Raw genomic sequence first — 57,671 nt, forward strand, 5'->3', positions numbered from 1 at the left:
CCATGATTTAAGATCGTCTGTTAATGCTTTAAAGACCAGTAACGGCAAGCTAATAGAAAATCTTAAAAGCAAAAATTTTACAGAATTGGACACTTTGCTGCATAATAACAGTTCAATAGCAAACAGTACTTATAATTTACTGGATAATCTGTTGAATTGGGCTTTATTGCAGACCAAACAATCTTATTTTTTTCAGGAATCTTTGCATTTGGCTTCGATCGTTCAGCATGTAGAATACAATTATAAACCATTGATGTTAAGTAAAAATATCGGTTTTAAAAATGAAGTAGCAACATCAGAATATGTACTGGCAGATATAGATTCGCTTAAAATCATTATTAGGAATTTTTTAGATAATGCGATTAAATTTTCGAAAGAGAATGGTTTGATAAGTATTTACACTAGAACTTCTACAGAGGAATTTTGTTATCTGGTGATCGAAGATACTGGAGTGGGAATGAGCGAAAATACGATAAATGATTTGCTGAAAGATACGACACTACTTTCGAAAAAAGAGAATGATGATATAATAGGAACCGGTCTTGGATTGCAGTTGTGTAAAAGTATGATTTATAAGAACGGTGGTAGATTGGAGATTGAAAGCGAAGAAAGCGCGGGAACTAAAATTATTATTGCATTACAAAAGTTTAGAAATCATGAATAATATAAACGTACTGATTATTGAAGATACCGTTTCAGAAAGTGATACGCTTGTTAAGGTACTTAAAGATAGTAATTATAATATTGTCGGAGTTGCATCAACGTACAATGAAGCGCTTACAATGTTTTATAGCAATGTGGTAGATATTGTAATTATTGATGTTTTTCTAGATGGAAAACCCGAAGGAATTACTTTTGCAGAAACTATAAACGTTGTTCCAAACAGTGTAAAACCTTTTGTGTTTTTAACCAATTCGAAAGATCGTCAGATTTTTGAAAGAGCCAAACTTACCAAGCCTTTCAGTTTTTTAATGAAACCTTTTAATGAACTTGAAATTCTTTATGCAATAGAAATGGCTCTCGAAAAGTTTTATGAACAGCTAAATGTTTTTCATAGTGAAGATCAAAATACGGTAATAAGTAACGATTCACTTTTTATCAAAAAGAAAAAAGCCTTGAAAAAGGTTTATATTGAAGATATTCTATATGTCGAAGTAGAAGATCGTTATTGTAATATTATCACCGAAACGGAAAAATTTGTAATTCTTATTTCGCTTACCAGAATTATGGAGCTTTTAGATCCGTTGCAATTTGTTAGAACACACCGTAATTTTATTGTAAATTCTAATAAAATTATAGAGATAGTTTTGAGTGATAATTTGATTGTTTTAAAAGGAAACCATCACGTAACGCTTAGTGAGAAATACAGAGATGTGATTGCTAAATTTCCAGTATTGAAATAAAGCTTTTATAGAAAAGAAAAAAGGCGCTAAATAAGCGCCTTTTTTTAATTATCTCCTCTTTTCTTAAATCGAGGATCATGTTTTGAGATAAAGTTTTTTCGTCGAGTTGGAGTTGCAGCAGAAGTTGAATTTTCAACTTTAGGAAAACTCGCTTCTTCGGTTTTACTAGAAGGTTCTATTAACTGATTTAGTTCTTTTATTTCAGCATCTGTCAAATCTCGATATCTTCCAACCGGAACATCCAAAGAAATATTAATAATTCGAATACGTTTAAGCGCGGTAACTTCATATCCTAAATATTCAGACATTCTTCTAATCTGACGGTTTAAACCTTGCGTTAAAATGATCTTGAAAGTATATTTACTGATTTGTTCCACCTTACATTTCTTCGTAACCGTATCCAAAATCGGAACACCATTTCCCATTCTCTGGATAAAACGTTCTGTAATAGGTTTGTTTACGGTAACCGTATATTCTTTTTCGTGATTGTTTCGCGCACGAAGAATCTTGTTTACAATGTCACCATCATTCGTCATAAAAATCAATCCTTCACTGGCTTTGTCCAATCTTCCAATTGGGAAAATACGTTTCGGATAATTAATATAATCAACAATGTTGTTCTTAACTTCTAAGTTGGTAGTACATTCAATTCCCACTGGTTTATTGAAAGCCAGATAAACCATTTTTTCGTTTTTCTCAACGATTAATTTTCCGTCTATGCGTATTTCATCGTCTGAAGAAACTTTAGTTCCCATTTCAGCCACAGCACCATTTACTGTTACACGTTTTTCGTCGATCAGTTTATCGGCTTCACGACGAGAACAATAACCAGTTTCTCCTATAAATTTATTAAGACGTTTCAAATTTTCTTCCATACTGCAAAAGTAGCTAAAATTTAGGACTTCTTAGATTGTTGGACTTTTTAGAATTTTAGATTTTGATTGCAAAGAAAAATAAAAACGAAGTTTTTGTTTCAAAAGAAAAAACTTAGAGCCTTAGCAACTTAGAATCTTAGCATCTTTTTTTTAAGAATGATGAAACTCACGACTATCTTCAGGCGTTTCATTTCTTTCAAACATTCCATAATCGCGAACGACCGTTGCAATTCGCAAATGATAATCCTTAAAAATTTCATTTCGGCCTTTTTCCTGTGCGTGGCGATGCATTTCTAGGTTTCTCCATTGCATAATACTTTCTTCATCTCTCCAAAAAGACAGAGACAAAATTTTTCCAGAATCACTTAAACTCTGAAAACGTTCAATCGAAATAAATCCGTCAATATGGCTTAATTCCGGTTTCAGACTTGCGGCAATATCCAGATATTCTTCTTTTTTTCCTTCGTTTGGGATTACTTCAAAAATTACAGCTATCATTTTTTATTTTTTTAATTAGAAATTGAAATCCAAATTGCTTTTGGCAACCTGGCGTTTATAAGAGGTTCATATTCTATTTCATTCTCTAAAATAGATATATTTTTAAAATTTTTGAATAGATAATATAAAGCTTCTGTGGCAAGAGTAATAGAAAAATATTTCGCGACACACATATGTCCACCAGTGCCAAAAGTTAGATGATCTTGATTATTTTTTCGCTCCAAATCAAAAATCATCGAATCCTTAAATTGTCTGCTATCGCGATTTGCTGCCGCGAGTACAACAAGTATTAATTCGCCCTTTTTAATAATAATATTGCCAAGCTGAATATCTTCTGAAGCGATCCGACGTGTATTATGAATTGGAGGATCAAATCGAAGCGTTTCTACAACCAATTTCTGAATCTGAATTTTATTTGATTTGTCGCAATTGTTTTCTTTTGAAAAACACTGCAATAATGAATTGCTCAATAAACCTCTTCCAGCGTCATAACTTTGAATAAAAAGGCCAATTAAATTGCTTATAAATATAGATTTTATTTCGTCAACAGAAATAGTATGCTTCTTCGAAATCGCAGTAATTAAATTTTGATAAAATGAAAATGCATCGATATGTTTTTCTGTAATTATATAAATTTCTTCCGAAACTGTATTGATCAAATCGATGTCCTCAGGCTTTTTATTAGGATGCATTAGTTTGGTAAGCGTCTCGATATTGTTTGCAATAAAATGAGAATCACGATCATTAAAATCAAAACTTTTCAAAATGGTCAGGACTGGTAGTTTTTTACAGATTAATTCAACCCAGTTTATGTTGTTAGTAACAGTGCTTTGAAACAATTTTGAAAGAAGCGATTCAATTGCGATAGATTTCATGTTAGAAAAAAGAACCGTTGCGATTTCTTTTGCAATTTCATGCTGAATTCCGTTTGAAAGTCTGGCTAGATTACGACTGATTTTTAAAGCATATAGATTGAGATTGTTTTCTGAAACCGCTGGGATCTGTGCACTTTTATGATTTAATATTTCAGTACAATACTCATAAGAATAAACAGCCCAGATTTTGTTTGATTCATCCCAATGAACAGGATTTTGATCCATCATTTTTTGATAGAACAAGTACGGATTTTTAATCTCCGATTGTAGAAATAAAGTTGACATGGTGTATATTTTTTAGCAAAGTTATTTACCTTTATTCTTTAATACTTCAGTTTATCCTTAACTATAATTGTTTGAAAATGGAAAACCAATTTGTAAAAATAGCATCGCTAATTGGCGATCCAACACGCGCAATTGTAATGTGGACATTGCTTGATGGAAAAGCGTTTACAGCAACAGAATTGGCAATAACGGCAAATACTTCGCCTCAAAATATGAGTATGCACTTGGCAAAACTTCTGGAAGCAGGGTTGCTAGCAGTTGAAAAACAAGGAAGGCATAAATATTACCGGTTTTCAAATAAAGAAACAGCTTATGCAATTGAAGCTATGGCAAGTTTAATTCCACCTGCGATGCCTGAAAAAAAGAAGACAGATCAGCATTCTCCAATAAAACATTGTCGGACCTGTTACGATCATTTGGCAGGAAAAATTGGTGTTGCTCTTGCCGAAAGTCTGCTAGAACAAGAAGTGATTTTAGATTTGGATACCAAATTTGAAATAAGCGCAAAAGGCGAAAAATGGTTTTCTGACTTCGGAATTAATCTCGAAGATCTCAAAAAACAACGCCGTATATTTTTGAAACCATGTTTAGATTGGAGCGAAAGAAAAAATCATATCGCAGGATCAATCGGTTCTTCTTTATTGGATAAAATGATTGCTGAAGATTGGTTGCGAAAAACAAAAAATTCGCGTGCCATACAAATTACAGGTAAAGGAGAAAAAGAATTATTCAGACTTTTTAAAATAGTAGTTTAAGGATAAGTCGCAGTCTCAGTTAAGAGCCTTTGTCACTTTGTCCCTTTGTTACTTTGTCCCTTCAGAAGAAAAAAGAAACTCAATCACTTTATCATACAATTCGTCATCATGCATTCCGTGACCTAAACCTGACGTCTCAATAAACTGACTATTTTTCCAATTGCTCGCTATTTTTTGCCCTTCGGCGAAAGCCACAATTTTATCAGAAGTATCGTGAGCAATAAATCCAGGAATAGTAAATTCTGATGCAAATTTCTGTCCTGAAAAATCTTCTAGTTTAAAATTGAATCGGTCTAAGAACTTGCTTTCTAAAAGAGAAAACATTTTGGTATTGAGGCTCAGCATGGAAACATAATTGTCAATCAAAGTTTTTAACTCTGACGGTGCGCCTAAAATCACCATTTTATTAATACTCGTATTTGGAAATAAATATTGATGGTAAACGCAAGCGGCACCACCAATCGAATGCCCAATGATGATTTCTGGCTGATATTTTTCTACTGCTTTATTGATAAATTCAGCGTAAAGTGGCACATTAAATTCTTTACCGCTGCTTTGCCCATGTGCAGGAGCATCAAGCGCAATAATAGTGCTTCCGGATTTTTGAAGATGGGGCAGAGTTTTTTTCCAGCGCGAAGAATTGCTTTCCCAGCCGTGAACTAATAGAATTTTAGTTTCATTTCCTTTCCAAATGTACGTTTGAAAATGATGTTCGTTATGATGGAAAATTTCTGTTTCTGTATTTTTTAAAACTTTAGGAAGATTTTCTTTTTGCAATCGGCCAATTCTAGGTTGGCTGAAAAGCGCATAAGAAAGTTCAACAGCCTTTTGCGGACGCACATAACTCAAAAAGTTAATATAAGATCCAACAGATTTTAAAGTAATAAAACGGATACCTTTTTTAATTCCCAAAACTTGTAATTTTTTTTCTAAAGGTAAAAAAAGGTCTGCCACGAATTACACGAATTAACATGAATTTTTTATTCCCATTTTCATCGACAAAAAATAATTATTGGGAATTAGTGAAATTAGTGGCAAAAAAGAGCAAAAAAAAAGTCCCGATTTAATCGGGACTTGATATTTAGAATTTTGTGAACAATTGTTCCATTTTTTCTTTTTCTTCTTCAGCTAATTGCGTATCAACTAAGATTCTTCCAGAGTGCTCATCAGTGATGATTTTCTTTCTTGAAGCAATTTCAACCTGAGTTTGAGGTGGAATTGTGAAGAAAGATCCAGCAGAAGCTCCTCTTTCGATAGAAACTACAGCTAATCCGTTACGAACACTGCTTCTGATTCTGTTGTAAGCTGCTAATAATCTATCTTCGATTTGTGCAGCAAACTCAGCAGATTTCTCTGTTAAGAAAGCTTCTTCTTTCTGAGTTTCAGCCATAATAGCATCTAACTCAGATTTTTTATGTTTTAAATGAGAGCTTTTAGCATCAAGTTTTTCTTTTAAATTAGAAATAACTTCTTTTTTGTGCTCGATAGAAGCTTTCATTTCTTTGATTTGCTTTTCAGCCAATTGAATTTCTAATTCTTGAAATTCAACTTCTTTTGTCAAAGAATTAAATTCTCTGTTGTTACGTACTGATTCTTGTTGTTTTGTGTACTTTTTAATAACCTCCTTATGCTCCTCAATAGCAATTTTCTTTGCTTTGATTTGCTCCTCAATCACTTCAAGTTCACCTTTCAGTTTCTCTGAACGAGTGCTCAAACCTGCAACTTCATCTTCTAAATCTTCAACCTCTAAAGGAAGTTCTCCTCTAACGTTTCTGATTTCGTCAATTCTAGAGTCAATAAGCTGTAAATCGTATATTGCTCTTAACTTGTCCTCAACACTTAATTCTTTCGTATTCGTCATATTTTATAAGTACTTAACTGGATTTGTATTTTCTTCCGATAAAATGATTGCAAAATTAAGAATTTTTTTTCGAAGATAATCAACAATATAATTTTTTGTATAGCGTTCGCTCTCAAAATGACCAATATCTGCCAAAAGTAACTTGTTTTCGGCTTCATAAAATTGGTGATATTTCAAGTCGGAAGTTAGAAAAGCATCGGCTCCAGCCTGAATAGCATTTCTTATGGCAAAACTTCCTGAGCCTCCCAAAACAGCAACTTTTTTGATTTTTTTTCCTAAAAATGCAGAATGGCGAATTCCGTCTGCAATCATTTTTTCTTTTACCGAAATAAGAAACTCTTTTTCATCCATTTCAGCTTCCAGTTCGCCAATCATTCCTAAACCAATATTTTGATGTGAGTTTTCTAAGTTGTAGATTTCATAAGCTACTTCTTCATAAATATGATTTAAAAAAAGTGCTTTTAAAATGCGGGATTGCAGATGTTTTTCAAAAACAACTTCAATTTTAATTTCTTCTCCAGTGTGCAGTTTTCCTTTTTCTCCAATTACAGGATTGCTGTCTTCATTTCCTTGAAAAGTAAAAAAGCCTTGTGTATTGAAACTGCAGTTGTCATAATTACCAATTGTTCCGGCACCAGCTTCAAACAGTGCATTTCGAACTTTGTCTGCATTATCTGGAACGGTAAAAGTGACTAATTTTTGAATGAAATTATTTTTAGGAACCAGTATTTTCGTATTGATTAATCCTAAAGCATCGCAGAAAATTTTATTTACGCCTTGCGAATGATTGTCAAGAGCGGTATGAACGGCATAAATGGCAATATCATTTTTGATTGCTTTTAAAATGGCACGTTCCACGTAATTTTTTCCTGTGATTTTTTTAATTCCAGAAAACAATATCGGGTGAAAGCAAACAACTAAATTGCAGTTTTTCGAAATAGCTTCGTCAATGACACTTTCTAAAGCATCATGGCAGACTAGAACTCCAGTAGATTCGGTTTCAGCATCTCCGACCAAAAGTCCGACATTGTCAAAATCTTCGGCGTAAGTCAAAGGTGCCATTTCTTCAAGAACCGATATGATATTTTTGATTTTCATTTTTCTGTTTTGTTTCAAGTTTTAGGTTTCTGGTTTCAAGTTCTAAGACTTGTGTCAAAACCGTAAACAAAATAACGAAAAAAATTATACTTTGGTAAATTGAAATTTGCTTCCGAATCAATCCGTTTACATTTGTTTGTAAAAGGGGTGATTTATATTTTGTAAATCAAATTGCGACTTTTCGTATATTTGTAGTTCTAAATTAAAAGTCATGGCTACAATAAAAATTAATGAACGAACAAAAGAGGGCAAAGCATTCATGGCTATGTTCGATGCCTTTTTTAAAAATGTTAGGGGTATTGAAATTGTTGAATCAGATAATTATGGACAGGTAAACGAAGAAGAAAGCCCATATAATCCTGATTTTGTAGATATGGTTTTGAAATCTGCAAAAGATAATAATAGTACTGAAATTAATCCTAATGATGTATGGGGAAGTTTAGGATTGAAATAAAGGAATTAGCGAAAAAGCAAATTATTCAACATTATAAATCTGGAGATAAAAAGAGTATAAAAAATATTGAAAAAGTTCTTTTAGAACTTTCAGAGACTCCTTTTGAAGGAATTGGAAATCCTGAACCCCTAAAATATAAACTTACCGGATTTTGGTCTAGACGAATAAATCAAAAAGACAGAATAATATATTATCTGGAAGATGAAACTGTGACAATTTTTGTTGTTTCTGCAATGGGCCATTACTCAGATAAATAACTTCTATGCACTTACTTCGAAAATTACTTTTCCCTTTCGCCATTTTATACGGATTCATAACTTCAGTCCGTAATTTTCTTTTTGATAAAGGCGTTTTAAAATCGACTTCATTTGATCTTCCAGTAATAGCAGTTGGAAATTTAAGTGTTGGCGGAACAGGAAAAACACCTCAAATTGAATACCTGATTCGTTTATTGTCTGATGAATATAAAGTGGCTACTTTGAGCCGCGGTTATAAAAGAAAATCTGAAGGTTTTGTTTTGGCTGACGAAAATTCGAATGCTGAAATTTTGGGAGATGAGCCGTTTCAGTTTCATCAAAAATTTCCAAACGTTATGGTGGCGGTTGATGCCAATCGTACAAATGGAATTCAGCAATTGCTTTCTCAAAAAGTAAAACCTGAAATTATTTTACTGGATGATGCCTATCAGCATAGAAAAGTAAAAGCTGGTTTTTATATTTTACTTACTTCGTATGGCGATTTGTATGCAGACGATTTTATGCTGCCGACAGGAAATTTGCGTGAAAGCAGAAGCGGAGCAGAAAGAGCAAGCATAGTGGTTGTTACCAAATGCCCTAAAATTTTAACGGAAGAAGAGCAGGCTGAAATTAGAATAAAGTTGAAATTGAAAAGCAGCCAGCAAGTATTTTTTAGTTTTATAGATTATGACATCTTTATTTATGGTAAAAACGAAAAAATTGCAGTAAGCGAAATTAAATCAGAATCTAAATTGCTTTTGGCTGGAATTGCAAAACCAAAGCCATTTTTTGATTATTTAAAAAATGAAAGCGATGAGTGTCTGACTTTTCCCGATCACCATCATTTTTCTGATGCAGATTTAGATACAATTCGAAATAAAGCAAATGGAAGGAAAATGATTACTACTGAAAAAGATTATGTGAGACTGAAAGACTCAGAACTAATAGATCAATTGTATTATCTGCCTATAAAAAGCTCTTTTATCAACCATCAGCAAGACTTCGACGCAACGATTTTGGAATATGTAAAGAAGAACTTAGAATCTCAGTATCTTAGAAGCTTAGAGACTTAGCTAATCAAAAAACTTAGCAATCGTACTGTAGAAATCGTCTGGAACAAAAGGTTTTGTAATTACATCATCCATTCCATAAGATAGAAGCATATCTCGGTTTTCGTCGAGCGAAATTGCAGTTAATGCTATAATTGGAGTCGCTTTGTCAAACTCACGAATCAATTTAGTAGCTGTTGTTCCGTTAATGCCAGGAAGATGCACATCCATTAAAATCATATCAAATCGTTTGATTTTTAAAAGCTCAACAGCATCTTCTCCATTGTCAACAATCTCGCAAGCGATGTTTTTATTTTCAAGCATTTTACGAGTGATCATTTGATTGATTTTGTTGTCCTCAATCAATAAAATAGATTTGTTTTTCAATTGTTTATCGTTATAAGGTTTGACTTCTTCGATTACTTCCAGCGGTTCGTTGTTGACTTTGAAATTTAATTTGAAGGTAAACGTAGAACCTTTACCCACTTCACTTTTTAATTTTATTTCGCCTCCTAAAAGTTCAATTAATTTTTTTACAATAGTAAGGCCAAGACCTGTTCCGCCGTATTTTCTGTTTACTTCAATAGAACCTTGAGAAAAGCTTTCAAAAACAGATTGTAGCTTGTCTTCGGGAATTCCTATCCCAGTATCAACGATTTCGAAATATACTGTTGCGTTATCTTCTTCTTGAGAATACAATTTAGCAATAACATTTACATGTCCGTTCTGGGTAAATTTTAAAGCATTATTGATAAGGTTGAGAATAATTTGAGATAGTTTGGTCGGATCTCCAATTAAAGTATCGGGAATCGCTTTGTCTATTTCTAAGTTGAAATAATTTTTGTTGGCGGTTGCCAATTCTTTTAATGAACTTTGAATATTAAAAAGCAGTTCTTTTAAATTAAAACTGATATTTTCAATTTCAACTTTAGTCGAATCAATTTTATTAATTTCTAAAATTTCATTGATGAAAGTGGTGAGATAGTTGCCAGAAAACTTTAAAGACTCTAAATACTTTAGTTGTTTTTTCTTTGGTTTATCTTCAAGTAAAATATGCGTAATTCCATTAATGGCATTCAGCGGTGTCCGGAGCTCATGGCTAACTGTAGACAAAAATTCAGATCGTGCTTTTGATGCTTTTTCTGCATTGTTTTTGGCTAAAATAAGTTCTTTATTCTTTTCCCGAAGCAGTAAATTGTTCTGGTTTCTAATGATATTGTTTTTGTACAGCGCCAAACTCAAAAGAGATAAAATCGAGATCAAAGCAATGGCTAAAATGCTGACTAACTTAGAATAACGATACGTTTTTAGCTGGAATTTTTCTTCGCTTTCTTTTTTAATGGTATTATTTAAAGATTGATTTTTTTTGAATTTTTCGTATTCGTCCAAATCAATTTTAGCATTTTTTAGTTTTAAAAGATAATTCTCTATCTGATAATGTTCATCTAAATAAGAATAAGCTAAATCGTAATTTTTATTCTGTTTATAGTATTGGCTTATGGCTAAAACAATTTTAGATTTTTTTTGCAGATCATTGATCTGGGTATTGTAATCTAAGGCTTTGTTAAAATATACAATAGCAGAATCATTTCTTTTAAGTTGTCCTTCTATTAGACCAAGCTGGTAAAAGGCATCTGCTTTGGTTTTTAGAACGGCTTTATTATCCGGTTTTTGGGTGATTGCTTTGAACGTTTTTACTGCCGACTTCAAATCATTATTAGCCTTAAATGCTAAAGCTTTCTGATAATCTAGCACTTCTGCATTATCATTGATGTTGAGCTGTTTTAGTAAATCTTGAGCTTTTGTATAATAAACAGTTGCTGTTTTATAATCGCCTTTGGCAGTATTGGTTACGCCAATATAATGCAATGCCAAAACTTTTGTGCAGCTTGGTTTTAAGGTATCAAATAAAGAAACTGTTTTGTGGAAATTTTTTAAAGCATCTTCAAATTTTCCTTGGTTATAATAAATTTTGCCAAGCTTAAAAGTCTGATTGGCCAGATTCTCTTTTTTACCGTTTTCTTCGCAAAAATTAATCGACTTTTCGGTGTAGTAAACCGCCTGATTTAGCTTTTTATTGTTAAGATTTGAATTGGCTAACTTGTTATAATAGGCCAGACTATCCGTATTCTGTTTGGTTTGAGAATACAAAAACGAGTTAAAAAAACAAACAACAATAAAAAGATAGTATTTCATGTATGGCAATGCTTTTACAATGAATCTTATTTTTCTCTTATCAGTAAAATTAAATCGATCAATCTTGATGAATAGCCAATTTCGTTATCGTACCAGCCTACAACTTTTACCATTTTATCGATAACTGAAGTTAGCTGTGCATCAAATAAACAAGAATGTGTATTGCCTATTACATCAACCGAAACGATCGGATCTTCGGTATAATCTAATATCCCTTTTAAATTTGTTTTTGAGGCTTGTTTGAATGCTTTATTTATTTCTTCAATGCTTACAGCACGCTTTACATTGAAGGTTATGTCTGTTAATGAACCGTCTGGAACAGGGACTCTTATACCACAGCCCCCCATTTTATTATGCAATTTAGGAAAAATTTTCGTTAATGCCTTCGCTGCACCTGTTGTTGTTGGAACAATTGACTGGCTAGCACCTCTCGCACGGCGTAAATCCTTATGTGGCTGGTCGTGAAGGCTTTGGTCTGTCGTGAAAGAATGTATAGTTGTAATGTAAGCTTGCTCAATTCCGCACAATTCTTCGATAATTTTAATCATCGGAGCAGCGTTGTTTGTTGTACAGCTTGCATTAGAAACTATATTTTCGTTTCCATCCAATATATTTTCGTTTACACCAAGAACAACTGTTTTTATGGTATCAACTTCTGATGGAGCTGAAAGAATTACTTTTTTTGCACCAGCTTCCAAATGCGCATTTAATTCTTCATGCGTTTTATATTTACCTGTCGATTCGATGGCAATGTCAATCGAATGCGATTTCCAATCTATATTTGAAATGTTTTTTTCGTGAAAAAAGAAAAAATGCTTTCCATCTATAATAATACTATTTTCATCATGACTTACTTCAGCAGGCAAAACTCCATGAATACTGTCGTATTTTATTAAATGCGCCATGGTTTTATTGTCAGCAATGTCATTTATGGCAACAACTTCGATTTCGGGGTGATTTAAAAGCAATCGAAATAAATTTCTTCCAATTCTTCCAAATCCATTAATAGCAATTCTTGTTTTCAATTATTTGTTTTATTCGTTTAATCGTTAAAATCGTTTAATTGTTTTAAACCGTTAAACGTCTATGCGATTAAACGATTAACCAGTTAAACGATTAACCTAAAATTTATAAAATATGTTTTTGTGCTTTATAAGAAGAACGAACAAGAGGTCCGCTCTCAACATGTCTGAAACCTAAATCAAGACCAAATTTTTCATATTTAGCAAATTGTTCAGGCGTAATAAATTCTTTTACAGGAAGATGTTTTTTACTTGGCTGTAAATATTGTCCAATAGTAACTACGTCAACATTTGCATTTCTCAAATCAGTCATCGTCTGGAAAACTTCTTCTTCAGTTTCGCCAAGACCAAGCATAATTCCAGATTTAGTTCTATTAATTCCTTTTTCTTTTAGGTAGCGAAGCACTTCTAAACTTCTGTCATATTTAGCTTGAATACGAACTTCGCGAGTTAAACGTCGTACCGTTTCCATGTTATGAGAAACAACTTCTGGATTTGCTTCTACAATACGATCAAGGTTTCTTTCAATTCCTTGAAAATCTGGGATCAAAGTTTCAAGAGTAGTTTGAGGATTCATTCTTCTGATAGCTCTTACCGTTTCCATCCAAATGATAGAACCACCATCTTTAATATCGTCTCTATCAACGCTAGTAATTACAGCATGTTTGATATTCATTATTTTAATAGAACGAGCTACTTTTTCAGGTTCGTCCCAATCTACCGTTTCTGGTCTTCCGGTTTTTACGCCACAGAAACCGCAAGAACGAGTGCAAACATTTCCTAAAATCATGAAAGTCGCGGTTCCTTCGCCCCAGCATTCTCCCATATTTGGGCAGCTTCCAGAAGTACAAATGGTATTTAAACTATATTTATCAACTAAACCTCTAAGTTCAGTATATTTTTGTCCGATAGGTAATTTTACTTTTAACCACTTTGGTTTTGCGGTAAGTGTATTTTCAGTGACTGTTTCCATATATCAATGTTCAAAGTACAAAGATACGGAATGTAGTTTATTTGAAGATTTCTTTAGGCTTTAATTTAGCAATTGGACATTAAAAATGAGTAGAACTACGCTTCAATTATGTGTAATAAAAAAGTTAAATGTGTGCGCTTAGGTGTCTGTTTTTTGATTTTACAAAGATTTTTTCTCTGTAAATATGGAAATAGGTTGTAATTATGGCAATTAGTTGTGTTTTAGTGCTTTAAAATTTATACCTTTAAATGTTAAAAAAACTAAATTTCTGATGGGAATACGAAGATGTTTTTGTAATATATTTGTTATTAAATTAATAAAGTAAAAATGAAAAAGAAATTTATTGTATTGGGAGTTTTATTGGCTGCTTTTAGTTTCACTAAAACAAATGCGCAGATTAATTTTGGCGATAAAGCAATTGGAGCAGTTCAAAAGGGAGTTACTGGTTTTACTTTTAGTAGTGCCGATGCAGCAAAATTATCTAAAGAAGCAGTTGATAAATTAGATGCAGAGCATGAAATTGCAGGGCCAACAGATGGTTACACTCTAAGATTAAATCGTGTTTTTGGAAAACATGCTTCAGGAGATGGGTTTACTTTAAATTATAAAGTTTATAAATTGAAAGAAGTAAATGCTTTTGCAACTGCCGACGGAAGTGTTCGTGTATATTCTGGTTTAATGGATATTATGGATGACAACGAATTAATTGCTGTAATTGGACACGAGATTGGGCACGTAGCAAACAATGATTCGAGAGATGCTATTCGTGCAGCTTACCAAAAAGAAGCTTTGATGGACGGAGCAGCTTCGCAATCGGCAACTGTAGCAACAGTTACAGATAGTCAGCTTGGGAAAATCGGAAGTGCGATTATAGACAGTAAATATAGCCGTAAACAAGAGTCTGAAGCCGATTTATTTGCTTACAATTTCATGAAGAAAAACGGTTATGATGTAAATGCCGAGGAATCTGCTTTTAGAATTTTGGCAAAAATGAGCGAAGGATCTGAAGCTTCATTTATCGACCAAATGATGAGTTCGCATCCAGACTCTAAGAAAAGAGCTGATGATGCTAAGAAAAGAGCAGAAAAAGATGGTTTGTATAAACCGTATGTACAGCAAAAAATTGTAAATACAGCTCCAGTTGCTAAAAAGACAACTACAACCAAGAAAACAACGACAACAAAAAAGAAATAAGAGTTGTTTCTTAAATTATAAAACCCAGCAAATTTCTATTTGCTGGGTTTGTTTTTTTATCCTAATACGTGAAAGGCAAGAATCTTTTGCACTTCATAAACATTAACCGATTTGTTGAATTGTTTTACAATGCTTGGTTGTTGTTCGCTAGAAATCCAGATTTTTAATTCGGCATCTAGATCAAAAGTTCCTGCGGTTTCGACACTAAACCTTGTGATGTTTTTGTAAGCAATAGATTTGTACTCTGTTTTGCTTCCTGTAATTCCTTGCACATCAACTAAGATTAATCTTTTGTTGGTAAAAATGAAAGTATCGCGAATAAGTTTAAAACCCATTTCAATTTCTTCATTTGTTGTTAAAAGCTGTCCGTATTTCTTAATCAAATCTTCCTGACTTACAGAACCTGCATTGCCCAGAATGGCTGAAAATATTCCCATTATTTTGTTTTTAATTTAGTTAAAATGAATTCCGTTTTGCAGTGGTAAATGTAGTTGATTTTGTTATTTCTTTGGAATTAATTCAAATTTAATTATTAATGGAACGACTGTTATCGCAATTAAAAAAGAGGCTATAAAAGTGACGGTTAAATTTCCAAAATTCAAGGCTTTTGGGTCTACGATGAATCTTATGAATAAAATAGCTGACGTAAATAAAACTACTGCACTCCAATATAAATTATTAGTAGAAGTTTTAGGGTAAGATCCTTTTGGAAGTTTGGAGAAAGCGAATAGTATGATAATAAAACCAATTAAAGTGCTGGAATGTTGGGCTATTTTCCAAAATGGAATTTCTTTTCCAAAAAGGGATATTGTATTTTTGAAACTACCGATTTGCTCTACAAAATAACCATGTTGATGGGTAAATGCATCCCAAAAAATATGAGAAGATATTCCGATTAGCAAAGAGGTTGTAACGGTAATCCAATTCTTTTTAAAATAAATATTCCAATTGAAATCTGTAAAAATTAGTATTCTGTTTTTTATTATAGTTGGAAGATTTTGAAACAAAAGATTGCGAGTTATATTATGAAAGAGAAAAGATAGTAAAAGTGCAAGAGGCAAATCAAACCAAAATATACCGCTTAAAGTGTGGCTATAATCACTTTTAACTTTCATGCGAATAAAGTATTCAAAATCTGGAGTTAAGCTTCCTATTACTAAAGCTGTTAAAGAAAACCATGATTTTGGCAAATATCTTAACGGAAGAATTATTGCAGGGTGCGAAAAAGTAAAAGGCATTAAGAGAAATTTAATTTGACTTGGTTTGATTCAAAAATTAAATATAAAAAAAAAGGCAGAACCTAAGTTCTGCCTTTTTCCACTTTTCAAAATATTTATATTAATCAACTTCCGTTTTTATTGTAATTGGAAGATTATAGGCAGTTCTCACAGGTTTTCCATCTAGAATTCCTGGGCTCCATTTTGTTTTTAATGATTTTAAAACTCTAATAGCTTCTTTTCCCATTCCGTAGCCAGGATCATTTTTTACCATAATGTCAGTAAGTGATCCATCTTTTTCAACTACAAAAGAAACATACACTCTTAGTGTTTTTTCTGCATCAAGTTCTGGTCTTTGGAAATTGCTTCCAACATACTTGTAAAATTGAGCAATTCCGCCTGGAAATTCTGGAAGTTTGTCCAAAATAGCTGTAGAAACCGGCTCGTTGCTTGGTGGCGCAACCGAAGTCACATCTACATTTCCTCCGCCTCCTGTTGTTGGTATTACATTGACAGAAGTTCCTGTTCCTGCAGTATTGTCTACAATAGGACCATTATCTGTGTTTGGTGCAATATTTTCAACTGCATCTTGTGTTCTGGTCACTACAGGATTTGTTAATTGCGCGGCGTCTGTTTTACTCACAGCACTTTGCTCAACTACTGGTGCAGGCGGAGCTGGTGGTGGCGGCACAACAATCGGGTCAACGTGTACAATCGTTGGTTCGTAAATTTGAGGTTCTGGATCAACTTCAACTGGTGAAGTCCTAAATTTGCTAATAAGTACAGGTGCACTTCCTAAAGCCGTTATTAACAATAAACCCATAAAGAGAGCTGTAACAGAATTTTTGGAGTTCTCCTGGCGTAATTGATACGCACCGTATTCTTTGTTTTTGTTCTCGAAAACAAGATCGGTCCACTTGTTTTCATAAATGCTTAATTTAGACATGATTTTTGGGTTTTAAGGTTAAGTAGCTTTAAATCATACGCAGAAAGAGTTTAGCTAACAACATGAAAGTTGTAGTTTTTAGATTATGGAAATGTGTTCTTTTTAAGAATAAAAATAGTAATAATTTATTCTTTAATTAAAGATAATAAATTATCTATTACGTTCTATAATTTCAGCTAATAATTTTTTAGCGCGCAAAAGTTTTACTTTAACGCTGCTTAAAGGTTCGTCAATCTTAGCAGCAATTTCCTGATAAGACATTTCTTGAAAATAGCGAAGCTGAATTACTTCTTGGTAGTGCGGTTTAAGTTCTTTGATGCATAAGAGCAGACGAGAAAGATTCTGTTCTTTAATTAAAGCATCTTCTGCAGATGGAGTAGGGTCGGCAATGTTGTATGCCTGTTGGTCTTCGTTGTCTGTGATTTCTATAAAAAGATTGGTTTTCTTTTTTCGAAGCAAATCAATATAGACGTTTTTTGCGATTGCAATAAGCCAGGTGTTAAATTGAAACTCTGGATTATAAGAAGCTATTTTGTCAAAAGCTTTAGAGAAGGTTTCTATGGTAATATCTTCTGCGATGGTTTCGTTTTCGGTTCGTTTAAGCATAAACGAATACACCTCATTCCAATAATGATCTAATAAAAAAGTAAAGGCGATCTGATCGCCTTTTTTTGCTTTTTCTATTTTAGAGTTTATTTCCAATATACGGGTTTTGAAAAGATATTAGTTATAAAGATATTAATTTGCGTTAATATAAGCGCTATCTCAACAACTGGAAACCAAATTTTAATATCTTTTTCTTTTAATTTTCCTGCTGAGAATCCAATTACTGTCCATACAACAGTATAGCGTGTCGCTAAAATTGCCAATACGGCAATCCATTGGAATTGAAATGCTAATAGTATAATAACTAATAAAAAGAAAAATAATTGTGAAAGGAAAAATAATCCCAACTGCATTTTATCAAAAAACTTGTAATGCTCTGCAGTAGAAATATGTCTTCTTTTCTGAGTAAACCATTCCTTATAGGTTAGCTTAGGTTTTGAATAAGTAAAGCTTTCAGGTGTATATGAAATAGTAGTGTTTGCTTTATTTGCGGCTTGGTTAATAAACAAATCATCATCGCCAGAGCGAATCTGAATGTGGTCAATAAAACCATTTACATTAAAAAACTCTTCTTTTTTATAAGCAAGATTTCTTCCAACTCCCATATAAGGAAGTCCGATTTTTGCCCACGAAAAATATTGCATCGCTGTTAGAACAGTTTCAAAACGGATAATTTTGTTTAAAAATGAGCGTTCTACTTTTTCATAACCGCCATAACCCAAAACAATTGTTTTGTTCATAGTGAATTGCGAAGTCATAGAAGTAATCCAATCTTTAGAACTTGGAAAACAATCGGCATCTGTAAAAAGTAAATAATCTTTCTTTGCTGCTTTTATGCCAAGTGTTAAGGCGTATTTTTTATTTCCCCAAAAAGCCTCATTGTTTTCGACTTTTACCAAACGGATATTAGAAAATTCTTTTTCAAATTCTTCAAAAACTTCAAGAGTTTCATCGCTAGAGGCGTCGTCAATTAAAACAATTTCAAAATCTGGATAATCTTGCTGTGCCAAAAGCGGAATGTATTTTTTTACATTCTCTTCTTCATTTTTAGCACATACAATAACAGAAACCGGAAGATTTTTAGGTTTCACATGTTGTGGTTTGGCAAAAGCAAATTTTCCAAAAACTCCTAGATAATAAAATAATTGAACTACAACAATAGCAATAAAAAAGTAAAATATGTATATAAGCATCTGATTTATTAGGTTCTATTAATTTCACGTTCTGCGATTGCAAATGTACTTATGAATTCGCTAAATTCAATAGCTAAAACCGATTTACTTTCGGCATTTTGACATTTCTTTTGCAACAGCAATAGCCTGAGGGTTTTCGGTTTTTTCCAATTCCGAAATTATGTTTTTATAATTGTGATCGTCGCGATTTTGAGAGAGTTTTTTGGTAGCTTGTATTTCTTCAATTTCGATTTCAAAGCCAAAGATTCCTCGAGCTTCACGCATTGTTTTTGCCGATAAATCTTCAACGCGAACAGGGTTCTTCGAGTTTGCTTCGTACTTGTCTACCAGCTTTTTCAATTGTTCTACAGAAGTTTCGTAATCTACAATTTTGATTCTTCCATAAACATTTACGGCTATATAATTCCATGTTGGCACATTTTCATGATCGTACCACGAAGAAGAAATGTAGCTATGTGGCCCCGTAAATACCGCCAAAACTTGATCGTTTTCCGCAAAACCTTCAGCTTGCGGATTCAGTTTTGAAATATGCCCTTGCAAAATTTCTTTTCCATAAGCATTCATTTCCAGTTCTATCGGTATGTGAGTGGCACACAATTTTCCGTTAGTCTGATTAATCAGGATTCCAAAGCTGTTTTCTTTCAAAAAAGCTCTGATTTCTTCTTGATTTTCGTTTTTGTATAAATCTGGCGTATACATTTTTTGTGTTGTTTTGTCGTCACGAATTTCACGAATTGGCACAAATTAAATTAGTGTCAATTCGTGAAATTTGTGGCAAAAGAAAATTAAATCACATTTACTTCCGCTTCGATTTGAATGCCAAAAGTTTCGAAAACCGTTTTCTGAACTTCTTTTGAAACGGCTAAAATTTCTTGTCCTGTCGCATTTCCGTAATTCACTAAAACCAAAGCTTGATTTTTATGAACTCCTGCATCGCCAAAACGTTTTCCTTTAAAACCGGCTTGCTCGATCAGCCAACCCGCTGGAACTTTTACTTCGGTTTCTGAAACTTCGTAAAATTTCATTTCTGGAAATTTTTGATGGATTTTTTCAAAATCAGATTTCAATAAAATCGGATTTTTGAAGAAGCTTCCGCTATTTCCTAATTCTTTTGGATCTGGCAATTTACTTTGTCTAATGGCAATTACAGCATTGCTCACATCTTTCAATGTTGGCTCTGTAATATTGTTTTTGGCCAATTCCGCCAAAATATCTCCGTATGAAGTATTGATTTTATGATTGCGTTTAGTCAGTTTAAAAATAACAGAAGTAATGATGTATTGATCTTTTACTTCGTGTTTGAAAATGCTTTCGCGGTAGCCAAAATTACATTCGGCGTTATCGAAAGTTTTCATTTCCTGAGTGGCAATATTCATCGCTTCGCAAGAAACAAAAGTGTCTTTTATTTCCGTTCCGTATGCGCCAATATTCTGAACTGGCGTTGTGCCGACGTTTCCAGGAATAAGCGACATGTTTTCTAAACCTCCAAAATTATTGTCGATTGTCCAAAGAACGAAATCATGCCAAGTTTCGCCAGCCTGACTTTCGACCCAAACAAAATCGTCATCTTCTTTTGTGATTTTTTTTCCTTTTAAATCAATATGAATAACCAAAGCATCAATATCTTTTGTTAAAAGCATATTGCTTCCGCCTCCTAAAATAAATTTTTTCTCGTTTTTGTTTTCTGCTAAAACTGTTTTTAATTCAGTAATAGAATGAACAGCAACAAATTGTTTGGCACTGGCTTCAATGCCGAAAGTATTATATTTTTTTAAAGAAAAATTGGATTGGATTTCCATAAATAAAAGGCTTTTTAATATAGTTCAAAATTATGAATTATAAGTTTTGGTTTAACCGCAAAGACGCAAAGTTTGCGCAAAGTTCGCAAAGCTTTGCGTTCATAGCGTAAACCCTTGCGAACTTTGCGGTTAAATACTTCTAGAGTCTAGCAACTCATGATATTTCTCTGAAATAACCTTCATATTAATATCATAATTCGCATTTTCTTCCACAAATTTTCTATTTCGAGTAATTGCTTCGTTTCTTAATTCAGGATTTTCGAAAGACCAAATTAATTCTTGTGCCAACATTTCGACATTATCAATTTCAATTAATTGTCCGTTTTCACGATGCGTAATCCAACTTTGGTTTCCTGGAATGTCTGAAACAACAGGAAAGCAATTAGAAGCCATTGCCTCGAACAAAGAAGCAGAAACACCTTCGGTAATAGGCATGCTGATATAAATATTAGATTGCTGTAATAATTTTGGAAGTTCGGTATTCGGAATTCTTCCTGTAAAAATCACCTTGTTTTCGATTTGAAGTGCTGTAGCTAAATCTTTCAAAAATTGTAACCTTGTTCCGTCACCAACAATGGTCAATGTAAAATCGATTCCTTTTTGATTTAAAATTCCGAAAGCTTTTAAAATAGAATCGTGACGATATTCCGGTTGAAGCGAACGTGTTACAATGGCGCTAATTTTGTTCGAATGATTGGTTGAAGGAGTAAAAAGCGATAAATCAATTCCTTTTGGAAGTATTAAAACTTTATTCATATCAACGCCAGTTGCTTTCATGTGAACTGCCATTACAGGTCCCCAAGCGTGAATTAAATGCGCATTTTTGAAAGCATATTTCTGAATGAACTTTTTATAAGGATACAATTTAGATTCTTCTGGCCATAAATCGGTGCGGCCTTGTTGTGCGATAGCGATAGTTTTAGATCCAGATAATGCCGCAAGAAAACCGTAACTGGTCGTTCTTTCAGCAATTATCATATCTGGCTTTTCTTTTTTAATGATTTTTCGAATAGAAAGAGGAGCAAAGAAATACTCTAAAATACGTTTGAACCTGTGAGTGTTGGAAGTTTGAAGTTCCCAAGTGATAATTTCAAAATCGCCAAATTCCTTCAGGCCTTTCATCCAAGTTATAGCATCAGCGCGATAAGATTCTCCAAGAAAAAGTATTTTCCTTTTCATTATAAAAGTTTTTCGCTGCGAATTCACGAATTAATTTTGAATAATTCGTGAATTCGTGGCGATTTTTTTTATTTCTAAAATTCTTCAGTTTCCAAAGCGCGGTTGATGAACTCGTTTAATGGTTTTAAAGCAATGAGTTTTTGGCTCATTTTTTTTACGAAATCTTTCTCCAAAACTTCAGAAACATTGTAAACTTGGGTTGCAGTAAAACTTTTCAATTTTAAAAATTCAATTGCAGGATGGTCTTTTTCATAACCTCGCGGCATGCTTTTTAGCGAATTACTTTCGTTTATGTCTAAGCTTCCAAACTCTTTTTTGAAGTTTTTGTCGTTTAAAATTTCTTGTAAATCATCGTAGAAAAAGGCAATTTCTTTACGAACTTTTTTTAATTCGTCTGCATCTGGCGAATAAAAACCGCCGGCAATAAAACTTGCGCCTTTTTCGATATGCACATAATAGCCAGAACGGTTTGCGCCTTTTGCTCCAGCCGACATCCAAACACCTAAATGGGATTTGTAAGGAGATTTGTCTTTAGAAAAACGGATATCGCGATTAATTCTAAAAGTGCAATCTTTTATTTCAAGAAGTTCAAGTGAAGCATCAAGCGGTTTCATGGCATCCAAAAAGTCGCTTACCAATTGATGGTAATCTTTCTTGAAAATTTCATATCGTTTTTTATTTTCCTGAAACCATTCGCGGTTGTTGTTCTTTTTTAAATCGTCTAAAAATTGCAATGATTCTTTCGTTAGCATATTCTTTTTTATTGCAGTTGTTTTTAAGGTTTATTGTGGAAGACTGATTTTTGGTCTGCCACGAATTCCACGAATTTACGCTAATTTTTAATTATTTATCGCATAGATTTGACAAAGTTTGAAACTGTGTCAAAGTTAAAAGCTAAAAATAAATTAGTGCAAATTCGTGGAATTTGTGGCAAAAAAAAATAAATCACAAATTAAATATCTTATAAGTCTGGTGCGTCGATTTTACAATTGCTTCGGTTCTTTCTGGATGTGTATCAGAAATAAAAAGCTGTCCAAAGGTTTCGCTGTTTACCATTTCTATAATTTTGGCAACGCGCGTTTCGTCTAGCTTGTCAAAAATATCATCAAATAGAAGAATTGGTTTTACACCGCTTTGTTTTTTTAGGAATTCAAATTGCGCCAATTTTAAAGCAATCAGAAAAGATTTCTGCTGACCTTGTGATCCGAATTTTTTTATCGGATGCGAATCAATTTCAAAAGACAGATCGTCTTTGTGAATTCCGACAGTTGTATAATGTAGCGCTCGGTCTTTATTGATGTTTTCCTGTAAAAGCGTTAAAAGGTCTTTTTCGAATAAATGACTTTCATAAACTAGCTGTACACTTTCTTCAGATCCTGTTATTGCTTGATGATGTACATTAAATATAGGTATAAACTGCTCGAGGAAATCTTTTCGTTTTTCAAAAATCGATTTTCCGTAACCTTGCAGCTGTTCATTATATATAGATAAGGTGTCGTTATCAAAAACATGATTCAGCGCAAAATATTTTAAAAGTGCATTTCGCTGCGTAATTACCTTTTGGTTTTGTATTAATTCATGTAGATAAGTTGAATCTAACTGCGAAATCACGCTGTCCATAAACTTACGGCGCGTTTCGCTTCCTTCAATAATCAAATCGCGATCGGCTGGCGAAATAATTACAAGCGGAATAAACCCGATATGATCTGAAAATTTATCATAAGGTTTTCCATTTCGCTTTAAAACCTTTTTTTGCCCTTTTTTTAAGCTGCAGACAATCTGCTCGGTTCTCTCATTTTTTTCGAGTTCGGCATCAATCACAAAAAACTCTTCGCCGTGTTTGATATTTTGAACCGCAAGCGGATTAAAATAACTCTTTCCGTAAGCCAAATGGTAAATAGCATCAAGCACATTGGTTTTTCCAATGCCATTTTTACCCACAAAGCAGTTGATTTTGATGTCGAAATCAAAACTTGCTTCAGAAAAGTTCTTGTAATTAAATAATGAGATTTTGTTTAAATGCATTTTTTAGGGACTCCAAGTGTAAAATTTACCGTTTTTGAGCAGTAAAAATTTGAGGTTGCAAATTACCGAAAATTATCGATATAATGGGCTTTAGGGCGATTCTCGGCCAATTTATTTTATCGCTTCCGCGAAAGCGCAAATCTTAAATGAAAATATTTCTTTTAAAATAGTGATAAAATTGAATTTTTTTACGTCATTTTCAATAAAAATTTTATTTTTGCCGTTCACTAAATAAATTTTAAATGGCAACTTACAATAAAAGAGGATATAAGACACCAAAAGAAAAGGAAGTAAAAGAGGTGGTTACTGAAGAGCAACAAGTAATTATTGATGAAAAAGACAGTACAACTGCTGGAGTTTTCTCAAAATTAGATGAAACAGCTTCAAGAACTGAGGATTGGGTGGCTAAAAATCAAAAAATCATTATTGGTTTAGTTGCAGGTATCGCAGTTGCTACAATTGGATATTTGGCTTACCAAAAATTTATTGCAACTCCTAAACAAGAAGAAGCTGCAAGTGAAATGTTTGTTGCACAGCAAAACTTCGAAAAAGCAGTAAACGGTGTTTCTAGCGATTCATTATTCAAATTATCATTAAACGGTTCAGAAGGTAAATTCGGATTTATCAAAATCGCTGATGAATATTCTGGAACAGATGCTGGAAATCTTGCAAACTACTATGCTGGTATCGCTTACTTAAATACTGGTAAATTTGATGAGGCAATTAAATATTTAGGTGAATTCAAATCAGAAGATGTAATCTTAAGCGCTTTAGCAAAAGGTGCTACAGGAGATGCTTATTCTCAAAAAAATCAGCAAAAAGAAGCTTTAGATTTTTATGTAAAAGCTGCTGAGTCTAACAAAAACGATTTTACAACGCCTCGTTTCTTATTAAAAGCTGGAAAAACGGCTTTGGCTTTAGGGCAAAAAGAAGATGCTTTGAAATACTTTAATGATATTAAAGATAACTACGACAGTACTCCAGAAGCAGCATCTGTTGATGCTTTGATCGGATTAGCACAATAAAAATTTTAGACTTTAGATTTTAGATTGTAGATTTGTATTAAAGAATCTAAATTCTAAAATAAAAAATCTAAAATAATACAGATGGCTACTGAAAATAAAAATCTATCAGAATACGATAAAAACACAATCCCAAATGCGAAAGACTTTCGATTTGGGATTGTTGTTTCTGAATGGAATGATACTATAACAGAAGGACTTTATAATGGTGCTTTTGATGCTTTAATTGATTGTGATGTTCCTGCTCAACAAATTATCCGATGGAATGTTCCTGGAAGTTTTGAGTTGATCTACGGAGCAAAAAAAATGCTTCAGACACAAAACGTTGATGCGGTTATCGTAATTGGATGCGTAATTCAAGGAGAAACTAAGCATTTTGATTTTGTTTGCGAAGGTGTTACACAAGGAATTAAAGATTTGAATGTTCAAACTGATATTCCGGTTATTTTCTGCGTTTTAACAGATAATAATATGCAGCAGTCAATTGACAGAAGTGGAGGAGTTCACGGAAATAAAGGAACGGAAGCTGCAATTGCGGCAATCAAAATGGCATACATTCGTCAGCAAGCTTCAATAGCTCACGTTTTTAATCAGCCATTATTAACTTCGGGAGCGCTTCAAATTGAAGATTCGCCAAAAAAAATAGAGAACGAATAAAACACATTTGTTTTTAAAATGTTAAAACCTATACTGTGTCACAATGGTATAGGTTTTTTGTTTTTTTTATGATTGTTCTTATTCTAAAAGCCAATCAAAATTCACTAAATTTGTACTTCTTGGTTTATTAAAATCTAATCTAAACTTTAAAATTATTTTTGCTTAATGTCGAGTATTATTCAATTGCTTCCTGATCACGTTGCTAACCAAATTGCTGCTGGAGAAGTGGTTCAAAGACCAGCTTCAGTTGTAAAAGAATTGTTAGAAAATGCGGTTGATGCCAAAGCAACTGATATCAAATTAATTATAAAAGATGCTGGTAAATCGCTAGTGCAAGTTATTGATAATGGTGTTGGAATGACTGTTACCGATGCACGCCTGTGTTTTGCCCGCCATGCAACTTCCAAAATCCGTCAGGCTGAAGATTTATTTTCTTTAGGTACAAAAGGTTTTCGTGGTGAGGCTTTGGCTTCTATTGCCGCAATTGCGCACATGGAAATGAAAACCAAACAAGATCAGGACGAATTAGGTACGCATATTGTAATTGAGGGAAGTAAATTTATTTCGCAAGAAGTCGCTGTTTTGCCAAAAGGAACTTCGTTTGCGGTTAAAAACCTGTTTTTTAATATTCCTGCTCGCCGTAATTTCTTAAAATCAGATACGGTTGAATTTCGTCATGTGATGGATGAATTTCAGCGTGTGGCATTGGCGCATCCTAATATTCATTTTAGTTTTTACCATAACGGAAGTGAGATGTATAATCTTCCAGCGTCAGGATATCGCCAGCGAATTGTAGGCATTATGTCTGGAAAAACAAATGAAAAATTAGTTCCAGTAAACGAAGATACCGAAATTATAAATGTTCAGGGGTTTGTATGCAAACCTGAATTTGCTAAGAAAAATAGAGGAGAGCAGTTCTTTTTTGTAAACGATCGATTTATAAAAAGCAGTTTCTTGCATCATGCCGTAATGTCTGCATACGATGGATTGTTGAAAGATGGTTCTCAGCCAAGCTATTTCTTGTACTTGCAAGTTCCGCCAAATACAATTGACATTAATATACATCCGACTAAAACGGAAATTAAATTTGATGACGAACAAGCGTTGTATGCTATTTTAAGAGCGTCTATCAAGCATAGTTTAGGGCAATTTAATGTTGCACCTGTTTTAGATTTTGACAGAGATGCCAATTTAGATACGCCATATCATTATAAAGATGTTGAAGCAGAGGTGCCAACGATCCAAGTAGATGGAACTTTTAATCCGTTTACTGATGATAAAACCAATCAGCATTATAGTAAAGCTGCTTCGGGATCGTCAGGATATAGTTCGGGTTCTTCTTTTTCGTCTTCGTCAGGATCATCGTCTTCATCTTCTGGATATTCTGGATCTTCGTATTCAGGTTATTCTAAAAAAGTAGAGCCAACAGCAAGCTGGGAAAGTTTATATGTTGGTTTAGATGTCGAAAATCCTGAAAGTATAGAAAGTTCGCCTTTTACATTCGAAAACGAAGAAGTAACTTCTTCTTTGTTTAATGATGAGGAAGTAGAACAGGCCACTCAGAAGACGTATCAAATTCATAAAAAATATATTGTATCTCCAATAAAATCAGGAATGATTATTGTGGATCAGCAGCGTGCGCATCAGCGTATTTTGTACGAACAATTTTTGCTGAATATGACAGTCAATCAAGCGGCGAGCCAACAGTTGCTTTTTCCTCTCGATTTATTTTATTCGGCATCCGAAATGGAATTGATCGAAGAATTAAAGCCTTCTCTAGCCACAACAGGATTTGTTTTTGATGAAAGCAAAACCGATCACATTGTAATTTCTGGAATTCCAGTAAATATTACAGAAAGTGAAGTTCCGCTGGTTATAGAGCAATTATTGAGCGATTTGCAAGACGGAATTCCTGCAAGCAGTTACAGTCAGAACGATACCATTGCCAAGTCAATGGCCAAAAGTTTAGCGGTTAAAACAGGATCTTATTTAACCGAAAAAGAACAAGATAATTTAGTGAACGGTTTGTTTGCTTGCAAAGATCCGAACATTTCACCTTTTCAAAAACCTACTTTCATCACGATGCGTGTTGAAGATATAGATAAAAAGTTTGCTGTATGATGAATATCACACCAGTAGTTAAACAACTACTAATAATAAATATAATATTCTTTATTGGTGCTCAGTTAGTGCCAGTATCTTATGAATATCTAGCCCTTTTCTTTCCTGAAAATCCTGGATTTAAAGTTTGGCAACCTGTTACTCACATGTTTATGCATGGCGGTTTTGCTCATATTGCATTCAATATGTTTGCATTGTATTCTTTTGGGTCTACATTAGAACACTTTTGGGGAGGAAGGAAATTTTTATTTTTCTATATCTCATGCGGGCTAGGAGCGGCTCTTGTGAATTTTGCAGTTAATTATTACTTCTACCAAGATAGTCTTACTATTTTATTGGGGCACGGTTTTGAGAAGGCTGATATTTTAAGTATCTTAAATCAAGGAAAGATTGATACAAGATGGCAGCAGATTTTAACAGCTTCAGAATTTAAACATTTTACAAATGCGTATTTTGGAACTGTAGTTGGAGCTTCTGGAGCAATTTATGGCTTATTGGTGGCTTTTACTTTTATGTTTCCAAATGCAGAATTGGGAATTATGTTTATTCCTATTCCTATAAAAGCGAAGTATTTTGTGCCGATTTATATGCTTTTGTTTGATGGTTTTTTCGGGATTTTTGGAAGTTCATTAATGGGAATCGAATCGGGAATTGCACATTATGCCCATATTGGTGGTGCGTTTTTCGGATTTATGATTATGTGGTACTGGAAAAAAAATCAGTTTAATAACAACCGTTGGAATTAATTTTTAACTTTAAAGTACAAATTCTAAAACATAAGGGTTTCTATGAATATTCTAGACGATTTAAAATTACAATATAGATTGGGAGGCATTGCCATGCGTGTTATGTATTGGAATATAGCATGTTTTATTGTATCGCTTATTTTCTTCTATAACTATTCAAATGGTTTATTTAATTTTCCAAGTTGGGTTGCTTTGTCGTCAGATCCGCAGGTTTTTATGTTTAAACCTTGGACTTTTTTAACGTATGCTTTTTTTCACGACGGATTTTTTCATCTGTTGTTCAATATGATGGTACTTAATTTTGCCAGCACTTTATTTCTAACTTATTTTACTCAAAAGCAATATTTAGGATTATATATTTTAAGCGCTCTTTTTGCTGGAGTGGCTTTTGCGTTAAGTTTTTATTTTTCTAATATCAGTGGCTCTATTGTTGGAGCATCTGCAGCTATAATGGCCATTTTAGTAGCAGCAACGACTTATTCTCCGCTAATGAATGTTCGTTTGTTCCTATTCGGAAATGTAAAGCTTTGGCATATTACAGCTGTTATTATAATTTTAGATCTAATGCAGTTCCGCTTAGGGAATATGGGCGGACATATTTCGCATCTTGCTGGCGCTTTCTTCGGATTTATTTATATCAAACTGCTTCAAGGCGGTACCGATTTAAGTGCTATTGTTTCTAAAACTTTAGATTTCTTTGTAAATCTTTTTAGAAAATCTCCTACGACCCCATTTACAAAAGTTCATAAAAATTACAAAAAACCTACAGAAAAAACGACATCAAGAATTGTTACGAAAGATAAAACGCAGCAGCAGATTGATGAAATTTTAGACAAAATCAGTCAGTCGGGATACGATTGTCTGACAAAAGAAGAAAAAGAGTTTTTATTCAAAGCTGGAAAATAAACTTGTAGGAGGAAAATATGAAAAACCTTTCTTGGTTTAATAAAATAATGTTCTTTTTGAACATAGTGCTAACTGTGCTTACATTTAGCGTCTATGTCTTACCTTTTTTAGCACCTAAAAGTTTTCCGCTTTTATCGGTGCTTACTTTGTTTATGCCTGCTTTTTTTGCGGCAAACATATTATTTTTTGTCTATTGGGGAATTCAGTTTAAAAAACGCCTTATTCTATCTGGTTTGGTTTTATTGACGGGAATTACGTTTATCAGCAAATTTTATAAGTTTTCTGCAAAAGAATATGTGAAAGACGAAAAAGATTTTTCTGTAATGAGTTACAATGTTCGTCTTTTTAATGTTTTTAAGTGGTTGGACCGAGACGATATTCCAGCAAATATTAAGGCTTTTATAGATGAAAAAGATCCGGATATCTTGTGTATTCAAGAATATTCCAATTCGGCGCATTTGGATTTAAAAGTATATCCGCATCGTTATATTTTTATTGATGGGAAGAAAATTAAAACAGGACAGGCAATCTTTTCTAAATTTCCTATTATCGAGCAAGGGAATATTATCTTTCCCAAATCTGACAACAATGTCGTGTATGCAGATATTAAGCGCGGAAAAGATATTATTCGTGTTTATAATATGCACTTGCAATCAATCAAGATTTCTCCTGATGTGAGCGAGATCTCAGATGATATTGACAATGTAAACCAAAAGAAATCACAGCGTATCTATGCTAGAATAAGCAAAGGTTTCAAACAGCAGCAGGAGCAGGCTGAAATTTTTAGAGAGCATATAAAAAACTGCAAAACTCCAATGATTATTTGCGGAGACATGAATAATAGTCCGTTTTCGTATGTATACAGAAACATAAAAGGAAAACTGAAAGATGCTTTTGAAGAAGCTGGTGAAGGTTTTGGAGCTACGTATAAATTCAGATATTATCCTGCAAGAATCGACTACATTTTTACAGATAGTAAAATGAAAGTAAAGCAATTTGAAAGCTTCTCTGATTTCGAAAATTCAGATCATTATCCGATAATGACAAGACTTTCAATGGAATGATTTTATTGGTGAAAAGTAAAAAGTGAGAAGTCAAAGTGAAAAATACATTTTACAGTTCACTGCTCACATTTAACATTTAACAACTCACACTATTTTCTGTGTCTTCAAATAATCCATTGCAAATTTACCTTCGTTAAAAAGTAAATCTAAAACACTTAAATTATTGATAAAACCATGTTTGTCGTCAAAAACCTGAGTGTATTTTTCAAAAGAATTAGTGTCTTTTTTACCATTTGCCAAATATCTGAAATCGGTAAAATCAGTTACTTCATGAAAGTATTCTGTAGTTTTTCCAAATTCCAATTTCATTCGAAGGCATTTTGTTACAACATCTAAAACTTCGAAGTTTAAGTCCATCAAAAATTGGTGTTTTTTCTCGAAAATAGGAGTGATATCGTCTTCAAAGTACTCGAAGAACGGTGAGCTTCTATATGCGGCTTCAAGCGATTTAAAATGCTGTTTCTGCCAATCAAATTCGTTTTCGATCAAAATGTCTTTTGTCTTCTGATGTGTTGCTTTAGAATGCTTAACAGGAATATTTAATAACTGAATTCCGTTTGGACTATAGATATAGGTTCTGTTTCTATTAGTCTGCTTCTGAAAATTATCTTCCATTTCAAAAGTAACGCTGTCAGATTGCGCTATTACAGCAAAATGACTGATAGATGGAAAGTAAGTTGGAAGTATTAAGGAATTCATTTCTCTATATTGTTTAAAAGTTTCAGGTTTCAAGTTTCAAGTTTTTTAAACCTGAAACTTGAAACCTGAAACAAAAATAACTTATTTTTTATTATGCTTTATTTTCTCTTCTTTTTTTCCAGATAAAATCTCCTACGAAATAAATAGCAAGAAGTATTAGGAAGTATTTAAAATAAGAATGTGGCTGGCCTTCACCGTCTACGGTTGTAAATACTCTGCTCCAGCGAACTTTGTTGATGCCTTTTCCGTTAGTGTCCCAGCTCATCCAAATGAAAACTGGTTTTCCTACGATATGGTCTTCAGGTACATAACCCCAGTAACGGCTATCTTCTGAGTTGTGACGGTTGTCTCCCATCATCCAGTAATAGTTCTGTTTGAAGGTGTATGTTGTGGCAGGTTTTCCGTTAATGATGAATTTTGAACCTTGCAATTCTAATGTGTTTCCTTCGTAATTGGTGATAATCTCTTTGTAGAAAGGAAGTGACTCATTCGTTAAAGCAACTGTTTTTCCTGCTTGAGGAATATAAATCGGTCCCATGTTATCTTGGTTCCATTTGTTGATATGAGGGAAAATATCATTATTATCTCCAGTATCCACTTTTCTGATTACCGCCGTAACTCCAGGAGTGTGTTTGAATCTCTCTGCTCCAGCTTCTGTTAAAGCACCTAAATAAAGTGTGTCTCTTTTTTCGGTTCTAAAACCCGCAGGATCTGTAATATCTAGTTCTTTGAAAATAGTTTCAAAGTCGATAGGTGTTTTTCCGTCTAATGCTACTGCATATGAATACTGAGGTTTTGCTCTTTCAGGTAAAACTAATTTTTTTCCGTTTATGAAAACATAACCATCTTTTATTGATAAGCTATCTCCAGGAATACCTACGCATCTTTTTACGTAATTTGATTTTTTATCAATTGGTTTGATAACGCCTGGTCTTCCTTTTGGTTCAAAGAAATAGTGAACGGTATCAACGGGCCAGTTGAAGACGACAATGTCGCATCGGTTTATTTTCTGGATGGCTGGTAGTCTGAAATATGGCAATTGCGGCCAGCTTAAATACGATTTGGTTTTAGTTAAAGGAATAGAGTCATGAACCATTGGTAATGCCACAGTTGTCATAGGGACTCTAGGACCATAGTTTAATTTGCTTACAAATAAGAAATCGCCGATCAATAAAGATTTCTCCAAAGATGATGTCGGAATAGTGTAAGGTTGTACCACATAAGTATGTACTAATGTTGCTACTATGATAGCAAATAATAGGGAACTAACTGTATCTGCAGCTTTGTTTTCAGGAGTTAGTTTACGGTCTTTATTGTAGTCTAATTTCTGAGTGTAATTGACCACGTAGATGTAAAAACCTAAAGTAAAAAGACCTAAAATAGTATCTAAAGTCGATTTTTTACCAAATGTTCTTAGTGTTTCTACCCATACAACAGGAAACATAATCAGGTTGATAATTGGGATAAAAAGCAATATTGTCCACCAAGTAGGACGTCCTATAATTTTCATTAAGACGATAGAATTGTATACCGGAATTGCTGCTTCCCAGCTTTTTCTTCCTGCAGCCTGATACAGTTTCCATGTGCCAAGAAAATGAATAATTTGAACGGCCAAGAAAAATACAAACCAAGAGTAAAGTGTCATAATATGGTATTTTAAGTTTCAAATTCAAGATTTTAGTGGTCTTGAATTTAGTCGATTATTGTAAATTTAGTACGTCTTTCATAGTGAAAATCCCCTGTTTTCCTGCCAGCCATTCTGCGGCAATAACAGCGCCTAGGGCAAAACCTTCACGATTATGGGCAGTGTGTTTGATTTCGATGCTGTCAATAGCAGAATCATAAGTTACGGTGTGTGTGCCAGGAACTTCTCCAATTCTTTTTGCTTCAATATGAATTTGATTGTTTTTTGCTTCTTCTAAAGTCCATTCTGCGTAATTGCTGTTTTCAATAACGCCTTGAGCTAAAGAAATAGCTGTTCCGCTTGGAGCATCAAGTTTATGGATATGGTGAATTTCTTCCATCGAAACTTTATAAGAATCGAACTTATTCATAATCTTTGCTAGGTATTCATTTAATCCGAAGAAAATATTTACTCCTAAACTAAAGTTAGAACTAGAGATGAATCCTCCTTTTTTCTCGTTGCAAAGTGCGATCATTTCATCATAATGTTCTAACCATCCAGTAGTTCCTGAAACTACAGGCACATTGGCATTGAAAGATGCAGATATGTTGTTTACTGCCGCTGATGGAACACTGAAATCGATGGCAACATCGGCTGTCGAAAGTCCGTCATAGGTATTAAATTCATCTTTCTTTAAAACTATTTCATGACCTCTTTCTAAAGCAATTCTTTCAATTACTTTACCCATTTTTCCGTATCCTAAAAGCGCAATTTTCATTATGATTTGTTTTTGATTTTTTTAATAGAATTCAATCTATTAAAACGTATAATTAAAGGTTAGTCCGACGTTTGGTTTAAACGTTACATCGGCAGGATAAATTTCTGGACGCATGGATAGCCTCTCGTTTACATTAAACTGTATTAAAGCCGCGTCAACATTGGCATCGATAATATTTAAAACATAGAACCCTACAACAAATAAAGCAGAGAGGTCTCTGTTTCTTTGGTAGAATTTTTGTCCGGCAATAAGTCGGCTGTCATCCAAAAATTGATAATTGTCATCGTGATAGCCCTCTAATCTTCGTTTGTAGGCATCGCGATAATCATGGTACTTTTTATTGTTGTCTATGTAGAAATATAAACTCGTTCCGATTGCTCCGTAAACCAATGGGATTTTCCAATATTTTTTGTTGTATGCTTGACCTAAACCAGGCAGAACAGCAGAATAAAAAGCTGCTTTTGCTGGTGTTAGCGGATCTATTTCTTCTAATGCAGTAGTGTCTTTTACGACCAAAACCGTGTCTTTTTTTACCTGGGCAAAAAGAGAAACGGTTCCTGTTAGAAAGAACAATAGACCAATGGGGACAATTTTATTCACTATCCGTTTATTAATTTCATAATTCTGTTAAAGTCAGCTTCAGAATTAAATGGAATTGTAATTTTTCCTTTTCCGTTGCCAGCGACTTTTATATCAACTTTTGAGCCAAAATAATCGTTGAAAGTGTTTTTCTGAGTTTCTCTAATTACGAATGCGGCATCAGCTTTAGGTTTTCCATCAGCTTTTGGCTGTAAGCCTTCGTGATAATTTTTAACTAAAGCTTCGGTTTCGCGAACAGATAAATTTTGGCTAACGATTTTTTGATAAATATCAGTTTGAACGTCTAAATCTTCAATGTTGATAATGGCTCTACCGTGTCCCATGCTAATAAAACCGTCACGAATACCTGTTTGGATGATCGGATCTAATTTTAAAAGACGCAAATAGTTGGCAATTGTCGAACGTTTTTTACCGACTCTTTCACTCATTTGCTCTTGAGTCAATTGAATTTCGTCGATTAAACGCTGGTATGATAAAGCAATCTCAATTGGATCCAAGTCATGGCGCTGAATATTTTCAACCAAAGCCATAACCAGCGATTCGTTGTCATTTGCAATTCTAATGTAGGCAGGAACATGAGTTAAGCCTACTAATTTTGAAGCACGAAGACGACGCTCTCCAGAGATTAACTGGTATTTGTTAAAATCTAATTTACGAACAGTAATAGGTTGAATTACACCAAGTTCTTTAATAGAAGTGGCTAATTCTCGTAATGATTCTTCATTAAAATTGCTTCTAGGCTGAAACGGATTTATTTCAATCGCACTTATTTCAAGCTCAATGATGTTTCCAACAACTTTATCAGCATTTTTATCTTCTACTGATTTAATGTCGTTTTCAGGATCTTTTAATAAGGCAGATAATCCTCTTCCTAAGGCTTGTTTTTTAATTACTTTTGTCATAAAAACTATTTACTGTTTTTCTTTATAATTTCTTGTGCTAAATGAATATAATTTACGGCACCTTTACTTGTTGCATCATAATTAATGATACTTTCTCCAAAACTCGGAGCCTCACTTAGTTTTACATTTCGCTGAATTACAGTGTCAAAAACCATATCGTTAAAGTGTTTTTGAACCTCTTCTACAACCTGATTCGATAAACGTAATCTTGAATCGTACATGGTAAGCAATAAACCTTCAATGTCAAGATCTGGGTTGTGTATTTTTTGAATACTCTTAATAGTGTTCAATAATTTTCCTAATCCTTCAAGTGCAAAATATTCACATTGAATAGGAATAACTACAGAATCTGCTGCTGTTAAGGCATTCAAGGTTAACAAACCAAGAGAAGGAGCACAGTCGATAATGATATAATCGTATTCTTCTTTTGCTTCTTCCAATGCTTTTTTAAGCATGTATTCGCGGTTTTCTTTGTCAACCAATTCAATTTCGATAGCAACAAGGTCAATGTGAGCAGGTATCACATCTACATTTGGAGCTGTACATTTTAAAACGGCTTCTTTTGGTGTTACAGTATGCTCAAGTATTTGGTAAGTTCCAGTTTCAACTGTTTCTACGTCAATTCCAAGACCAGATGTTGCATTGGCCTGTGGATCAGCGTCGATCAACAATACTTTTTTCTCTAAAACACCTAATGAGGCAGCAAGATTTACCGATGTAGTAGTCTTTCCAACGCCTCCTTTTTGATTAGCAATAGCAATGATTTTGCCCATTTATTTTCTGAATTTTGAACCGTAAAAATACAATTATTTATGGTTTTTGAAAATCTATTTTGTTAACATTTAAGAAAGTTTGATTAATCGGGGTTTCATGGGTGTTTGGCAGAAAATAATTTTAGATATGAATAAAATTATAGTAAGATTTCTAGGAAATTTGCTTGGCATTCTTGCTGCAAAATGGCAAGAATCTAGTTTTGCGTCAAAAAAAGTCTTATTTTAAGATTTCGATGGTTACATAAACCAAACCGCTTTTTTTATTGGAAGCGATATCCATAAAAGCTCTTTTGCTAAGGTCAATTTCTCGTCCTTTTACAAAAGGTCCTCTGTCTGTAACTTTTACAATCGCAAATTTCTTGTTTGCTTCATTTGTTACTTTTAAGATTGTGCCAAAAGGAAATTTTTTATGGGCAGCAGTGAGTTCATCGTTATTGAATCTTCTGCCACTTGCTGTTTTTCTGCCATTAAATTTATCGTGATAATAAGAAGCGTGCGCATTTTTTTTGAATAAAATAGTTTCTTTAATTGATTCACATGAGTCAATAGCAGTAATGCTTTTTTGCTGTGCTATCGCAATGGTAGAAAAAACTAAGGCAATAAATAGGATGATCTTTTTCATTTCATTTTCTCTTTCTATTTGCGGGCAAAAAAAAGCTATTAAAGAAAAATGGATGCGTTCGATAGGGTTTATTTATGTTAGAAAAAGACAAAATTTCTGGATTTTGTAGTGTTTTTGATAAGAAAATTGAACCCAAAAACGGACGCAAAGGTTCTAGATTATTGCTATTTTGGGCTTTTTTAAAACTACAATAATTACAATCTATCAAACCACAAAAAGAACATTCTTATGAGTAAAAAAGTAATCTCATTATTTATAGTATTGGCGTTTGGGCTGCTTTTATGCAGTTTTGCATCGCCTTATTCGGCAGACCAAAAACTAGAGGGAAATAAAATAGAACGCAAAATAGTTTACAATAAAAAGAAGCATGCTATCACATTATCATGGTCGGCTTTTGGTTCCTCAGGGAATTATATAATTACGCGAGGAGGAAGTCGTCTGGCAACAGATTTTGTATCGGTTGGGTCAACATCTAAATTAGCATTTACCGATAATAAGCCCAATGCCAATAAATATGAGAACTATTATAAGATTACACGAAACGATATTACGATTATTATTTCGCTCGAAAACCAGATTTTTGGAGACAATATGTATTTCTACGATCGAAAATATGAAAAAGCAGAAACGTCTCGAAATGAAATCAATTCACAATTCAGCAGTATTGGTTTAGGTGGATCAAATGGGGAATGGATAACAAAACGTCAAGCCTATTATTTTAAACCAAATGTTAACGGCCAGACGTACGATCTTGGCGGATCAGGTTCGGCATCATCTGCAGAAGCAAATGCTATAGAATTGGGATTCTACTCCCATATTGGAGGTTTGGGCAAAGTGCCTTCGGATGTTAAATTAGGTGCAATATTTACAAGACCTCACCTTTCTGGCGGAGCCAATGCTACTTGTACATTTTGGCGTTCTGTAGAAAATGTAGAAGTGACGCGCGATTTCTCGTGGACGGTTTCTCAATCAACAAGCGCACGAAGACTCTTGATTGATAGTACTTCAAAATATATTTCGGATATAGGAGATACCAATTTTTGGGGAAGTGGCGGATTTATTGCAGATGCGCATTATACAACATCAAGGCCAAATTGGGGCGGACAACAGCAATGGTACACCAGAAATGCTGTTTTTCCTTCGGGTTCTGGTGCAATGGGAGGTTCTTATAATATGGTTTGGCAGGGTTGTGTAAATCCTCCGCAAGCAGATGAGGCTAATTCGCCAGTTTCTACAACTCCTATTATTAGAGAAAAGCCTTTTCTATTTATTGATAGTGACGGAGAATACAAAGTATTTGTTCCCGCTTGGCAAAAAGACAGGATTGGAGTTTCTTGGTCTGCAAAAGATATGGGGCAAGGAAAAACGCAAGATTTGATGGCAAGTTGGTATGTTGCCAAAGAAGGCGATACCGATGTAGAGATTAACGCTGCATTGAAAGCTGGTAAAAACATATTTTTTACTCCGGGACATTATGCTTTAAATGCTCCCATTCAGGTAAACAGAAAAGATGCGATTCTTCTTGGTGCCGGAATAGCGTCTGTAACACTTGAGCCGACCGAAAAAAATACTTGGGGCTGTATTTATGCTGATGATAAAGACGGAATTGTCATTGCCGGACTTTTAATGGATTCTTTCAACAGTACGACTTATCAGGTGAGAATTGGTAACGAAGGGGCAAAAGCTGATCATGCAGCAGATCCTATTTTGCTTAGTGATATTACCTGCAGAGTAGGCGGAGTTCAGTCAAAAAATATTCAGATTCAGGTTTCTATGCAGATAAATAGTAATAATGTTGTTGGTGATCATTTCTGGTTATGGCGCGCCGATCACGGTTCGCAAAAAGGAGGCAATGCACGTTGGACCAGAGACAGATGTAAAAACGGACTTCTAGTGACTGGAGATGATGTTACGCTTTATGCATTATTTGTAGAACATTATCAAGAATATGAAGTTTTATGGTTAGGAGAACGCGGAAGAACTTTTTTCTTTCAAAACGAGCCTCCGTATGATGCACCAAATCAAGCAAGTTGGAGTAGCCAAGGTAGTAGAATCGATGGTTATGCGGCTTTTAAAGTAGCCAATACGGTAAACGAACATCATACAATAGGAATGGGTTCGTATGCGGTTTTTACAGGGACAGATGGAAATGTAAATAAGAAAAATGGTTTTGAAGTGCCAAATAGTCCAAATGTAAAGCTGGAAAAAATGTGTATTACTCGTTTTGCTGGCCCTGGTAATATTCAGAATGTTGTAAATGGTACTGGCGGAAGCACAGCGACTGGTGTAAAACGCGTCGCTTTATACAATAATGGAGAAGGACCGCAGCCTTTTGATGAGGAATTTACTTTGCCAAATCGTGAAACGTATCCTTCTTATATAAGTATGGAGAAATAACAAGAGAGTTTTTTTTGCCACAAATTCACGAATTATTTTTTCAAATCTATGCAATTATTCATTCGAATTAATTCGAATAATATTAGATAAAGTATTTAAAAAGAAAATTCGTGAATTCGTGGCTACTTATTTCGTTTCGGTTTTTTTTGAGTATATAGCCAATGGTTTCAATCATTGGAAGGCAATGTATGAAAAACAAAAAAGCCGAACAGAAATGTTCGGCTTTTGTCGGGGTGGCAGGATTCGAACCTGCGGCCTCCTGCTCCCAAAGCAGGCGCGATAACCGGGCTACGCTACACCCCGTAGCTTTGCTTAGTGACGTTACTGTGGTCTTCCCGCCTAGAGCGGGACACGATAACCGGGCTACGCTACACCCCGAAGATGTTTTGCTGTACTGCCCGAAAGCGGATGCAAAGATATAAATAAATTTGGTTTATAAAAGGAAAAAATGAAAATAAATAAAACTTATTTTGACATAGTTATTTAGGATTTATTTTCGTCCGTATTTTTTATAATAAAGTTTACATTTGCAACTCAAAAAAACTATTACTATGTCAAATACAATCGAAAAAATTAAATGCCTTATTATAGGTTCTGGTCCTGCGGGGTATACTGCAGCTATTTATGCGGCTAGAGCTAACATGAATCCAGTGTTATATCAAGGAATGCAGCCTGGTGGTCAATTGACTACTACTAATGAGGTTGAAAACTTTCCAGGTTATGTTGATGGAGTAACAGGGCCTGAAATGATGATTCAGCTGCAAGAACAAGCAAAACGTTTTGGAGCAGACATTCGTGATGGATGGGCAACAAAAGTAGATTTTTCTGGAGATATTCATAAAGTTTGGATTAACGATTCTATCGAATTGCACTGTGAAACTGTAATTATTTCTACAGGTGCTTCGGCTAAATATTTAGGATTGCCATCAGAACAGCACTATTTAAATATGGGTGGTGGAGTTTCTGCTTGTGCAGTTTGCGACGGATTCTTTTACAGAAACCAAGATGTTGTGATTGTTGGAGCAGGAGATTCTGCTTGCGAAGAAGCGCATTACTTATCTAAGCTTTGTAAAAAAGTAACAATGTTGGTAAGAAGCGAGAAATTTAGAGCTTCTAAAATTATGGAAGAGCGTGTTCGTAAAACAGAAAACATCGAAATCTTAATGAACCACGATACTATTGAAGTAGAAGGAGATGGAAATGTAGTTCATGCGATTAAAGCATTAAACAAAACTACAGGAGAAACTATTGTGATTCCTGCAACTGGTTTCTTCGTAGCAATTGGTCACAAACCAAATACAGATATCTTTAAAGATTACATTACATTAGACGAAACAGGTTACATTGTAAATACTCCAGGAACATCTAATACAAACGTTCCAGGTGTATTCGTTGCAGGAGATGCTGCAGATCATGTATACCGTCAAGCAATTACTGCTGCAGGTACAGGATGTATGGCAGCGTTGGATGCGGAAAGATATTTAGCTTCTAAAGAGTAATTTTTAGTTTACAATCTCAGTCACAGTTTACATACTATAAAATAAAAGTCCCAATCGTTATGATTGGGACTTTTTCATTATATCTTAAACCCTAAAAAGTTTTCAAAGTTTTCAAAGTTTACAATGTCGTTGCTTTTGGTTTTGGTGCACCTGGCTTTTTTATCAGTTTTGCTTCTTCGCTAAAGCGTGTAAGTTCTATTTTTGGATCGCCAAGCAATGAAATTTCAGACTTGTCTCCAGCTGCAATTGCTATAGTGTTTTCTGCTAAAATGCTTGCAACAGAAGAGCCTTCAGCAGTCACATTTGCCTCTTTCAATGTAAATTTTGTACCAGTAAAAACAGAATTATTGTCTAGCCTAATAGTTGCTTTTTCCGCAATACCTTCGATGGCAGCAGTTGCTTTTTGGTACAAATCACATTTGAATTTTATGGCAGAAACCAAAGTTTTAACAATCGCATATTTACTTAACTGTAAATTACCATCTTCAGCTTTTAAGTTAAGTTCTGTTCTGGTTTTATCATCAGCAATTAGAGAGAATTTTTTTGAATTTACGTTTAAGTATAATTTAGAAAAATCAAGACAATTCATGGTAATGTCGTCTAACTGCAATTCTTGAATAGCATAAACAATAGCTTCATTTTTGGTGATTACTTTATTCAGCGTTTTAGTGTAAGTAACCTTAACAGATAATTTCTTGAAAATAGTAGACTCTTTATTAGTATATAATCTAAGTGTTTTTTCTCTTAAATCCATTCCTACAATGTCGTGCAGGTTATCGTCGGCTTCAATTTTAATTTCGTTTTTTTCTCCCTGTTCCAAATAAACTTCCAAGTTATCATCGACTTCAAGAGCATCAAAACTTCCAACTTCTTTTACTGACGTAGTTACAATTTTAGAGCCTTTAATTTTTTCTCTTTTTTGTGCAAAAGTGAAAGTGGTAACAAATAATAATAAGAGCAGCGCTGTACTTTTTTTCATTAATTCTAGATTTGATTTTGACAAATATAAAAAAATCATCCACTTTGGGTGAATGATTTCGTTTATATTTAACAGTTGTCTGTTTAGCTTTTGTTCACGTTTCCTCCAGAAGATGCAGATTTTTCTATTTTCTTAGGATCACCACTATAGTTTATATTTCCTCCGCTAGAAGCATCTGCTTTTAGACTTAAAATTGGATATACAGAAACTGTTCCTCCGCTAGAAGCATCTGCTCGAACATCATTTGCTTTTAATTCCTCGGCATCAATACTTCCGCCGCTTGAAACAGAAGCGCTAAGGTTTAATGCTTTTCCTTCAATGCCTATCGAACCACCGCTTCCAGCATCTGCCGAAATCCTGTCAGATTCAATTTTCAGATCCATCGATGCAGCACTAGAAACTCCCAAAGTAATATCTTCGCCTAAGAAAAGTCCTTTAGTTTCAACTGTTGATGCGCTCGAAGCTTCTATTTTATGAATAGCTGGTAATTTTACTGTAACCGTTTTGGATGTAATGTTACGGAAAGAACTGTATTTGCATTCAATAATAAGCGTCCCGTTTTCTACTTTGGTAACAATTTCTTTTTGAAGATTATCATCGGCTTCAACTGTAATTTCTGTTTTATCAGACTGTTCGATTACCAAATCTATCGCATTGCTTACAGAGATATTTTTAAATTCTCCGCTAACGGTTCTTTTTTCTGTGGTCACATTACCGCTTCCTTCAATTGTATTCAAGTTGAAATTGCATGAAGCAAACAATAAAGCAGTAATTGTTATGATTATAAATTTCGTAATATGGATGATTATTTTTATCATGGTTTAGTTAATTTTGATTATCACTCCGTTTTTATCAGTAGTTAGTCTTCCTTTTGTTTTTTTTCCGTTCAGAACTTCTTTTCCGTTAATTTTAACTGAAACTTCTTTTATAGTGTCATTAGCGCTTTCAGAATCATTTTCATAGTTATTGTTGTTTTCATAATCATTCTCATAATCGTTGTCATTGTCTTCATCTGCAGGACAATTTAAACATTTTACTTTAGTGCCAATAACTTTGTAATTGTAATCTCCTTTATAATTTAATTCAAAGAAATTATCATCTGAATTGTAGTAATCTCTCACAGAAGAGTCTGGTTTTACTAATTGTCCTTCTGGAAGATAAAGATAGATATCAACTTCTTGACCTCTAAATTTATTCTTTACATCTGTCAGAAAATAATTATCCAAAAGTAAATGATTTCCGTCAACTTGAAACTTATAATTGATCTTTTCTGCACGTTTTTTTGCATTTGTAAAAGAGTTTCCTCTTGCACTTTTTTCGATCTGCATAAACGGAGTCGATTCGTCTGTATGTAATATGTGTAAACGTACATCATTAGAATAAATCAATTCGTTGTTTGCAGAATCTTGTACAAATTCAAATTCTCTGTAATGATTCAAGCTTTTTGTATAATAATTATTGTATCTAAACTTAATATACAGCGTATCTGTAGGTTTTATTGCTAGTACTTTTTTCTCTACTACTTTGTTATCAGATGAAAGTTCGGTTGCTTGTTTGATACCGATACTTGCAAGAATCGCGATCGAAATAATCCAAAGTGCCAAAAGCGTATATTTTGTAATATTTCCTATTGATTTTAAGTTTGGAGACAACAATTTAAATCCTAAAAGCGTTAAGAAGAAAAACGGAATTCCAACGGCAAAGAACATTAGCAATCCAAATGACCAAAGCGGATATTCTGTAAAGTTTCCAGCTTCAATAAAATTTTGCCAAGGGAAATCTACGAAAATGTTTGTGCCCAAAGTAAAAACACCTATTAGCAACATGATTAAGGTTGAAATTCCCGATATAATTAAAATCACTCCTAAAAACTTAGCAAAGATTTTAAAAACCGTCATGATAAAGTCTCCAAATGAACTACTTATTCTCCCAGCTCCCGACTTTACTTGGTTTCCCATTTTGTCATAATCAGCATTTTTGAATTTCTCAGAAAGCGAATCTATTTCTTCTCGAACTTTTTTTTCGATGTTCGAAATTGTTACAGGTTCTCCTGTCATTTCCAATTTTTCAGAAGTCGTTATCGCTTCAGGAGTTACAATCCAAAGAACGAAATAAGCTAAAATTCCTGTTCCGAAACCTGCAAAAACAAAGATTAAGAAGATGATTTTAATCCAAACGGCATCAATTCCAAAATAATGTCCTAAACCTGTCGCTACACCCCCAATCATACCATTTTCCTTGTCACGGTATAATTTTTTGTGTTTTCTGGCATTGTAGTTATTAAAAGACTGATTTGGATTTTCTTCGTCTTCAATTCTATAATCTTCTGGCTGACCCATTACTGCAATCACCTCGTCAACGTCTTTCAGTCCAACAACATGTTTCTCGCTTTTTTGTTTTTCTGTTAATAATTCAGAAACTCGCATTTCGATATCTTTAATAATTTCATCCTGACCAGATGAGTTGTTAAGTGATCGTTTTATAGCGTCAAAATAGCGTGACAATTTTAAGTATGCATCTTCATCGATGTGAAAAAACATCCCGCCTAAGTTAATATTTACTGTTTTGTTCATGACTTATTGATTTTGATTGGTGATTAGATTTACGGCATCGGACAATTCTGTCCAAGTACCGCTAAGTTCGTTTAAAAAAGTTTGCCCTATTTCGGTTAATCCATAATATTTTCGTGGCGGCCCAGAGGTCGATTCTTCCCAGCGATAATTTAGTAAACCGTCATTTTTCAATCTAGTTAACAACGGATAAACGGTTCCTTCTACAACTAGTAATTTTGCGTTTTTTAAAGTGTCTAATATTTCAGATGTATATGCGTCTTTTTCTTTTAGAACCGATAAGATGCAAAACTCAAGAACACCTTTGCGCATCTGTGCTTTTGTGTTTTCAATGTTCATAATTTCATTTTGTTTTTTTTTGATTGAACAATTCGTTTTTTGATTGATGATGATTGCTTCGCCAGTTTGCCCTTCTGGCTCGGGTGATTGATGATTGATTCGACTACAACTTTTAATTTTTAATTTTTAATTTTTAGTTCTTTATAAAAGGAATCGTAAGCGGATATTTATACAATTCTCCGTTTGAAGCTTTTATCGAAGCATAAATCACTAAAAAGAATTCAACAAATTTTAGAACTCCAAAAAGGACTACAGCTGTGATTCCGACACTTAAAATTCCAATGTTTGCCTGAATGTTAAAGTTTCTAATTACAAAATCGTCGTCATTAAAAACTGCTTCTATTGGAAGATTCTGCAAAAAGACAGTAACGAAAATCGGAATAGCAATAAGTGCTAAAATTAAACTGTAAAGCAAAATGCTTAACTGAAAATTCAAAGCCTGTTTTCCGTGATGATCTGCAAATTCAGATTTGTCTTTATAATTCGTCCAAATGATTAGCGGAAAAATATAGTTCCCGAACGGAATTATGTATTGGCTCAAAGTACTCAAATGAGTAAAGGCTGCTGTATTCTTTTCTGATGTTTTTTCCATGATGAGTGGTGTTGTTGTTTCCATGATTAAAAGTATATAGTAATTTCTTATGCAAATATATGTCTAAAAAACAGTATCTTGTTTTGCATAGTACCAAATATTAACAAAAAATTAACAAATAAACAATAGCAAAATATGGTTTAAATTGCTGAAAATCATTCGAAACTCCATATTTTATTGGGTTCTTTCTGATAAATAAAGAATTTATTGTGCGTGCATAGTTTTTTTGTATTTTTACATAAAAAACATATCCTATGGCACTTTCGGTTTCAAAACTTAATAAATTCGTCTTATTCAAATTGCCTTCTGCATTCATATGTGGAGTACGAGTAAAAGATATAAACGATAGCAGTTGCACTGTTACGGTAAAACACAGATGGATCAATCAGAATCCGTTTAACTCTATGTATTTTGCGGTACAAGCTATGGCGGCAGAACTTACAACTGGAGCTTTGGTGATTTCTCAGATTCAGCAAAGCGGTAAAAAAATCTCAATGTTAGTGGCCAACAACAAAGGAAACTTCACAAAAAAAGCGACAGGAAGAATTACATTTGTCTGCAAAGACGGACATTTAATTGCCGATGCTATTAAAAAAACCATAGAAACCGGAGAAGGGCAGACGTTCTGGATGAAATCCATAGGAACAAACGAGGAAGGTGTTCAAGTTTCTGAGATGGATTTTGAATGGAGCATTCGTGTGAAATAAAAAAAGACATTTAAATATAATTTAAAGCCTGTTGTAAAAACAGGCTTTTTTTATGCAGATAAAATATTTACTGTAATCAACTATTTGTTATTCAGTGTTTTTTGCTGAATTGGATTGGCTTTTGTAAAATTTTCTTTCGTAAATTTAGTTGCATTTTATTGGGTTTACACTGTAATAATTTGTTGTTTTCATTCTGTCTTCATCTGACGGTTTTACTTTTATAGATAGTTAATTCATCAAAAGAATAAGAGTATATGGACGAAAAAAAACAAATATTTCAAACCGAGACTAAAAAACGTTGGAGAACATTTCAATGGTCCAGCCGACTTATTTTATTTCTTCTTATTTTAATGGTTCCTATTTTCTTGATTACCCTGAAAAGAGGTTTAAAGCCAGAGTTGCCACTTTTAGCAAACAAATCAACAGCAGGGAAAACTTTAGAAAATCCAACTATTCCAAAAAAGTTAACGGCTAAAGAATTAAAAAAGTTTAAAGGATTTGACTATTTTCTAAGGTCAAAATCAAAAGTTGAGAAACTCGCCAATCAACCTCGTGTAACCCAAACAGCTTCTGAGGTTCGAGCTGCTTTTTTGGTTGACTGGGATCCGCAGAGTTTATTTTCACTTCAAAAAAATGTGGATAAACTCAATATGGTAGTTCCAGAATGGTTTTTTATTGATCCTAAAACCGATTTGCTAAAAACCGAAATAGACACCGCTGCCCTGAAGGTGTTGAAAAAAGCGAAAGTGAAAATTGTTCCATTAATAAATAACATCAATGAATCATTGGGAGAAGGCGATTTTGACGGCGATCTAATTCATCGAATTCTTCATGATAAATCAAAAAAAACAAGGCTTATTAATGACATTGTAAAGACTTTAGATAAATACAAACTGCAAGGAATTAATATCGATTTTGAAGAGTTTAAAGAAAACAGCGACGAACCTATAATTGCTTTTCAGAAAGAATTATATGAAAAACTGCACCCGCTTGGATATTTGGTTTCTCAAGATATAATGGCTGGAGATGACGATTTTAATGTCAAAGAATTGGCAAAGTACAATGATTATATGTTTTTAATGGCTTATGATGAGCATTATGCGAGTAGCGTTCCTGGGGAAGTGAGCAGTCAGAAATGGATTGAAAGAATAGTAGATAAAACGGCAAAAGAAGTTCCGTCAGACAAAATTATTCTTTGTTTTGCTGGTTATGGATATGATTGGGAAGAAAAACAAGAAGGCGAAACCATTACCTACGATCAGGCAATTGCGATTGCAAAACAATATAATGCCACAATAAAATTTGACAATAGCACTTACAATAATTTTTTTAAGTACACAGATAGCAATGGCAAAAAGCATGAAGTTGATTTTGAAGATGCTGCGACCAATTTTAACACCATCAGATTTAGTGATGAATATGGTTTGGCAGGAACAGCTTTATGGAGATTAGGTAGCGAAGACCAGCGTTTGTGGAATTATTATCATCGAAGTTTGACCAATGAAAGCATTGCTAAAAAGCCTTTTGATTTTGCAGTAATGAAACGTGTCAATACTCGCATTGAAAGTCCGGCATATATTGGCGATGGCGAAATATTAAATGTAATTGCAGATCCTGAACCAGGAAAAATTGATCTTGAAATCGAAAAAGATGAAGATATTATTACAGAACAAAAATATGTAAAACTGCCAACTAAATATGTAATCAGCAAGTTTGGTAATGTTCATAAACAAGTTATTCTAACTTTCGACGATGGTCCAGATCCTACCTACACACCACAAATATTAGATATTTTAAAGAGAGAAAAAGTGCCAGCTGTCTTTTTTGTTATTGGTATTCAGGCCGAAAACAATATTCCTTTATTGCAAAGAATATATAGTGAAGGACACGAAATAGGCAATCATACTTTTACGCACCCCAATATTGCTTTGGTAAGTCCAGAAAGAGCTGCTGCAGAAATGGAAACGACAAGACTGTTGATTGAAGCTGTTACTGGAAGAAGCACAGTGCTTTTTAGAGCACCTTATAATGCAGATGCTGAGCCAACAACTGAAGCAGAGTTACGACCAATTGCATTAAGTAAAGCGCAGAATTATTATACTGTTGGAGAAAGTATAGATCCAAATGATTGGGAAAAAGGTGTTAGTGCCGATTCGATTTACACCAGAACCATAAAAGAATATGAAGCAAATCCCGATAAGGGAATTATTTTGTTGCACGATGCAGGCGGAAACAGACAAGCTACTGTTGACGCTTTGCCGAGAATTATTAAATATTTTAAAGACAAAAATATTCAGTTTACAACAGTTTCACATTTGCTTGGTAAACCAAAAGACCAGATTATGCCTAAAGCCAAAGGTCAGTTTATAAGCGTTGATAATTTGATTTTTGATTTTGGGTACTGGTTCGGACATTTTATTTCGGCTACATTTTGGGTTGCCATTTTCCTCGGTTTTTTAAGAATTGCATTAATGGCTATAATGGCTTTTGTAAAAAGATGGCACGATCATAAACATCCTCCAGTGTATAAAACTAGTGAAGGAAATCCGAAAGTCAGCATTATTGTTCCAGCTTATAATGAAGAAATCAATGCAGTAAAAACTATTGAAAATTTACTAGGACAAGACTATTCGGATTTTGATATTGTTTTTGTGGATGACGGATCAAAAGACAAAACTTTCGAGATGATTAAAAATGCTTTTGAGAATAATCCAAAAGTAAAAATACATACCAAACCAAACGGAGGAAAAGCTTCGGCACTGAACTACGGAATCAAACTTACCGAAAACGAATATGTAGTTTGCATTGATGCTGATACGCAACTGAAAAAAGATGCTATTTCGCAATTAATGAAAGGCTTTACCATGCAGTTGAAAGATAATGCAGAAATTGGAGCAATTGCCGGAAATGTAAAAGTAGGAAACGAAAACACTATGCTTACCAGATGGCAAAGCATAGAATATACTACAGCACAAAATTTTGACCGAAGAGCTTTTGATTTGATTAATGGTATCACGGTCGTTCCAGGTGCAATTGGTGCCTTTAGAAAAATTGCCATAGAAAAAGCAGGAGGTTTTACTACCGATACACTTGCCGAAGATTGTGATTTGACGATTCGTATTCTAAGAAATGACTATCATATTATAAATTGCATTGAAGCCGTTGCGGTTACAGAGGCGCCCGAAAGTTTGAAGGAATTTATGAAACAGCGTTTTCGTTGGAGTTATGGAATTATGCAGGCTTTTTGGAAAAACAGAGACGCTTGCTTTAATCCGAGATATAAAGGTTTGGGTATGGTGGCTTTACCCAATATTCTGATTTTTCAAATAGTATTGCCCATTTTTGCGCCATTGGCAGATCTAGTTCTTATTGTGAGTTTGATTTGGAACCATAACGATTCTGATAGTCTTCATAAAATCCTGATATATTACATTGCTTTTATGCTGGTTGATATGCTAGTAAGCGTAGTTGCTTTTATTTTTGAAAAAGAAAAACTTACGAAGCTAATTTGGCTGATTCCGCAACGATTTGTGTACAGACAATTAATGTATGTGATTTTATTTAAAGCTTTAGGAAAAGCTTTAAAAGGAGAAAGTCAAAGTTGGGGAGTGCTTACACGTACAGGAAATGTTGCGACGGTAGAATAGTTTTTTTGCCACCAATTTCACGAATTCCCACCAATTTCAAACGGAAAAGTTTAGTGCTAATTCGTGAAATTGGTGGCTAAAGAAAAAGACCTCGTTTTTGGCGAGGTCTTTTGCTGAAATAGAATTTCAATTTATTTTTTAACGCAGCAAGATTTTGTGTCTTTTTTGTCTGTTGCTTTTTTACAGCAAGATTCTTTTTTGGTTTTGTCTTTTGTTGCTGGTTTAGTCTCCTGAGCCATTACGCTAATTGAAAAAAAAGCAACTGTTACTGCGGTGATTACCTTTGTCATTTTGTTTAAATATTTTTTGTGTTAGAGATTATAATTGGTAATCCAAATATAAATTGATTTCTTATTTGTGAGAATAATTTGATTGTTAATGTTTTTATAAAAGTCATTTTAAAACTAAAAACCATGAGCTACTTTACGCTCTTTATATTGCCCTTTTTCTATAATCCAAACCAATTCATAGCTTCCAGCTCCATCACTATTGGTAGAAGAAATGTATAAAGTGTTAGAAGTTTGGTCATAATTTATTCGAGTACTAGAAAGATTAGGCTCAAATAAATCCTCGAAAGCATTTTTAGGAAGCTCAATCGTTTTGGTTCCTATTACTACAGTTATCGTTTTAAATGCTGTTTTAGGGATTCCGCCATCAGTTCCCCAAAATTGTTTTCCGTTGATTTTCTCTAGAAAAGATTTGTCTTTTGAAAAAGTGAGCTTTGCTGTATTTGATTCAAAATTTTTACTTTCGATACTAATCGTAACGTTGTCTTTCTGGAAAATTACCTTAGTTTTAGTTTCTTTTATTAATGGAATTTTTTCAAAATCAGATAAATACTTAACTCTGTCTTTGTATAAGTAACCGCTTAAATCCTTATTGTTTTTAGAATAATCGATGTTGATCCAATTCTTTTCGGGTTCGAAACAATACACCACAAAACCATTTTTTAATTGGTCAGAAATATTATTTCCTTTTGAGGCTTCCGATCTAATATTTACATATCCGTCATTATCTTTTATTACTGCAAATTGTGAAAATGTTGTATTGCTTAAAAGTGATAGTAGCAAGAAAAAGCAGGTTCTCATATTAATTGATTTTTAGAAAACTAAGATATAATTTATTTCCCTGTAAGAATGCTTTTTCTAAAATGAACTTAAATCACTTATATGGTTTAAGAAAAAAAATCAATAGTTCAAATTAACCCCAAATCCAATTCCCATATCACTGTCATAATGAGTAGTGATGCCAAAGTTTCTGGCCACGATATATTTCAGTCCAGCCATATATTCTTTATCGGTATTCCACATCAAATTCATTCGTAAACGTTTGGCAAGCGGAATATCTTTTCGTTCAAATTGAACACGTACATTTCCATCCGTATAAACCTCAACTTGCGCTTTTATCAGCATTGGCAAAGTATATTCAAGACCGGCGCTAAAAACCGAACGATTGTCTTTGGTGTTTTTCTGTCCGAAAAGATTGTGTTCCTGTTCGTCCATTCCCATTCTTCGGTATCTCCAGTCAAAACCAATAAAAGGCATCAACCACTGATTTTTTCCAATATATCTTCCAATATGAGTTTCAGTTTCGTAACCATGTTCATCATTATAACCCAATCTCCATTCGGTTCCGATACTCCATCTTGTATTGCCTAACATCGCTTCACCATCGTTTCCGTTGGTTGCAAAATCATTTTCAGCCATAAAATGAAACATTCTGTCATCCATTTTCAGCATTTTAAAAGCCATTTCGGGATGATGAATCAGCGGATTTGGAGCTGAATTTTCATAAGTGAAAATACGTCCCATTCCTGCCATCATGTGATATAAAATATGACAGTGAAAAAACCAATCGCCATCTGCATTGGCCTGAAATTCGATCGTATCGGTTTCCATCGGCATAATATCAATCACATTTTTTAAAGGAGAATAATCGCCATGTTCATTGAGAATTCTAAAATCATGTCCGTGCAAATGCATGGGGTGGCGCATCATCGAACCATTGTACAAAACAATTCGAACGTTTTCTCCTTTTTTAATTAAAATCTTATCCGTTTCAGAAACCACTTTATTGTCTAAACTCCAAACATAACGATTCATATTTCCTGAAAGTGTAAAGCGCAATTCTTTTACTGGCGCATCTTTTGGAAGATTAGTTTTAAATGGAGATTTCAGCATTCCGTAATTTAAAGTCACAATTTCAGAAGTTTCCGTACTGTCGCTTTCCATTTTCATGTTTTCCATATTATGGTTCGAATGATCCATTGCAGGTTTTGCACTTTCATCTTCACCCGAAATTTCAGGGTACATCACGGCATTCATATCCATTTTATTCAAAGACATTTTCATGCCCATATCATTCATTTCGCCATTCATTTTCATCATGTCGTTCATCATTTTCATTCCTTCAAAATATTTTAATTTCGAAAGATGATGAACAGGCTGTTTTTCGCCATTTCCTAAAAACAAAGACGCAGATCCTGTTCTATCTTCGGCTGTAGCCAAAAAAGCAAAAGATTTATTGTCTTCTGGAATCGTAACCACAACATCATAAGTTTCAGAAACCGCAATAATCAAGCGATCGACTTCTACAGGTTCTACATCATTTCCATCGCTGGCTACAACGGTAATTTTCCCTCCGCCGTAGGTTAGCCAGAAATAACTCGAAGCGCCACCGTTGGCAATTCTTAATCGGACTTTAGAACCAGGTTTGAAATCAGAAAGCTGTTGTTCGTTTTTACCGTTAAGCAGAAACTTTTCATAATAAACATCACTGACATCCATAGCATTCATTCGTTTCCATTCGTTGGTTACTTTGGTCGAAAAATGTCCCTGTTTTATAGCTTCGGCATAACTTTGCGTGGTTCCTTTTTTAATTGCAAACCAATCATTGGCATTGTGCAGCATTCGCTGAATATTTTCTGGTTTCAAATCCGACCATTCGCTTAAAATAACCGGAATTGTCGGCAAATCATCAATTCCTTTTCTAATTGTCGAATCGTCTTTTTTCTTGTTGATGATAAAAAGTCCGTACAAACCAATTTGCTCTTGCAAACCAGAATGGCTGTGGTACCAATACGTTCCGTTTTGAATAATCGGAAAAGTATATTTGTGAGTCGTTCCAGGCTCAATTGGCATTTGAGTCAGATACGGAACTCCGTCTTCTTTATTTGGCAGAAACAATCCGTGCCAGTGCATCGAAGTGCTTTCTTTTTTTAATTCGTTGTGCACATAAATTTCTGCAATATCACCTTCGGTAAAAGTCAAAGTTGGCATCGGAATTTGTCCGTTAACAGAAATCGCACGTTTTTCTTTACCCGAAAAATTGACAATCGTGTCTCGAACGTGCAAATCGTAACGTACTACTTTTTGAGCCTTTAGGTGAAAAGCGATTAAAAATAAAAGAAGAATATATTTGATTTTCATGATAGATTATATTTTAAAAAATTAGGCGCAATTTAATTTTAACACATAGAAACATAGATTTTTGTGTATAAAAAGGGAATAAAAGAAACTAGTTTCCACACATAGCGCTATGTGTATTCCAATAAGTGAAACGCCTTTACGCACAATGCAAAACTATGTTTCTATGTGTTTGAAATAATTACGTCCAACCTACAGTTTTAAATTTCTCAATCGCAAAGCATTTACAATTACCGAAACAGAACTCAAACTCATAGCAACCGCAGCTAACATTGGCGAAAGCAAGATTCCTAAAAAAGGATATAAAATTCCTGCCGCAATTGGCACGCCCAATGTATTATAAATGAAAGCAAAGAATAAGTTTTGTTTGATGTTTGACATTACAGCGTGACTCAGGTTTTTTGCTTTTACGATTCCGTTTAAATCGCCTTTTACCAAAGTGATTTTAGCACTTTCAATCGCAACATCTGTTCCTGTTCCCATTGCGATTCCGATATTCGATTGAGCCAAAGCAGGTGCATCGTTGATTCCGTCTCCAGCCATAGCGACAACTTTTCCTTGCGCTTGAAGACGTTCAATTTCTTTCAATTTATCTTCAGGAAGACAATCGGCTTTAAAAGAACTCAAATGCAAATGATCCGCAACGGCTTTTGCTGTATTGTGATTATCTCCAGTCAGCATAATTACTTCAACACCTTGATTGATTAATTCTTTAATCGCTTTTGCGCTGTTTTCTTTAACGGCATCGGTAATGGCTACAAAGCCTAAAACTTCTTTTTCAATAGAAATATACGAAATAGTTTTTCCAAGATTTTGCTCGGCAGTTACTTTGTTTTCTAAATCTGAATGAATAGAAATGCCTATTTCATCCATTAATTTTTTATTTCCTAAAGCAACTTTTTTACCCTCGATAGTGCCGACAACACCTTTTCCTGCAATGGTTTCAAAACCTTGAACTTCTTTTAGCGCACTATTTTTTGCTTTCGCGAAATTAACTACGGCTTGTGCCAAAGGATGCTCACTGTGCTGATTTAAAGAAGCGATGTTTTGAAGCAGAAAATCGCCGTCATTATTTACTGCATATATTTTTTCTACTGAAGGTTTTCCTTCGGTAATGGTTCCTGTTTTATCCGTAATTAAAACATCAATTTTATTCATGTTTTCTAAGGCTTCGGCATTTTTTATTAAGATTCCGTGCTGAGCGCCTTTTCCAACACCAACCATAACCGACATTGGAGTTGCCAATCCAAGTGCGCAAGGGCAGGCAATAATCAAAACGGCAATGGCATTAATTAATCCGTAAACGTAAGCGGGTTCTGGACCGAATTTCGCCCAAGCAAAAAAGGTTAAAACCGAAATGATTACAACAGTTGGAACGAAATATTTAGAAACGCGATCGGCTAATTTCTGAATTGGAGCGCGAGATCTGCTGGCATCATTTACCATTTGTATAATTTGCGAAAGTATGGTTTCTGATCCTACTTTTTCGGCAACCATCACAAATGATTTTGTCCCGTTTATTGTTCCAGAAATTACTGAATCGCCTACTTTTTTATCTACAGGAATTGGTTCTCCTGTAATCATAGATTCGTCGATACTGCTTTCGCCAGTAGTAATTTTTCCGTCAACTGGAATTTTTTCTCCTGGTTTTACACGAAGCAAATCGCCTTTTTTAATATTGTGAATGGAGATTACTCTGTCGTTCCCGTTTTCTACTAAAGTTGCTTCGGTTGGAGCTAGTTTTAATAATTCTTTTATCGCGCCATTGGTTTGTCCGTGTGCTTTAGCTTCCAATAATTGCCCTAATAAAACCAAAGTAATAATTACGGTCGCAGCTTCAAAATACAAATGAATCGTTCCGTGATGCGATTTGAATTCTGAGGGAAAAATGTCTGGGAAGAACATTCCGACAATACTAAAAAGAAAGGCAACGCTTGTTCCAATTCCGATTAGCGTAAACATATTTAAGTTCCAAGTCACAATTGATTTGTAAGCGCGAACAAAAAACATCCAACCCGCATAAAATAAAATGGGAATTGAAAATAGAAACTGAATCCAATTCCATTTTTCGATAGACATTATATTATAAAGCGGATTATTCGGAATCATTTCTGACATTGAAATAATGAAAATCGGAAGTGTAAACAAAATCGCAATTTTCATCTTTTTCAATAAATCGAAATAAGTTTTGTTTTCTTCGCTTTCAGAAGCTTGCATCGGTACCAAATCCATTCCGCAAATGGGGCAATCGCCTGGCTCGTTTGAAACAATTTCTGGATGCATCGGACAAGTAAATTGTGTTGCTGTTATCGCAACTTGCGGTACTAAGTCCATTCCGCATACAGGACAGTCTCCCGGTTTGTCATAGGTTTTGTCGCCTTCGCAATGCATCGGACAATAATAAACGCCATTTGCACTGTGCTGATGCACTTTTTTAGTTTCTGTTTTATGATGGTGGTGATCGTGATGCTCTTTTTTATGGCTAGAGCAGCAAGATTTAGCTTCGCCATGATTTTTAGGAGAATCCATTTCAATAGTATAATTCCCCGCAGCAGACAAAACTTCTTGAAATTTTTCTGTCGGAACATGTTTTTCCATTGTAATCGTAGCCATTGGCGGATTCAAAGTTACTTCTGCCTGAACGCCTTCTACTTCATTTAAAGTTTTTTCGACTTTGGTTCGACATCCGTTGCATGACATTCCTGAAATTATATATTGATGAGTCATTGTATTGGTTTTTAATATTACAATGCAAATTTCCGAACTATTGGGGAGTTGGATTTGTAGAATTTTGGGAATGATTTGTAAGATTTACTAAGATAAGGTTTTTTTGACCCGCAAAGTGCGCAAAGAGTTACGCAAAGCACGCTAAGACCACGCAAAGTGCGCAAAGTTTTTTCTGTTTTGAGAAATTTAAAAAGTTCGCAAAGCTTTGTCTAAAAATAGCTTTACGAATTCTATATAAAACATAGCCCAAGGTTTCAATCTTGGGTACACAAAGATTGGAAAACAATGCGTTTCCCAAGGTTGAAACCTTGGGCTATGTTCTGAATAAATTGCGAAATCGTTATGTAAAAAGTTAGCCACAGATTAAAAAGATTATCAGAGATTTTTAAAATCCTTTTAATCATTATTATCTGTGGCTAAATAAAATCTTTGCACTCTTTGTGATTAAGTCTCTCGCAGATTTCGCAGATTGAGTAGATTTAATTTTTATTAATCAAAAATATCTGCTCAATCTGTTTAAATCTGCGAGAGAATAATTTTTCGCTTTTACGAGAAATTAAATGTTCTCGATCTGAATACGCATTTTATCTTTTGATTGTTTGAAAGAAGTAGGAGTAAAGCCTGTAATTTTCTTGAATTGATTGCTCAAATGCGCGACATTACTGTAGTTTAGAATATCTGCAATTTCGCTTAACGAAAGCTCATTGTAAATCAATAGTTCTTTAACTTTTTCAATTTTCTGGCTGATGAAGTACTTTTCGATCGTGGTATTTTCAATTTCCGAAAACAGATTGCTCAGCGAATTGTAATCTTGATTCAGGTTTTCAGCCAAATATTCAGATAAGTTTATTTTAAGATCATTGTTTTTATGATGAACCAAATCGACAATGAGATTTTTTATTTTTTCGACGATTTTTGTTTTTTTATCGTCAATTAAATCAAAACCTAAAGGTTGAAGATTTTCTAGTAAAATTCGTTTTTGCTCCTCGCTGATTTCTTGTTCGAGTTCTACTTCGCCCAGTTCAACAGCAGTAGTTTGAAGTCCGAGTTTTTCGAACTCAGACTTCACTACCATTTTACATCGGCTGCACACCATATTTTTGATGTAAAGCTTCATATTATTTGATCGTTTCTACCACATTTCCGCAAGTCAGCATAGAAGAACCATAGTACGGATTCTTAACTGCTTTTTCTTTGCTTAACCAATCAGCATCTGCCATTGGGCAATATTGTTTGTAAACTGGCTGTTCTGGATTTGAAACTTTAATTAAATCGTAAGTGCTTTTAGATAAAGATTTAAAAGTCTCACGTTGTTTTTTAAGATCTGTTGTAGCTGAAATACTTTTGGCATCGGCAGTTAATTTTTTAACCACTTTCATCCAAACTGTATGTTCGTTGCTTTTTAGTTTATCCATTTTTACTGCAGTAATTGCTGTCAGTAAATCAGCGGCTTTCGCCGAAGTCAATTTGCTGTCACTTTTAATAAGAGCGTCTTTTACATTAAAGTAAGCATCATAAACCGATTGTAACTGACTCGCATCAGCAATTTCTGTTCCTGATGTTAGTTTTACTGTATTGGCCTGAATGTTATTTGCACTAAATAATATTGTTAGTACTGTTGCTAAAGCTATAATTGATTTTTTCATTGTATACGATATTTGATAAAGGATTTTTATTTCCTTTAAAATTAATTAAAAAAATTGATTTCAAAAAGGCCCAATATGGGCTGTCATAAATACAATAATTATATTTTCGGCTTCAGCCAAATAGAAGTAAATCCAGAAGAAATAGTAGAATTACTATAAGAGGAAATAGCATTTTTTAAAGAAAAATTGAAAACATCATTCTCTAAATCAAAATCATTTGAATTTAAAATAACAAATTGCAAAGCAGAAGTCGTACAGCCAGAATGACGGCATTTTCCGTCACAATTGTGTTTTTCTTGTTTTGAAGTTTTCTTTTCGCAGCATTTTTTAGAACAGCTGTTTTCTTCTTTAGAAGCAATTTCTTTATGGTGTCCAGTATGGCATGCGTAAGTATAACTCGGATTCAAAAAGAAACTAAGTGTTATAAAAAGCAGCATTATGTGGATTTTCTTTTGCAAAGAAATTGTTTTTGAAGTACAAATTTAGCTAAAAATATTTGAGGAAATTACTTTTTAAGATTTCGATAACTACAATTTCTTAAAATCTGTTGGTTTCATGTTTTTTCGTTTCTTGAAATAATTCGTCAAATGGCTTTCGTCTGTAAAACCAAATTCAAAAGCAATTTGTTTAATCGGCAACTGATTGTTGTGAAATCTTTTTTCGATTAAAGTCATTCTTAAATTATGAATGTATTCGCGATAACTAATGCTGAATGTTCTTTTAAAATAAGCGCTGAAATAGGTTTGTGCTATATTAAAATGCTCTGCAATCACTTTTATCTGAACCAGTTTTGGCTGATAAATATTCTGATGAATATAGTTGGCAATTTGTTCTGTATCTAAATGTTTAGATTGCATTTGTAGATTCATGCAACGAAGCGTTTCTTTAAT

Annotated in this window: 56 protein-coding genes and 1 tRNA gene (2 of these 57 only partly in view); 17 read left to right on the top strand and 40 right to left on the bottom strand. The window is 33.9% G+C overall.

What is annotated here, in order from left to right:
* Window positions 1-664, top strand: the end of a protein-coding gene (locus J7574_RS18050; protein ID WP_290971817.1) for a tetratricopeptide repeat-containing sensor histidine kinase. 1,073 nt of this gene lie to the left of the window's left edge; 664 of the gene's 1,737 nt are visible here — the last part of the coding sequence; its start codon lies off the left edge, out of view; it ends in the stop codon at window positions 662-664.
* Window positions 657-1,403: a LytTR family DNA-binding domain-containing protein gene (locus J7574_RS18055; RefSeq protein WP_290971820.1), complete on the top strand. Its 747-nt coding sequence runs from the start codon at window positions 657-659 to the stop codon at window positions 1,401-1,403. Before J7574_RS18050 ends, J7574_RS18055 begins: the two co-directional genes overlap by 8 nt.
* Before the next feature lie 44 nt (window positions 1,404-1,447).
* Here J7574_RS18055 and rluF read toward each other — a convergent pair whose 3' ends face one another.
* From rluF to J7574_RS18070, 3 genes are all read right to left on the bottom strand, one after another.
* A complete protein-coding gene (gene rluF / locus J7574_RS18060; RefSeq protein WP_290971823.1) occupies window positions 1,448-2,278 on the bottom strand; it encodes a 23S rRNA pseudouridine(2604) synthase RluF in 831 nt (276 codons plus the stop codon).
* A gap of 150 nt (window positions 2,279-2,428) precedes the next feature.
* Window positions 2,429-2,776, bottom strand: a complete 348-nt coding sequence (locus J7574_RS18065; protein ID WP_290971826.1) for an antibiotic biosynthesis monooxygenase — start codon at window positions 2,774-2,776, stop codon at window positions 2,429-2,431.
* Window positions 2,777-2,787: 11 nt separating this feature from the next.
* The gene (locus J7574_RS18070; protein ID WP_290971828.1) at window positions 2,788-3,936 is read right to left on the bottom strand and encodes a cytochrome P450; all 1,149 of its coding nucleotides are present in this window, start codon (window positions 3,934-3,936) and stop codon (window positions 2,788-2,790) included.
* A 77-nt stretch (window positions 3,937-4,013) separates the two neighbouring features.
* Here J7574_RS18070 and J7574_RS18075 point away from each other — a divergent pair, with 77 nt between their 5' ends.
* Complete coding sequence (locus tag J7574_RS18075) at window positions 4,014-4,691, top strand: helix-turn-helix transcriptional regulator (protein WP_290971831.1); 678 nt, start codon at window positions 4,014-4,016, stop codon at window positions 4,689-4,691.
* Between the two features lie 48 nt (window positions 4,692-4,739).
* On the opposite strand, the gene J7574_RS18080 is transcribed toward J7574_RS18075, so the two are convergent.
* The 3 genes from J7574_RS18080 to J7574_RS18090 form a co-directional block, all read right to left on the bottom strand.
* Entirely contained in the window at window positions 4,740-5,603 is an 864-nt protein-coding gene (locus J7574_RS18080) for an alpha/beta fold hydrolase (RefSeq protein WP_290971835.1), read from the bottom strand.
* Window positions 5,604-5,772: 169 nt separating this feature from the next.
* Window positions 5,773-6,552, bottom strand: a complete 780-nt coding sequence (locus tag J7574_RS18085; protein ID WP_290971838.1) for a C4-type zinc ribbon domain-containing protein — start codon at window positions 6,550-6,552, stop codon at window positions 5,773-5,775.
* Between the two features lie 3 nt (window positions 6,553-6,555).
* Entirely contained in the window at window positions 6,556-7,650 is a 1,095-nt protein-coding gene (locus tag J7574_RS18090) for a Nif3-like dinuclear metal center hexameric protein (protein WP_290971841.1), read from the bottom strand.
* A gap of 211 nt (window positions 7,651-7,861) precedes the next feature.
* Here J7574_RS18090 and J7574_RS18095 point away from each other — a divergent pair, with 211 nt between their 5' ends.
* From J7574_RS18095 to lpxK, 3 genes are read left to right on the top strand one after another with little or no spacing between them, the layout of a single operon-like run.
* The gene (locus tag J7574_RS18095; RefSeq protein WP_290971844.1) at window positions 7,862-8,104 is read left to right on the top strand and encodes a DUF2683 family protein; all 243 of its coding nucleotides are present in this window, start codon (window positions 7,862-7,864) and stop codon (window positions 8,102-8,104) included.
* Window positions 8,080-8,361, top strand: coding sequence for a Txe/YoeB family addiction module toxin (locus J7574_RS18100; RefSeq protein ID WP_290971847.1), 282 nt, complete (start codon window positions 8,080-8,082; stop codon window positions 8,359-8,361). The genes J7574_RS18095 and J7574_RS18100 overlap by 25 nt, the downstream gene beginning before the upstream one ends.
* A gap of 5 nt (window positions 8,362-8,366) precedes the next feature.
* Window positions 8,367-9,413 carry a tetraacyldisaccharide 4'-kinase gene (gene lpxK / locus J7574_RS18105; protein ID WP_290971850.1) on the top strand — a complete coding sequence of 349 codons (1,047 nt, stop codon included), beginning with the start codon at window positions 8,367-8,369 and terminating at the stop codon, window positions 9,411-9,413.
* Here lpxK and J7574_RS18110 read toward each other — a convergent pair whose 3' ends face one another.
* The 3 genes from J7574_RS18110 to lipA form a co-directional block, all read right to left on the bottom strand.
* The gene (locus tag J7574_RS18110; RefSeq protein ID WP_290971852.1) at window positions 9,414-11,585 is read right to left on the bottom strand and encodes an ATP-binding protein; all 2,172 of its coding nucleotides are present in this window, start codon (window positions 11,583-11,585) and stop codon (window positions 9,414-9,416) included.
* A gap of 26 nt (window positions 11,586-11,611) precedes the next feature.
* Window positions 11,612-12,610, bottom strand: a complete 999-nt coding sequence (gene gap / locus J7574_RS18115; RefSeq protein WP_290971855.1) for a type I glyceraldehyde-3-phosphate dehydrogenase — start codon at window positions 12,608-12,610, stop codon at window positions 11,612-11,614.
* Window positions 12,611-12,713: 103 nt separating this feature from the next.
* A complete protein-coding gene (gene lipA / locus J7574_RS18120; RefSeq protein WP_290971858.1) occupies window positions 12,714-13,580 on the bottom strand; it encodes a lipoyl synthase in 867 nt (288 codons plus the stop codon).
* Window positions 13,581-13,907: 327 nt separating this feature from the next.
* Between lipA and J7574_RS18125 the strand changes: the two genes are divergently transcribed.
* The gene (locus J7574_RS18125) at window positions 13,908-14,774 is read left to right on the top strand and encodes a M48 family metalloprotease (RefSeq protein ID WP_290971860.1); all 867 of its coding nucleotides are present in this window, start codon (window positions 13,908-13,910) and stop codon (window positions 14,772-14,774) included.
* 56 nt (window positions 14,775-14,830) lie between these two features.
* Here the strand turns inward: J7574_RS18125 and J7574_RS18130 are convergent, their stop codons facing one another.
* The 10 genes from J7574_RS18130 to J7574_RS18175 all read right to left on the bottom strand — a co-directional run bounded on the left by J7574_RS18130 (window position 14,831) and on the right by J7574_RS18175 (window position 23,739).
* The gene (locus J7574_RS18130; protein ID WP_113676403.1) at window positions 14,831-15,211 is read right to left on the bottom strand and encodes a PH domain-containing protein; all 381 of its coding nucleotides are present in this window, start codon (window positions 15,209-15,211) and stop codon (window positions 14,831-14,833) included.
* Window positions 15,212-15,274: 63 nt separating this feature from the next.
* Window positions 15,275-16,012: a DUF4184 family protein gene (locus J7574_RS18135; RefSeq protein WP_290971867.1), complete on the bottom strand. Its 738-nt coding sequence runs from the start codon at window positions 16,010-16,012 to the stop codon at window positions 15,275-15,277.
* A gap of 100 nt (window positions 16,013-16,112) precedes the next feature.
* The gene (locus J7574_RS18140) at window positions 16,113-16,937 is read right to left on the bottom strand and encodes an energy transducer TonB (RefSeq protein WP_290971870.1); all 825 of its coding nucleotides are present in this window, start codon (window positions 16,935-16,937) and stop codon (window positions 16,113-16,115) included.
* A gap of 150 nt (window positions 16,938-17,087) precedes the next feature.
* Entirely contained in the window at window positions 17,088-17,639 is a 552-nt protein-coding gene (locus J7574_RS18145) for a sigma-70 family RNA polymerase sigma factor (protein ID WP_290971873.1), read from the bottom strand.
* Complete coding sequence (locus tag J7574_RS18150; protein ID WP_290971875.1) at window positions 17,630-18,736, bottom strand: glycosyltransferase; 1,107 nt, start codon at window positions 18,734-18,736, stop codon at window positions 17,630-17,632. The genes J7574_RS18145 and J7574_RS18150 overlap by 10 nt, the downstream gene beginning before the upstream one ends.
* Window positions 18,737-18,820: 84 nt before the next feature.
* Window positions 18,821-19,435 carry an FMN-binding negative transcriptional regulator gene (locus J7574_RS18155; RefSeq protein WP_290971878.1) on the bottom strand — a complete coding sequence of 205 codons (615 nt, stop codon included), beginning with the start codon at window positions 19,433-19,435 and terminating at the stop codon, window positions 18,821-18,823.
* Between the two features lie 86 nt (window positions 19,436-19,521).
* Window positions 19,522-20,535, bottom strand: a complete 1,014-nt coding sequence (gene murB, locus J7574_RS18160) for a UDP-N-acetylmuramate dehydrogenase (RefSeq protein WP_290971881.1) — start codon at window positions 20,533-20,535, stop codon at window positions 19,522-19,524.
* 129 nt (window positions 20,536-20,664) lie between these two features.
* Window positions 20,665-21,714, bottom strand: a complete 1,050-nt coding sequence (locus J7574_RS18165) for a glycosyltransferase family 4 protein (RefSeq protein ID WP_290971884.1) — start codon at window positions 21,712-21,714, stop codon at window positions 20,665-20,667.
* Window positions 21,715-21,788: 74 nt separating this feature from the next.
* Window positions 21,789-22,466, bottom strand: coding sequence for a DUF2461 domain-containing protein (locus J7574_RS18170; protein ID WP_290971887.1), 678 nt, complete (start codon window positions 22,464-22,466; stop codon window positions 21,789-21,791).
* A 193-nt stretch (window positions 22,467-22,659) separates the two neighbouring features.
* Window positions 22,660-23,739 carry a DNA replication/repair protein RecF gene (locus J7574_RS18175; RefSeq protein ID WP_290971890.1) on the bottom strand — a complete coding sequence of 360 codons (1,080 nt, stop codon included), beginning with the start codon at window positions 23,737-23,739 and terminating at the stop codon, window positions 22,660-22,662.
* A gap of 242 nt (window positions 23,740-23,981) precedes the next feature.
* Here J7574_RS18175 and J7574_RS18180 point away from each other — a divergent pair, with 242 nt between their 5' ends.
* From J7574_RS18180 to J7574_RS18205, 6 genes are all read left to right on the top strand, one after another.
* A complete protein-coding gene (locus J7574_RS18180; protein WP_202005920.1) occupies window positions 23,982-24,764 on the top strand; it encodes a tetratricopeptide repeat protein in 783 nt (260 codons plus the stop codon).
* Window positions 24,765-24,845: 81 nt separating this feature from the next.
* Window positions 24,846-25,418: a 6,7-dimethyl-8-ribityllumazine synthase gene (gene ribH / locus J7574_RS18185; protein ID WP_290971894.1), complete on the top strand. Its 573-nt coding sequence runs from the start codon at window positions 24,846-24,848 to the stop codon at window positions 25,416-25,418.
* Between the two features lie 165 nt (window positions 25,419-25,583).
* Window positions 25,584-27,539 carry a DNA mismatch repair endonuclease MutL gene (mutL, locus tag J7574_RS18190; protein ID WP_290971898.1) on the top strand — a complete coding sequence of 652 codons (1,956 nt, stop codon included), beginning with the start codon at window positions 25,584-25,586 and terminating at the stop codon, window positions 27,537-27,539.
* The gene (locus tag J7574_RS18195) at window positions 27,536-28,285 is read left to right on the top strand and encodes a rhomboid family intramembrane serine protease (protein WP_290971901.1); all 750 of its coding nucleotides are present in this window, start codon (window positions 27,536-27,538) and stop codon (window positions 28,283-28,285) included. Before mutL ends, J7574_RS18195 begins: the two co-directional genes overlap by 4 nt.
* A 42-nt stretch (window positions 28,286-28,327) precedes the next feature.
* Window positions 28,328-29,191 carry a rhomboid family intramembrane serine protease gene (locus tag J7574_RS18200; protein WP_290971904.1) on the top strand — a complete coding sequence of 288 codons (864 nt, stop codon included), beginning with the start codon at window positions 28,328-28,330 and terminating at the stop codon, window positions 29,189-29,191.
* A 17-nt stretch (window positions 29,192-29,208) separates the two neighbouring features.
* Window positions 29,209-30,255: an endonuclease/exonuclease/phosphatase family protein gene (locus tag J7574_RS18205; RefSeq protein ID WP_290971907.1), complete on the top strand. Its 1,047-nt coding sequence runs from the start codon at window positions 29,209-29,211 to the stop codon at window positions 30,253-30,255.
* A gap of 84 nt (window positions 30,256-30,339) precedes the next feature.
* On the opposite strand, the gene J7574_RS18210 is transcribed toward J7574_RS18205, so the two are convergent.
* The 7 genes from J7574_RS18210 to J7574_RS18240 form a co-directional block, all read right to left on the bottom strand.
* Window positions 30,340-30,954, bottom strand: coding sequence for a WbqC family protein (locus J7574_RS18210; RefSeq protein WP_290971910.1), 615 nt, complete (start codon window positions 30,952-30,954; stop codon window positions 30,340-30,342).
* Between the two features lie 91 nt (window positions 30,955-31,045).
* Window positions 31,046-32,599, bottom strand: coding sequence for a signal peptidase I (lepB, locus tag J7574_RS18215; RefSeq protein WP_290971913.1), 1,554 nt, complete (start codon window positions 32,597-32,599; stop codon window positions 31,046-31,048).
* Between the two features lie 55 nt (window positions 32,600-32,654).
* Window positions 32,655-33,356, bottom strand: coding sequence for a 4-hydroxy-tetrahydrodipicolinate reductase (dapB, locus tag J7574_RS18220; RefSeq protein WP_290971916.1), 702 nt, complete (start codon window positions 33,354-33,356; stop codon window positions 32,655-32,657).
* Between the two features lie 39 nt (window positions 33,357-33,395).
* Window positions 33,396-33,956: a DUF5683 domain-containing protein gene (locus J7574_RS18225; RefSeq protein WP_290971919.1), complete on the bottom strand. Its 561-nt coding sequence runs from the start codon at window positions 33,954-33,956 to the stop codon at window positions 33,396-33,398.
* Window positions 33,956-34,858 carry a ParB/RepB/Spo0J family partition protein gene (locus tag J7574_RS18230; protein WP_290971923.1) on the bottom strand — a complete coding sequence of 301 codons (903 nt, stop codon included), beginning with the start codon at window positions 34,856-34,858 and terminating at the stop codon, window positions 33,956-33,958. The genes J7574_RS18225 and J7574_RS18230 overlap by 1 nt, the downstream gene beginning before the upstream one ends.
* Window positions 34,859-34,863: 5 nt before the next feature.
* Window positions 34,864-35,631 (bottom strand): ParA family protein, encoded by a 768-nt coding sequence (locus J7574_RS18235; RefSeq protein WP_008464569.1) that lies wholly within the window; start codon window positions 35,629-35,631, stop codon window positions 34,864-34,866.
* A gap of 217 nt (window positions 35,632-35,848) precedes the next feature.
* Window positions 35,849-36,253: a septal ring lytic transglycosylase RlpA family protein gene (locus J7574_RS18240; RefSeq protein WP_290971929.1), complete on the bottom strand. Its 405-nt coding sequence runs from the start codon at window positions 36,251-36,253 to the stop codon at window positions 35,849-35,851.
* A gap of 228 nt (window positions 36,254-36,481) precedes the next feature.
* Here J7574_RS18240 and J7574_RS18245 point away from each other — a divergent pair, with 228 nt between their 5' ends.
* On the top strand, window positions 36,482-38,650 hold the full coding sequence (locus J7574_RS18245; protein ID WP_290971932.1) for a hypothetical protein: 2,169 nt from the start codon (window positions 36,482-36,484) through the stop codon (window positions 38,648-38,650).
* Between the two features lie 228 nt (window positions 38,651-38,878).
* On the opposite strand, the gene J7574_RS18250 is transcribed toward J7574_RS18245, so the two are convergent.
* Window positions 38,879-38,953, bottom strand: a tRNA-Pro gene (locus J7574_RS18250).
* Between the two features lie 248 nt (window positions 38,954-39,201).
* On the opposite strand from J7574_RS18250, the gene trxB reads away from it, so the two are divergent.
* Window positions 39,202-40,149, top strand: coding sequence for a thioredoxin-disulfide reductase (trxB, locus tag J7574_RS18255; RefSeq protein WP_290971935.1), 948 nt, complete (start codon window positions 39,202-39,204; stop codon window positions 40,147-40,149).
* 118 nt (window positions 40,150-40,267) lie between these two features.
* On the opposite strand, the gene J7574_RS18260 is transcribed toward trxB, so the two are convergent.
* The 5 genes from J7574_RS18260 to J7574_RS18280 form a co-directional block, all read right to left on the bottom strand.
* Complete coding sequence (locus tag J7574_RS18260; protein ID WP_290971938.1) at window positions 40,268-41,128, bottom strand: DUF2807 domain-containing protein; 861 nt, start codon at window positions 41,126-41,128, stop codon at window positions 40,268-40,270.
* An 83-nt stretch (window positions 41,129-41,211) separates the two neighbouring features.
* Window positions 41,212-41,946 carry a head GIN domain-containing protein gene (locus tag J7574_RS18265; RefSeq protein WP_290971941.1) on the bottom strand — a complete coding sequence of 245 codons (735 nt, stop codon included), beginning with the start codon at window positions 41,944-41,946 and terminating at the stop codon, window positions 41,212-41,214.
* Between the two features lie 3 nt (window positions 41,947-41,949).
* A complete protein-coding gene (locus J7574_RS18270; protein WP_290971944.1) occupies window positions 41,950-43,701 on the bottom strand; it encodes a PspC domain-containing protein in 1,752 nt (583 codons plus the stop codon).
* Between the two features lie 3 nt (window positions 43,702-43,704).
* A complete protein-coding gene (locus tag J7574_RS18275) occupies window positions 43,705-44,037 on the bottom strand; it encodes a PadR family transcriptional regulator (protein WP_008464689.1) in 333 nt (110 codons plus the stop codon).
* A gap of 133 nt (window positions 44,038-44,170) precedes the next feature.
* Complete coding sequence (locus J7574_RS18280; protein ID WP_290971961.1) at window positions 44,171-44,653, bottom strand: DUF4870 domain-containing protein; 483 nt, start codon at window positions 44,651-44,653, stop codon at window positions 44,171-44,173.
* Window positions 44,654-44,883: 230 nt separating this feature from the next.
* On the opposite strand from J7574_RS18280, the gene J7574_RS18285 reads away from it, so the two are divergent.
* Window positions 44,884-45,336, top strand: a complete 453-nt coding sequence (locus J7574_RS18285; protein WP_290971964.1) for a DUF4442 domain-containing protein — start codon at window positions 44,884-44,886, stop codon at window positions 45,334-45,336.
* A 254-nt stretch (window positions 45,337-45,590) separates the two neighbouring features.
* Window positions 45,591-48,983, top strand: a complete 3,393-nt coding sequence (locus J7574_RS18290; protein ID WP_290971966.1) for a polysaccharide deacetylase family protein — start codon at window positions 45,591-45,593, stop codon at window positions 48,981-48,983.
* Window positions 48,984-49,114: 131 nt separating this feature from the next.
* Here the strand turns inward: J7574_RS18290 and J7574_RS18295 are convergent, their stop codons facing one another.
* From J7574_RS18295 to J7574_RS18330, 8 genes are all read right to left on the bottom strand, one after another.
* On the bottom strand, window positions 49,115-49,273 hold the full coding sequence (locus tag J7574_RS18295; RefSeq protein WP_290971969.1) for a hypothetical protein: 159 nt from the start codon (window positions 49,271-49,273) through the stop codon (window positions 49,115-49,117).
* Between the two features lie 114 nt (window positions 49,274-49,387).
* The gene (locus J7574_RS18300) at window positions 49,388-50,071 is read right to left on the bottom strand and encodes a hypothetical protein (protein ID WP_290971972.1); all 684 of its coding nucleotides are present in this window, start codon (window positions 50,069-50,071) and stop codon (window positions 49,388-49,390) included.
* Window positions 50,072-50,170: 99 nt separating this feature from the next.
* Entirely contained in the window at window positions 50,171-52,411 is a 2,241-nt protein-coding gene (locus J7574_RS18305; protein WP_290971975.1) for a multicopper oxidase domain-containing protein, read from the bottom strand.
* Between the two features lie 189 nt (window positions 52,412-52,600).
* On the bottom strand, window positions 52,601-55,135 hold the full coding sequence (locus J7574_RS18310; protein WP_290971978.1) for a heavy metal translocating P-type ATPase: 2,535 nt from the start codon (window positions 55,133-55,135) through the stop codon (window positions 52,601-52,603).
* A gap of 556 nt (window positions 55,136-55,691) precedes the next feature.
* Window positions 55,692-56,252, bottom strand: a complete 561-nt coding sequence (locus J7574_RS18315) for an AraC family transcriptional regulator (protein ID WP_290971981.1) — start codon at window positions 56,250-56,252, stop codon at window positions 55,692-55,694.
* A 1-nt stretch (window position 56,253) separates the two neighbouring features.
* Window positions 56,254-56,781, bottom strand: a complete 528-nt coding sequence (locus J7574_RS18320; RefSeq protein ID WP_290971984.1) for a DUF3347 domain-containing protein — start codon at window positions 56,779-56,781, stop codon at window positions 56,254-56,256.
* A 98-nt stretch (window positions 56,782-56,879) separates the two neighbouring features.
* The gene (locus J7574_RS18325) at window positions 56,880-57,239 is read right to left on the bottom strand and encodes a hypothetical protein (protein ID WP_290971987.1); all 360 of its coding nucleotides are present in this window, start codon (window positions 57,237-57,239) and stop codon (window positions 56,880-56,882) included.
* Window positions 57,240-57,308: 69 nt separating this feature from the next.
* Window positions 57,309-57,671 carry the end of an AraC family transcriptional regulator gene (locus J7574_RS18330; RefSeq protein WP_290971990.1) on the bottom strand. 471 nt of this gene lie beyond the right edge of the window, so 363 of the gene's 834 nt are visible here — the last part of the coding sequence; the start codon falls outside the window, past its right edge; its stop codon occupies window positions 57,309-57,311.

Origin of the sequence: Flavobacterium sp. (genome assembly GCF_017744675.1) — a bacterium.
Taxonomy (GTDB): domain Bacteria; phylum Bacteroidota; class Bacteroidia; order Flavobacteriales; family Flavobacteriaceae; genus Flavobacterium.

Excerpts from the sequence above, each read along its gene's own strand:
- J7574_RS18070 (WP_290971828.1), bottom strand. The coding sequence starts at position 3,936 with ATGTCAACTTTATTTCTACAATCGGAGATTAAAAATCCGTACTTGTTC.
- J7574_RS18260 (WP_290971938.1), bottom strand. The coding sequence starts at position 41,128 with ATGAAAAAAAGTACAGCGCTGCTCTTATTATTATTTGTTACCACTTTC.
- J7574_RS18100 (WP_290971847.1), top strand. The coding sequence starts at position 8,080 with ATGGGGAAGTTTAGGATTGAAATAAAGGAATTAGCGAAAAAGCAAATT.
- murB (WP_290971881.1), bottom strand. The coding sequence starts at position 20,535 with ATGGAAATCCAATCCAATTTTTCTTTAAAAAAATATAATACTTTCGGC.
- J7574_RS18320 (WP_290971984.1), bottom strand. The coding sequence starts at position 56,781 with ATGAAAAAATCAATTATAGCTTTAGCAACAGTACTAACAATATTATTT.
- J7574_RS18315 (WP_290971981.1), bottom strand. The coding sequence starts at position 56,252 with ATGAAGCTTTACATCAAAAATATGGTGTGCAGCCGATGTAAAATGGTA.
- J7574_RS18300 (WP_290971972.1), bottom strand. The coding sequence starts at position 50,071 with ATGAGAACCTGCTTTTTCTTGCTACTATCACTTTTAAGCAATACAACA.
- J7574_RS18155 (WP_290971878.1), bottom strand. The coding sequence starts at position 19,435 with ATGTATACGCCAGATTTATACAAAAACGAAAATCAAGAAGAAATCAGA.
- ribH (WP_290971894.1), top strand. The coding sequence starts at position 24,846 with ATGGCTACTGAAAATAAAAATCTATCAGAATACGATAAAAACACAATC.
- J7574_RS18290 (WP_290971966.1), top strand. The coding sequence starts at position 45,591 with ATGGACGAAAAAAAACAAATATTTCAAACCGAGACTAAAAAACGTTGG.
- J7574_RS18085 (WP_290971838.1), bottom strand. The coding sequence starts at position 6,552 with ATGACGAATACGAAAGAATTAAGTGTTGAGGACAAGTTAAGAGCAATA.
- lpxK (WP_290971850.1), top strand. The coding sequence starts at position 8,367 with ATGCACTTACTTCGAAAATTACTTTTCCCTTTCGCCATTTTATACGGA.
- J7574_RS18195 (WP_290971901.1), top strand. The coding sequence starts at position 27,536 with ATGATGAATATCACACCAGTAGTTAAACAACTACTAATAATAAATATA.
- J7574_RS18095 (WP_290971844.1), top strand. The coding sequence starts at position 7,862 with ATGGCTACAATAAAAATTAATGAACGAACAAAAGAGGGCAAAGCATTC.
- dapB (WP_290971916.1), bottom strand. The coding sequence starts at position 33,356 with ATGAAAATTGCGCTTTTAGGATACGGAAAAATGGGTAAAGTAATTGAA.
- J7574_RS18305 (WP_290971975.1), bottom strand. The coding sequence starts at position 52,411 with ATGAAAATCAAATATATTCTTCTTTTATTTTTAATCGCTTTTCACCTA.
- J7574_RS18055 (WP_290971820.1), top strand. The coding sequence starts at position 657 with ATGAATAATATAAACGTACTGATTATTGAAGATACCGTTTCAGAAAGT.
- J7574_RS18065 (WP_290971826.1), bottom strand. The coding sequence starts at position 2,776 with ATGATAGCTGTAATTTTTGAAGTAATCCCAAACGAAGGAAAAAAAGAA.
- rluF (WP_290971823.1), bottom strand. The coding sequence starts at position 2,278 with ATGGAAGAAAATTTGAAACGTCTTAATAAATTTATAGGAGAAACTGGT.
- J7574_RS18110 (WP_290971852.1), bottom strand. The coding sequence starts at position 11,585 with ATGAAATACTATCTTTTTATTGTTGTTTGTTTTTTTAACTCGTTTTTG.
- J7574_RS18275 (WP_008464689.1), bottom strand. The coding sequence starts at position 44,037 with ATGAACATTGAAAACACAAAAGCACAGATGCGCAAAGGTGTTCTTGAG.
- J7574_RS18165 (WP_290971884.1), bottom strand. The coding sequence starts at position 21,714 with ATGAAAAGGAAAATACTTTTTCTTGGAGAATCTTATCGCGCTGATGCT.
- J7574_RS18235 (WP_008464569.1), bottom strand. The coding sequence starts at position 35,631 with ATGGGCAAAATCATTGCTATTGCTAATCAAAAAGGAGGCGTTGGAAAG.
- J7574_RS18175 (WP_290971890.1), bottom strand. The coding sequence starts at position 23,739 with ATGCATTTAAACAAAATCTCATTATTTAATTACAAGAACTTTTCTGAA.
- J7574_RS18310 (WP_290971978.1), bottom strand. The coding sequence starts at position 55,135 with ATGACTCATCAATATATAATTTCAGGAATGTCATGCAACGGATGTCGA.
- trxB (WP_290971935.1), top strand. The coding sequence starts at position 39,202 with ATGTCAAATACAATCGAAAAAATTAAATGCCTTATTATAGGTTCTGGT.
- lipA (WP_290971858.1), bottom strand. The coding sequence starts at position 13,580 with ATGGAAACAGTCACTGAAAATACACTTACCGCAAAACCAAAGTGGTTA.
- J7574_RS18200 (WP_290971904.1), top strand. The coding sequence starts at position 28,328 with ATGAATATTCTAGACGATTTAAAATTACAATATAGATTGGGAGGCATT.
- J7574_RS18150 (WP_290971875.1), bottom strand. The coding sequence starts at position 18,736 with ATGCTTATATACATATTTTACTTTTTTATTGCTATTGTTGTAGTTCAA.
- J7574_RS18280 (WP_290971961.1), bottom strand. The coding sequence starts at position 44,653 with ATGGAAACAACAACACCACTCATCATGGAAAAAACATCAGAAAAGAAT.
- J7574_RS18090 (WP_290971841.1), bottom strand. The coding sequence starts at position 7,650 with ATGAAAATCAAAAATATCATATCGGTTCTTGAAGAAATGGCACCTTTG.
- lepB (WP_290971913.1), bottom strand. The coding sequence starts at position 32,599 with ATGACACTTTACTCTTGGTTTGTATTTTTCTTGGCCGTTCAAATTATT.
- J7574_RS18245 (WP_290971932.1), top strand. The coding sequence starts at position 36,482 with ATGAGTAAAAAAGTAATCTCATTATTTATAGTATTGGCGTTTGGGCTG.
- J7574_RS18130 (WP_113676403.1), bottom strand. The coding sequence starts at position 15,211 with ATGGGAATATTTTCAGCCATTCTGGGCAATGCAGGTTCTGTAAGTCAG.
- J7574_RS18265 (WP_290971941.1), bottom strand. The coding sequence starts at position 41,946 with ATGATAAAAATAATCATCCATATTACGAAATTTATAATCATAACAATT.
- mutL (WP_290971898.1), top strand. The coding sequence starts at position 25,584 with ATGTCGAGTATTATTCAATTGCTTCCTGATCACGTTGCTAACCAAATT.
- J7574_RS18170 (WP_290971887.1), bottom strand. The coding sequence starts at position 22,466 with ATGCTAACGAAAGAATCATTGCAATTTTTAGACGATTTAAAAAAGAAC.
- J7574_RS18075 (WP_290971831.1), top strand. The coding sequence starts at position 4,014 with ATGGAAAACCAATTTGTAAAAATAGCATCGCTAATTGGCGATCCAACA.
- J7574_RS18180 (WP_202005920.1), top strand. The coding sequence starts at position 23,982 with ATGGCAACTTACAATAAAAGAGGATATAAGACACCAAAAGAAAAGGAA.
- J7574_RS18205 (WP_290971907.1), top strand. The coding sequence starts at position 29,209 with ATGAAAAACCTTTCTTGGTTTAATAAAATAATGTTCTTTTTGAACATA.
- J7574_RS18230 (WP_290971923.1), bottom strand. The coding sequence starts at position 34,858 with ATGACAAAAGTAATTAAAAAACAAGCCTTAGGAAGAGGATTATCTGCC.
- J7574_RS18270 (WP_290971944.1), bottom strand. The coding sequence starts at position 43,701 with ATGAACAAAACAGTAAATATTAACTTAGGCGGGATGTTTTTTCACATC.
- J7574_RS18210 (WP_290971910.1), bottom strand. The coding sequence starts at position 30,954 with ATGAATTCCTTAATACTTCCAACTTACTTTCCATCTATCAGTCATTTT.
- J7574_RS18295 (WP_290971969.1), bottom strand. The coding sequence starts at position 49,273 with ATGACAAAGGTAATCACCGCAGTAACAGTTGCTTTTTTTTCAATTAGC.
- J7574_RS18140 (WP_290971870.1), bottom strand. The coding sequence starts at position 16,937 with ATGTCTAAATTAAGCATTTATGAAAACAAGTGGACCGATCTTGTTTTC.
- J7574_RS18135 (WP_290971867.1), bottom strand. The coding sequence starts at position 16,012 with ATGCCTTTTACTTTTTCGCACCCTGCAATAATTCTTCCGTTAAGATAT.
- J7574_RS18285 (WP_290971964.1), top strand. The coding sequence starts at position 44,884 with ATGGCACTTTCGGTTTCAAAACTTAATAAATTCGTCTTATTCAAATTG.
- J7574_RS18125 (WP_290971860.1), top strand. The coding sequence starts at position 13,908 with ATGAAAAAGAAATTTATTGTATTGGGAGTTTTATTGGCTGCTTTTAGT.
- J7574_RS18240 (WP_290971929.1), bottom strand. The coding sequence starts at position 36,253 with ATGAAAAAGATCATCCTATTTATTGCCTTAGTTTTTTCTACCATTGCG.